Annotated in this window: 51 protein-coding genes, 1 tRNA gene, 1 other RNA gene and 1 riboswitch (2 of these 54 cut by a window edge); of the genes, 26 read left to right on the top strand and 27 right to left on the bottom strand. The window is 67.0% G+C overall.

What is annotated here, in order from left to right; translation table 11 throughout:
- The 5 genes from L1087_RS00865 to ssrA all read right to left on the bottom strand — a co-directional run.
- Nucleotides 1-415: the beginning of a vWA domain-containing protein gene (locus tag L1087_RS00865; RefSeq protein ID WP_234557199.1), read on the bottom strand. 1,700 nt of this gene lie to the left of the window's left edge; the window shows 415 of its 2,115 coding nt (coding positions 1-415); its start codon is at nucleotides 413-415; its stop codon lies beyond the left edge, outside the window.
- 50 nt (nucleotides 416-465) lie between these two features.
- Complete coding sequence (locus tag L1087_RS00870) at nucleotides 466-1,665, bottom strand: bifunctional 3,4-dihydroxy-2-butanone-4-phosphate synthase/GTP cyclohydrolase II (RefSeq protein WP_135342842.1); 1,200 nt, start codon at nucleotides 1,663-1,665, stop codon at nucleotides 466-468.
- Complete coding sequence (locus L1087_RS00875) at nucleotides 1,643-2,248, bottom strand: riboflavin synthase (RefSeq protein ID WP_234557200.1); 606 nt, start codon at nucleotides 2,246-2,248, stop codon at nucleotides 1,643-1,645. The genes L1087_RS00870 and L1087_RS00875 overlap by 23 nt, the downstream gene beginning before the upstream one ends.
- A complete protein-coding gene (gene ribD, locus L1087_RS00880; RefSeq protein ID WP_135259474.1) occupies nucleotides 2,248-3,381 on the bottom strand; it encodes a bifunctional diaminohydroxyphosphoribosylaminopyrimidine deaminase/5-amino-6-(5-phosphoribosylamino)uracil reductase RibD in 1,134 nt (377 codons plus the stop codon). The genes L1087_RS00875 and ribD overlap by 1 nt, the downstream gene beginning before the upstream one ends.
- A gap of 2 nt (nucleotides 3,382-3,383) precedes the next feature.
- Nucleotides 3,384-3,504: riboswitch (FMN riboswitch) on the bottom strand.
- Between the two features lie 217 nt (nucleotides 3,505-3,721).
- Nucleotides 3,722-4,068, bottom strand: a transfer-messenger RNA (tmRNA) gene (gene ssrA / locus L1087_RS00885).
- A 159-nt stretch (nucleotides 4,069-4,227) separates the two neighbouring features.
- On the opposite strand from ssrA, the gene rimP reads away from it, so the two are divergent.
- The 6 genes from rimP to L1087_RS00915 all read left to right on the top strand — a co-directional run bounded on the left by rimP (nucleotide 4,228) and on the right by L1087_RS00915 (nucleotide 11,330).
- Nucleotides 4,228-4,653, top strand: a complete 426-nt coding sequence (rimP, locus tag L1087_RS00890) for a ribosome maturation factor RimP (RefSeq protein WP_135259473.1) — start codon at nucleotides 4,228-4,230, stop codon at nucleotides 4,651-4,653.
- A gap of 23 nt (nucleotides 4,654-4,676) precedes the next feature.
- A complete protein-coding gene (gene nusA / locus L1087_RS00895; protein WP_234557203.1) occupies nucleotides 4,677-5,840 on the top strand; it encodes a transcription termination factor NusA in 1,164 nt (387 codons plus the stop codon).
- Complete coding sequence (locus tag L1087_RS00900; RefSeq protein WP_084584783.1) at nucleotides 5,840-6,118, top strand: YlxR family protein; 279 nt, start codon at nucleotides 5,840-5,842, stop codon at nucleotides 6,116-6,118. The genes nusA and L1087_RS00900 overlap by 1 nt, the downstream gene beginning before the upstream one ends.
- A complete protein-coding gene (gene infB / locus L1087_RS00905; protein WP_135259472.1) occupies nucleotides 6,087-7,802 on the top strand; it encodes a translation initiation factor IF-2 in 1,716 nt (571 codons plus the stop codon). Before L1087_RS00900 ends, infB begins: the two co-directional genes overlap by 32 nt.
- A gap of 493 nt (nucleotides 7,803-8,295) precedes the next feature.
- The gene (gene secD / locus L1087_RS00910; RefSeq protein WP_234557204.1) at nucleotides 8,296-10,503 is read left to right on the top strand and encodes a protein translocase subunit SecD; all 2,208 of its coding nucleotides are present in this window, start codon (nucleotides 8,296-8,298) and stop codon (nucleotides 10,501-10,503) included.
- 71 nt (nucleotides 10,504-10,574) lie between these two features.
- Nucleotides 10,575-11,330, top strand: coding sequence for a 3-hydroxybutyrate dehydrogenase (locus L1087_RS00915; RefSeq protein WP_135259470.1), 756 nt, complete (start codon nucleotides 10,575-10,577; stop codon nucleotides 11,328-11,330).
- On the opposite strand, the gene L1087_RS00920 is transcribed toward L1087_RS00915, so the two are convergent.
- The 5 genes from L1087_RS00920 to L1087_RS00940 are packed head-to-tail and all read right to left on the bottom strand — an operon-like array spanning nucleotide 11,327 to nucleotide 16,219.
- Nucleotides 11,327-12,160, bottom strand: a complete 834-nt coding sequence (locus tag L1087_RS00920) for a CoA transferase (protein ID WP_234557205.1) — start codon at nucleotides 12,158-12,160, stop codon at nucleotides 11,327-11,329. The two genes, L1087_RS00915 and L1087_RS00920, sit on opposite strands and share 4 nt — an antisense overlap.
- The gene (locus L1087_RS00925) at nucleotides 12,132-12,863 is read right to left on the bottom strand and encodes a 3-hydroxyacyl-CoA dehydrogenase (RefSeq protein WP_135259468.1); all 732 of its coding nucleotides are present in this window, start codon (nucleotides 12,861-12,863) and stop codon (nucleotides 12,132-12,134) included. The genes L1087_RS00920 and L1087_RS00925 overlap by 29 nt, the downstream gene beginning before the upstream one ends.
- Before the next feature lie 9 nt (nucleotides 12,864-12,872).
- A complete protein-coding gene (locus L1087_RS00930) occupies nucleotides 12,873-14,027 on the bottom strand; it encodes a thiolase family protein (RefSeq protein WP_135259467.1) in 1,155 nt (384 codons plus the stop codon).
- A complete protein-coding gene (locus L1087_RS00935; protein ID WP_234557206.1) occupies nucleotides 14,012-15,130 on the bottom strand; it encodes an acyl-CoA dehydrogenase family protein in 1,119 nt (372 codons plus the stop codon). Before L1087_RS00935 ends, L1087_RS00930 begins: the two co-directional genes overlap by 16 nt.
- 51 nt (nucleotides 15,131-15,181) lie before the next feature.
- Complete coding sequence (locus L1087_RS00940) at nucleotides 15,182-16,219, bottom strand: GGDEF domain-containing protein (protein WP_234557207.1); 1,038 nt, start codon at nucleotides 16,217-16,219, stop codon at nucleotides 15,182-15,184.
- Between L1087_RS00940 and lepA the strand changes: the two genes are divergently transcribed.
- A complete protein-coding gene (gene lepA, locus L1087_RS00945) occupies nucleotides 16,194-18,020 on the top strand; it encodes a translation elongation factor 4 (protein WP_234557208.1) in 1,827 nt (608 codons plus the stop codon). The genes L1087_RS00940 and lepA overlap by 26 nt on opposite strands.
- Nucleotides 18,010-18,993 (top strand): sensor histidine kinase, encoded by a 984-nt coding sequence (locus L1087_RS00950; RefSeq protein ID WP_234557209.1) that lies wholly within the window; start codon nucleotides 18,010-18,012, stop codon nucleotides 18,991-18,993. Before lepA ends, L1087_RS00950 begins: the two co-directional genes overlap by 11 nt.
- Here the strand turns inward: L1087_RS00950 and sdaAB are convergent.
- A complete protein-coding gene (gene sdaAB, locus L1087_RS00955; protein WP_234557211.1) occupies nucleotides 18,990-19,652 on the bottom strand; it encodes an L-serine ammonia-lyase, iron-sulfur-dependent subunit beta in 663 nt (220 codons plus the stop codon). The genes L1087_RS00950 and sdaAB overlap by 4 nt on opposite strands.
- Before the next feature lie 17 nt (nucleotides 19,653-19,669).
- Between sdaAB and L1087_RS00960 the strand changes: the two genes are divergently transcribed.
- Genes L1087_RS00960 through L1087_RS00970 form a run of 3 tightly spaced genes read left to right on the top strand, consistent with a single transcriptional unit; the run spans nucleotide 19,670 to nucleotide 23,114 of the window.
- A complete protein-coding gene (locus L1087_RS00960) occupies nucleotides 19,670-21,601 on the top strand; it encodes a hypothetical protein (RefSeq protein WP_234557213.1) in 1,932 nt (643 codons plus the stop codon).
- Nucleotides 21,598-22,449: a dihydrodipicolinate synthase family protein gene (locus L1087_RS00965; protein WP_038042805.1), complete on the top strand. Its 852-nt coding sequence runs from the start codon at nucleotides 21,598-21,600 to the stop codon at nucleotides 22,447-22,449. Before L1087_RS00960 ends, L1087_RS00965 begins: the two co-directional genes overlap by 4 nt.
- Nucleotides 22,446-23,114 carry a hypothetical protein gene (locus L1087_RS00970; protein ID WP_234557215.1) on the top strand — a complete coding sequence of 223 codons (669 nt, stop codon included), beginning with the start codon at nucleotides 22,446-22,448 and terminating at the stop codon, nucleotides 23,112-23,114. Before L1087_RS00965 ends, L1087_RS00970 begins: the two co-directional genes overlap by 4 nt.
- Here the strand turns inward: L1087_RS00970 and cdd are convergent.
- Together cdd and L1087_RS00980 are read right to left on the bottom strand one after the other, a co-directional pair.
- On the bottom strand, nucleotides 23,111-23,479 hold the full coding sequence (gene cdd, locus L1087_RS00975) for a cytidine deaminase (protein ID WP_038042807.1): 369 nt from the start codon (nucleotides 23,477-23,479) through the stop codon (nucleotides 23,111-23,113). The two genes, L1087_RS00970 and cdd, sit on opposite strands and share 4 nt — an antisense overlap.
- Entirely contained in the window at nucleotides 23,466-24,791 is a 1,326-nt protein-coding gene (locus L1087_RS00980; RefSeq protein WP_135342760.1) for a hemolysin family protein, read from the bottom strand. The genes cdd and L1087_RS00980 overlap by 14 nt, the downstream gene beginning before the upstream one ends.
- An 82-nt stretch (nucleotides 24,792-24,873) precedes the next feature.
- Between L1087_RS00980 and L1087_RS00985 the strand changes: the two genes are divergently transcribed.
- The 8 genes from L1087_RS00985 (at nucleotide 24,874) to acnA (ending at nucleotide 35,933) form a co-directional block, all read left to right on the top strand.
- A complete protein-coding gene (locus L1087_RS00985; protein WP_135259458.1) occupies nucleotides 24,874-25,308 on the top strand; it encodes a MarR family winged helix-turn-helix transcriptional regulator in 435 nt (144 codons plus the stop codon).
- Nucleotides 25,301-26,572, top strand: coding sequence for a TolC family protein (locus L1087_RS00990; RefSeq protein ID WP_234557217.1), 1,272 nt, complete (start codon nucleotides 25,301-25,303; stop codon nucleotides 26,570-26,572). The genes L1087_RS00985 and L1087_RS00990 overlap by 8 nt, the downstream gene beginning before the upstream one ends.
- A complete protein-coding gene (locus tag L1087_RS00995) occupies nucleotides 26,569-27,534 on the top strand; it encodes a TolC family protein (protein WP_234557218.1) in 966 nt (321 codons plus the stop codon). The genes L1087_RS00990 and L1087_RS00995 overlap by 4 nt, the downstream gene beginning before the upstream one ends.
- Nucleotides 27,535-27,536: 2 nt before the next feature.
- Complete coding sequence (locus L1087_RS01000) at nucleotides 27,537-28,718, top strand: efflux RND transporter periplasmic adaptor subunit (protein ID WP_234557219.1); 1,182 nt, start codon at nucleotides 27,537-27,539, stop codon at nucleotides 28,716-28,718.
- Nucleotides 28,715-32,014, top strand: coding sequence for an efflux RND transporter permease subunit (locus tag L1087_RS01005; RefSeq protein WP_234557221.1), 3,300 nt, complete (start codon nucleotides 28,715-28,717; stop codon nucleotides 32,012-32,014). The genes L1087_RS01000 and L1087_RS01005 overlap by 4 nt, the downstream gene beginning before the upstream one ends.
- A 3-nt stretch (nucleotides 32,015-32,017) precedes the next feature.
- Complete coding sequence (locus tag L1087_RS01010; protein ID WP_234557223.1) at nucleotides 32,018-32,770, top strand: alpha/beta hydrolase; 753 nt, start codon at nucleotides 32,018-32,020, stop codon at nucleotides 32,768-32,770.
- Nucleotides 32,771-32,807: 37 nt separating this feature from the next.
- Nucleotides 32,808-33,128 (top strand): carboxymuconolactone decarboxylase family protein, encoded by a 321-nt coding sequence (locus tag L1087_RS01015; RefSeq protein ID WP_234557225.1) that lies wholly within the window; start codon nucleotides 32,808-32,810, stop codon nucleotides 33,126-33,128.
- Between the two features lie 99 nt (nucleotides 33,129-33,227).
- On the top strand, nucleotides 33,228-35,933 hold the full coding sequence (gene acnA, locus L1087_RS01020) for an aconitate hydratase AcnA (protein ID WP_234557227.1): 2,706 nt from the start codon (nucleotides 33,228-33,230) through the stop codon (nucleotides 35,931-35,933).
- 96 nt (nucleotides 35,934-36,029) lie between these two features.
- On the opposite strand, the gene atpD is transcribed toward acnA, so the two are convergent.
- The 9 genes from atpD to L1087_RS01065 are packed head-to-tail and all read right to left on the bottom strand — an operon-like array spanning nucleotide 36,030 to nucleotide 44,409.
- Entirely contained in the window at nucleotides 36,030-36,701 is a 672-nt protein-coding gene (gene atpD / locus L1087_RS01025) for a V-type ATP synthase subunit D (RefSeq protein WP_135259451.1), read from the bottom strand.
- 9 nt (nucleotides 36,702-36,710) lie between these two features.
- On the bottom strand, nucleotides 36,711-38,147 hold the full coding sequence (locus tag L1087_RS01030) for a V-type ATP synthase subunit B (protein ID WP_038042818.1): 1,437 nt from the start codon (nucleotides 38,145-38,147) through the stop codon (nucleotides 36,711-36,713).
- A gap of 11 nt (nucleotides 38,148-38,158) precedes the next feature.
- Nucleotides 38,159-39,895 carry a V-type ATP synthase subunit A gene (locus L1087_RS01035; protein WP_234557228.1) on the bottom strand — a complete coding sequence of 579 codons (1,737 nt, stop codon included), beginning with the start codon at nucleotides 39,893-39,895 and terminating at the stop codon, nucleotides 38,159-38,161.
- A 12-nt stretch (nucleotides 39,896-39,907) separates the two neighbouring features.
- Complete coding sequence (gene atpF / locus L1087_RS01040) at nucleotides 39,908-40,222, bottom strand: V-type ATP synthase subunit F (RefSeq protein ID WP_185747623.1); 315 nt, start codon at nucleotides 40,220-40,222, stop codon at nucleotides 39,908-39,910.
- A 2-nt stretch (nucleotides 40,223-40,224) separates the two neighbouring features.
- Nucleotides 40,225-41,196 carry a V-type ATPase subunit gene (locus L1087_RS01045; RefSeq protein ID WP_135259449.1) on the bottom strand — a complete coding sequence of 324 codons (972 nt, stop codon included), beginning with the start codon at nucleotides 41,194-41,196 and terminating at the stop codon, nucleotides 40,225-40,227.
- Nucleotides 41,197-41,199: 3 nt separating this feature from the next.
- Entirely contained in the window at nucleotides 41,200-41,766 is a 567-nt protein-coding gene (locus L1087_RS01050; protein ID WP_038042822.1) for a V-type ATP synthase subunit E, read from the bottom strand.
- Between the two features lie 55 nt (nucleotides 41,767-41,821).
- Nucleotides 41,822-42,118 (bottom strand): F0F1 ATP synthase subunit C, encoded by a 297-nt coding sequence (locus L1087_RS01055; RefSeq protein WP_234557229.1) that lies wholly within the window; start codon nucleotides 42,116-42,118, stop codon nucleotides 41,822-41,824.
- 12 nt (nucleotides 42,119-42,130) lie between these two features.
- Complete coding sequence (locus L1087_RS01060) at nucleotides 42,131-44,098, bottom strand: V-type ATP synthase subunit I (protein ID WP_234557230.1); 1,968 nt, start codon at nucleotides 44,096-44,098, stop codon at nucleotides 42,131-42,133.
- The gene (locus L1087_RS01065; protein WP_234557231.1) at nucleotides 44,095-44,409 is read right to left on the bottom strand and encodes a V-type ATPase subunit subunit G family protein; all 315 of its coding nucleotides are present in this window, start codon (nucleotides 44,407-44,409) and stop codon (nucleotides 44,095-44,097) included. The genes L1087_RS01060 and L1087_RS01065 overlap by 4 nt, the downstream gene beginning before the upstream one ends.
- Before the next feature lie 101 nt (nucleotides 44,410-44,510).
- Here L1087_RS01065 and L1087_RS01070 point away from each other — a divergent pair, with 101 nt between their 5' ends.
- Nucleotides 44,511-45,656, top strand: a complete 1,146-nt coding sequence (locus L1087_RS01070) for a class I SAM-dependent rRNA methyltransferase (RefSeq protein ID WP_234557232.1) — start codon at nucleotides 44,511-44,513, stop codon at nucleotides 45,654-45,656.
- Here the strand turns inward: L1087_RS01070 and L1087_RS01075 are convergent.
- Nucleotides 45,604-46,011, bottom strand: a complete 408-nt coding sequence (locus L1087_RS01075; RefSeq protein ID WP_038043635.1) for a hypothetical protein — start codon at nucleotides 46,009-46,011, stop codon at nucleotides 45,604-45,606. The genes L1087_RS01070 and L1087_RS01075 overlap by 53 nt on opposite strands.
- 44 nt (nucleotides 46,012-46,055) lie before the next feature.
- Between L1087_RS01075 and L1087_RS01080 the strand changes: the two genes are divergently transcribed.
- The 6 genes from L1087_RS01080 to L1087_RS01105 are packed head-to-tail and all read left to right on the top strand — an operon-like array spanning nucleotide 46,056 to nucleotide 52,425.
- Nucleotides 46,056-46,265 (top strand): DUF3248 domain-containing protein, encoded by a 210-nt coding sequence (locus L1087_RS01080; protein WP_234557233.1) that lies wholly within the window; start codon nucleotides 46,056-46,058, stop codon nucleotides 46,263-46,265.
- Nucleotides 46,262-46,633, top strand: coding sequence for a DUF3809 family protein (locus L1087_RS01085; protein WP_038042826.1), 372 nt, complete (start codon nucleotides 46,262-46,264; stop codon nucleotides 46,631-46,633). Before L1087_RS01080 ends, L1087_RS01085 begins: the two co-directional genes overlap by 4 nt.
- 21 nt (nucleotides 46,634-46,654) lie before the next feature.
- Complete coding sequence (locus L1087_RS01090) at nucleotides 46,655-47,329, top strand: metal-dependent hydrolase (RefSeq protein WP_234557235.1); 675 nt, start codon at nucleotides 46,655-46,657, stop codon at nucleotides 47,327-47,329.
- Nucleotides 47,322-48,158, top strand: a complete 837-nt coding sequence (locus L1087_RS01095) for a serine/threonine-protein kinase (RefSeq protein ID WP_038042828.1) — start codon at nucleotides 47,322-47,324, stop codon at nucleotides 48,156-48,158. The genes L1087_RS01090 and L1087_RS01095 overlap by 8 nt, the downstream gene beginning before the upstream one ends.
- Nucleotides 48,159-50,054: an AMP-binding protein gene (locus L1087_RS01100; RefSeq protein WP_234557236.1), complete on the top strand. Its 1,896-nt coding sequence runs from the start codon at nucleotides 48,159-48,161 to the stop codon at nucleotides 50,052-50,054.
- Between the two features lie 4 nt (nucleotides 50,055-50,058).
- Nucleotides 50,059-52,425 carry a tetratricopeptide repeat protein gene (locus L1087_RS01105; protein ID WP_234557237.1) on the top strand — a complete coding sequence of 789 codons (2,367 nt, stop codon included), beginning with the start codon at nucleotides 50,059-50,061 and terminating at the stop codon, nucleotides 52,423-52,425.
- Here L1087_RS01105 and murJ read toward each other — a convergent pair.
- The 4 genes from murJ to L1087_RS01125 all read right to left on the bottom strand — a co-directional run.
- On the bottom strand, nucleotides 52,376-53,863 hold the full coding sequence (murJ, locus tag L1087_RS01110) for a murein biosynthesis integral membrane protein MurJ (RefSeq protein WP_234557238.1): 1,488 nt from the start codon (nucleotides 53,861-53,863) through the stop codon (nucleotides 52,376-52,378). The two genes, L1087_RS01105 and murJ, sit on opposite strands and share 50 nt — an antisense overlap.
- Nucleotides 53,853-54,941, bottom strand: a complete 1,089-nt coding sequence (locus L1087_RS01115) for a PDDEXK family nuclease (protein WP_234557239.1) — start codon at nucleotides 54,939-54,941, stop codon at nucleotides 53,853-53,855. Before L1087_RS01115 ends, murJ begins: the two co-directional genes overlap by 11 nt.
- A 41-nt stretch (nucleotides 54,942-54,982) precedes the next feature.
- Nucleotides 54,983-55,070, bottom strand: a tRNA-Leu gene (locus L1087_RS01120).
- A gap of 17 nt (nucleotides 55,071-55,087) precedes the next feature.
- Nucleotides 55,088-55,456, bottom strand: partial view of an LCP family protein gene (locus tag L1087_RS01125; protein ID WP_234557240.1) — the final stretch only. Its footprint extends 783 nt past the window's final position; the window shows 369 of its 1,152 coding nt (coding positions 784-1,152); its start codon lies off the right edge, out of view; it ends in the stop codon at nucleotides 55,088-55,090.

Consider the following 55,456-nt stretch of genomic DNA (forward strand, 5'->3'; position numbering starts at 1 on the left):
TTTCCCCGTACAAGGGGTAAGGCGGGGGGACCAGCTCCACCGCCACATGGGGCTTGGGAGGCACATAGACCGCATCCAGGGGAAAGGGTGCCGGTATGGGCTCAAAAAGCCCATCGGAAACCAGCACCACCCGGGTGGGCTTAAGAGCCTCCGCCTCCTGGAAGGCTGCCTTCAGATCCGTTCCCTCTCCCAGGTCCAGCCTGCGGGCGGTGGGGGAAGGAATCCTCACCGCCCGCTCCGCAAAGGCCACATAGATCCCGTCCCTGGGGAGCCTATCCGCCAAGGCGAAAACGCTTTCCCGGGCAGAGGGCGAGAAGTCCAGAAGGTACACCACCCGCCCCGGCATGGGCCACCTGGGGTCCAGGAAGGCCAAGAAAAGCAGGATAAGGACCCCAACCCTAAGAAGCCGGAGCATAGCCTCATGCTAGAGGCTTTGGGATGCCCTGGATGGTCCAGGGCATCCCGTCAGTCCATCCAGTGCCCCAGCTTCTCCTTCTTGGCCTGGAGGTAACGTTCGTTGTGGGGGTTGTCCCCAGCCCGCAAGGGGATGCGCTCCACGATCTCGATGCCGAAGCCAGACAAAGCCTTCACCTTGCGGGGATTGTTGGTGAGAAGGCGCATCTTCCGCACCCCTAGGTCATAGAGGATCTGGGCCCCAACCCCATAGTCCCTCAGGTCCGGAGGGAACCCCAGGGCCAGGTTGGCCTCCACGGTGTCCAGGCCTTGGTCCTGCAGATGGTAGGCCCGAATCTTGTTCACCAGGCCAATCCCCCGCCCCTCTTGCCTCAGGTAGACCAAAACCCCTTTCCCCTCCTTGGAGATGCGCTCCAGAGCCAGATCCCGCTGGAAGCCGCAGTCGCACCGCAGGGAGTGCAGGGCGTCCCCGGTGAGGCACTCGGAGTGCATGCGCACCAGGATAGGTTCCTCGGGATCCCAGCCGCCCATGACCAAGGCGGCGTGCTCCTCCCCGGTGAGGGTATCCCGGTAGCCCAGGATGCGGAACTCGCCAAACCGGGTGGGCAAAAGGGCCTCCGCCTCCCGTTTCACGTAAAGGTCCCCCTTCTCTAGGCGGTAGCGGATGAGGTCAGCGATGGTGCCCACCTTGAGCCCGTGCTTCTTTGCGAAATCCAAAAGGTCGGGCAGGCGGGCCATGGTGCCATCCTCCTTGAGGATCTCGATGAGGCTTCCCACCGGCCTAAGCCCCGCCAGGCGCAAGAGGTCCACCGTGGCCTCGGTGTGCCCGGCCCGCCTCAGGACCCCACCCGGCCTGGCCACCAGGGGGAAGATGTGCCCGGGGCGCCGGAAGTCCTGGGCGGTGGCCTCAGAATCAGCCAGAAGCCTTATGGTGGCCGCCCGCTCAAAGGCGGAGATCCCCGTGGTGGTCCCCCGGGCATCCACGCTCACAGTGAAGCGGGTCCCCTGGGGATCTTGGTTCCTCTCCACCATGAGGGGCAGGTCCAGGGCCTTGGCCCGCTCCTCCGTCAAGGCCACGCAAAGGAGGCCTCGGCACTCCTTGAGCATGAAGTTCACCCACTCCGGGGTCACGTGCTCCGCCGCCATGATCAGGTCGCCCTCGTTTTCCCGGTCCTCGTCGTCCACCAGGATCACCGGGCGGCCTTGGCGGAGTTCCTCCATGAGTTCCTTAACGCTGGCCAAACCCTCCATCATTCCCCCTTAAAAGCCGCTCCAGATAGCGGGCGATGAGGTCCACTTCCAGGTTCACCCTATCCCCCACCTTTAGGTTTCCCAGGTTAGTGACCTTAAGGGTGTGGGGGATGAGGGTGACGAAGAAGTCCTGCCCCGATAAGCCCGCCACCGTGAGGGAGACGCCGTTTAGGGCCACGCTTCCCTTCTCGGCGATGTAACGGGCAAGGTCTTGGGGGGGGCGGAAGAAGTAGTCCTTGGCCCCCGGGGCATCCCGGATGGCCACCACCTCTGCCACCCCGTCCACATGCCCGGTAACGAAATGCCCCCCAAGCCGGTCCCCCACCTTAAGGGCCCTTTCCAGGTTGGGCCGGTGCCCAGGGCGCCAGGTGGGGGCGGTGCGGCGCAGAGTCTCCTGGGCCAGCTCCACCCAGAAGCCCTCCCCGTCCACCGCCACCGCGGTGAGGCAGACCCCGTCCACCGCCACCGAATCCCCCACCTCAAGGTCCGAAAGCACCTCCTGGGCGGCGATCCTGACCCTAAGGAACGGGCCTTCCCTGATCTCCACGATCTCGCCGGTTTCCTCCACCAGTCCCGTGAACATTAGCCCTCCGGATATGCCTCCAGCCAAAGGTCTTCCCCTATCCACTCCTTGCGGGCCAGCCTAAGCCCCTTGGCCTCGGCCATGTGTTCGGGGACAAACCCCTCCAGGAGGCCCCTTCCCTCTCCCAAAAGCTTGGGGGCCAGGAACAGGGCCAGCTTGTCCACCAGGCCCCTCTGCCAAAAGGCCCCGGCCAGGCGAGGCCCGCCTTCCAGCAACACCCCGTCCAAACCCTCCTCCAGGAGAAAGGCCAAGGCGGCCTCGAGGCTCACCCTCCCTCCGTCCCGGGGAAGCTCCACCACCCGGGCCCCCGCCTCCTCGAGGGCCCTAAGCCGATCCTTGGACGCCCCTTTGCCCACCAGCACGTAAACCTGGGCAGGCTCCCCCCGGGGTCCTTCCCGAAAGATGCGGGCGGTGGGGGGGGTGCGACCTTCCGTGTCCAAAACCACCTTCACCGGGTCCCTGAGGGGCGGGGGCTCCAGCATGAGGGGGAAGGGCCTGAAGTCGGGCTCCCGCACGGTAAGCCAAGGATCGTCCTTGAGGACTGTCCCCACCCCCACCATCACCACGGGAAGCCACTGGCGGTAGGCCTGGGCCACGCGCCGGCTCTCCACCGAGGACACATAGCGGGCATCCCCGCTCACGGCAGCCACCTTGCCGTCCAAGGTCAAGGCAGCCTTGAGGAGCACGAAGGGCCGGCCCTTTCTCTGCACGTGGAAGAAGACCTCGTTCTGCCCCCGGGCCTCGGCCTCCAGGAGCCCGGCCTCCACCTCCACCCCCCCGGCCCTAAGCCGTTCCAGACCACCTTGGGCCAAAGGGTTGGGGTCCCGAACCGCCGCCACCACCCGGGCCACCCCCGCTTGCAAAAGGGCCAGGGAGCAAGGAGGGGTGCGGCCAAAGTGGCTGCAGGGCTCCAGGGAAACGTAGGCCGTGGCCCCCTGGGCCAAGGCCCCCGCCTGCCTTAGGGCAAAGATCTCCGCATGGGGCTCCCCCGCCTTGGGATGGTACCCCTCCCCCACGATGCGGCCCTCCCGCACCAGCACCGCCCCCACCAGGGGGTTGGGGTGAGTATGGCCTCGAGCCCTCTCGGCCAGCTGTAGCGCCCTCCGCAGGAAACGTTCGTCCAGCTCTCGCAAAGGCCCTCCTTCTCCCATCCGGACTTTCACCGTCGGCCCCGGAATTCCACCGGGTCGGGCCCCATAGGGGCTTCGCGGGCTTTCACCGCCGGTGGGGACTTCCACCCCGCCCCGAAGGAGGTGCCAGGTGGCACCCAACCTCACTTTACACCCTAGGAAAGGGCAAAAGCTGGAAATGCGCTACCCTCGGGGCACCCTCCCGGCCCCCCTGCGCCTCCTTAACCCCCATATGGATCCTTTCCTCAGCAGGGAAGAGGCATCCAGGCATCCCAGCAGACGCTTCCACCCTGCCCTATGGGGCCAAAAGCAAATAGGGGCCTTTGCAGGCCCCTATGCCCCTTGGTGGAGGTGGGGGGAGTCGAACCCCCGTCCGAAAGTCCCTACGGCAGGCCTCTACGCGCGTAGTCCGCGTTTTGGATGTCCTCCTGGCTTGGCCCGCGGACGGGCGGCCAGGAGCAAGCCCCGTTAAGGTTCGCTGCGGACTACGGGGCGTTGCCCACAGCTAGCCGGGTTTGTGTCCCCGCGCCGGCGAGCCCCCGGCAGGGCTTCCGGGCGAGGTCGCGGGTCTAAGCCGCGAGAGCGTAAGCAGGCTTGTTGGCCTTTATTCTTTTGCGGGTTTTTACGAGGCCACCCGCACCTCGGCGCGCCACCTGCCCTCGGCGACCCCCGTCGAGACCGTTCACCCCCATGAACCTGACCGGGATCGGACCGGCAACCCTGAGTGTACTAGGCTAAAGGGGTTGTAGTCAAGGGGGTTTTGGGTGTAAACTGAGCCCAGTGCTCCCAAGGGAGGGGGGTGGGTGTAAGCCCACCCTTCCTTTGTGAAGGGAGGTTAGGGAGGTGCCTGTGGACCTTTGGCGGTTGGTGGAGGAAGCGGTGGAGCCCTTGGACCTCGAGGTCCTGGAGGTGAAGGAAGCCCCCGGGGAGGTCCTGGTCCGTCTGGAGCGCAAGGACGAAAGGCCCATAAGCGTGGCCGACCTGGAACGGGCTAGCCGGGCCATAGAGGCCGTCCTTGACCGGGTGGACCCCATTCCGGGAAGCTACCGCCTCCTGGTGGAGTCTCCCGGCCCCAAGCGCCCCCTCTTTACCCGCCGCCACTTCGAGCGCTTCCAGGGTCTAAAGGCCAAGGTGCCGGGGCCCGAGGGCTTCACCGGGCGCATCCTTCGAGTGGAAGAGGACGAGGTGGTCTTCCAGGTGGGCCAGGAGGAAAAGCGCCTGAGGATCGGCACCTTCCGCGCCAACCTTGCCGAATGGCCCGAGGAGCCCAGGTAACAGCTGAGATTCAGGGAGGAGAGATGAACCGGGAATTCATAGACGCCATGCAGCAACTGGCCTTGGAGCGGGGGGTCACCACCGAGGAGATCCTCGAGGCCTTCAAGGAAGCCCTGCGCAAGGCCTACATCAAGCGGCAAAAGGGGTACCGCAAGGAGGAGATCGAGGCGGGTAAGGGCCCAGAGGTGGACGTGTACATCGATCCCCAGACCGGCCGCATCGAGATGGTGGAGGTCCGCCGCGTGGTGGAGAAGGTGGAGGACCCCGACAAGGAAATCGCCCTCTCCGAGGCCCTCCAGTACGACCCCGAGGTCCAGGTGGGGGACGAGATGGAGTTCCCCATCGACCCCGAGGGCCTCTCCCGCATGGCCATCCAGGACCTGCGTCAGATCCTCACCCAGCGCCTCAAGGAGTCCGAGCGCAACCGCATCTACAACGAGTACAAGGACAAGGAGGGCCAGGTCCTCACCGGGGTGGTGACGCGGGTGGACAACCGGGGCAACGTCTTCGTGGAGTTGGGCCGGGGAGAGGCCTACCTCCCCAAGAGCGAACAGATCCCCACCGAGCGCTACTACCCCGGCCAGCGCCTCAAGGTGTACCTGAAGAAGGTGGACCGCTCCGCCAAAGGCCCTTCCCTGATCGTGAGCCGGGCCCACGAGAAGCTGCTGGAGCACCTCTTGAAGCAGGAGGTCCCCGAGATCGCCGAGGGCATCGTGGAGATCAAGGCCATCGCCCGCGAACCCGGCCGCCGCAGCAAGGTGGCGGTGATGACCCACAACCCCAATGTGGACCCCATCGGGGCCTGCATTGGCCACAAGGGCCAGCGCATCCAAGCGGTTTCCGCCGAGCTAGGCCGGGAGAAGGTGGACATCATCCTCTGGGCCAAGGATCCCAAGGAATTCATCCGCAACGCCCTCTCCCCCGCCCAGGTGGGTTCCATCGAGCTGGAACCCGATGGGCAGAAGGCCCGGGTCAAGGTGACCAAGGACCAGCACTCCCTGGCCATCGGCACCGGCGGGCAAAACGTGCGCCTGGCCTCCAAGCTCACGGGTTACGAGATCCACTTTGAGGAGGCGGAGATCTCCGACCTGGACGAGGCCATTCGCAAGGCCGCCCAGGAGGAAGCCGAAACCCCCAGCCGGGCCAAAGAGGAATTCGAGAAACTCTTCCGGGATCTTTCCCAGTAATGGCGAAGCATGTCCCCATCCGCATGTGCGTGGCGTGCCGCAGGAGGCGGCCCAAGGGGGAGCTTTTGCGGATCCTGCTCATGCCGGAGGGGCTTCGCCTGGACCCCACGGGAAAACTGCCGGGCAGGGGGGCTTATGTCTGCCCCGACAACCCCGAGTGCTGGACGGAAAAGAAACTCAGGCGCTTTGCCGGGAGCCGGGCGAAGGCTTTATCGGAAGCGCTCATCGCCCTTTTAGGAGGTACGGATGGCCAAAGTACGCATCTACCAGCTGGCTAAAGAGCTGGGCATGACCAGCGAGGAGCTCCTGGAGCTCCTAGACCAGATGGGAGTTCCCTACAAGTCCCACGCCTCCACCCTTTCCGAGGAGGATGCGGAGGCGGTGCGGGAACTGGTAAAAGAGCAGCGGGGCCTTCAGGAGAAGCTGGCGGAGGAGGAGCGCAGGAAAGCCCTACCCCGAAGGCCTCCCGTGGTGGTGATCATGGGCCACGTGGACCACGGGAAGACCACCCTCCTGGACTACCTGCGGAAAAGCCGCATCGCCGAGAAGGAAGCGGGGGGAATCACCCAGCACGTGGGTGCCTTTGAGGTGAAGACTCCCCAGGGCACGGTGGTTTTCATCGACACCCCGGGGCACGAGGCCTTCACCACCATAAGGCAACGGGGAGCCAAGGTGGCGGACCTCGCCGTCATCGTCATCGCTGCCGACGACGGGATCATGCCCCAAACGGACGAGGCCATCGCCCACGCCAAGGCCGCCGGGGCCAGGATCATCTTCGCCCTGAACAAGATGGACCTTCCCCAGGCCGACCCTGAGCGGGTCAAGCGCCAGCTCATGGAGCGGGGCTTTGTACCCGAAGAGTACGGCGGGGAGGCCATCGTGGTGCCCATCAGCGCCAAAACGGGCCAAGGGGTGCAGGACCTTTTGGAGATGATCCTCCTCATCGCCGAGCTGGAGGACTACCGGGCCGACCCGAACGCCGAGCCCAAAGGGGTTGTCCTCGAGTCCAAGCTGGACAAGCAAGCGGGCATTATCGCCAACATGCTGGTCCAGGAGGGCACCTTCCGGGTGGGGGATTACGTGGTGGCCGGGGAGGTCTTTGGCCGCATCCGGGCCATGATGGACGCCGACGGCAACCAGCGCAAGGAGGCGGGCCCGGGGAGCGCCGTGCAGGTTTTGGGCTTCCAGGAGCTACCCCAAGCGGGGGAGGTGGTGGAGTGGGTGCCGGACCTCGAGGCGGCCAAAGAGATCACCGAGGAGCGCAAGGAGGAGCGAAGGGCCCGGGAGGAAGCAGAGCGGGAGCGCCGCCCCAGGACCATGGCGGACCTCCTCCGCGCCCTCCAGGAGGAGGGGAAGAAGGAGGTGAACCTGATCCTGCGGGCGGACACCCAGGGCTCCCTGGAGGCCATCCAGCACATTCTGGCCAAGGAAAGCACCGAGGAGGTGAAGATCAACGTCCTCTTGGCCCAGGTGGGGGCCCCTACCGAATCCGATGTCCTCCTGGCGCAGACCGCCAACGCCGCCATTCTGGCCTTTGGGGTGAACCCACCAGGCTCGGTGAAGAAGGCGGCGGAAAGCAAGGGGGTTCTCCTCAAAACCTTCCGCATCATCTATGACCTCATCGACGAGGTCCGGTCCATGGTCAAAGGGCAGCGGGAACCCAAGTTCAAGGAGGAGGTCCTGGGCCGGGCCGAGGTGCGGGCCATCTTCCGCCTGCCCGGGGGCAAGCAGGTGGCGGGATGCATGGTCACCCAGGGCAAGGTGGTGCGCGGCGCCGAGGTGAGGGTGTTGCGCAAGGGCGAGGAAATCTGGAAGGGGAAAATGGCCAGCCTCAAGCGCTTCAAGGAGGACGTGCGGGAGGTGGCCCAGGGCTACGAGTGCGGCATCGGCCTCGAGGGGTTCGACGACTTCCAAGAAGGGGATATCATAGAGGTTTTCCAGATGGTGGAGGTGCCGGCGTAGGAGGTTCCTTGCGCTGGATCCAGCGGTCTTACTCCGGGGCCTGCCCTTCCTTAGGGCCATGGAAGATCCCAGGGAAGGCTTGGGGAAGGTTAGGGCTGGCCCTGGCCATCCTGGCCCTGGTCCTTCAAGGCCTACCTCCTTTCCCTGTGGGAAAGGGGAAGGCGGAAGCCGGGCTTCACGCCAAGGGACCTGCTTGGGTCCTTAAGGAGGACCGCCAGGGAAACGGGCTTACCCCCCTGCCCCAGGCTCCCACCCGGCCTCCCCATTTTTCCCTCCAGCCCCAGAAGAGGGAGGCCAAGCCACCCTCACGGGAAACCTCTTCCTCACCCCACCTTTACCTCCTTTATGGCCGCCTCCAGATGGATGGAGGCTAGGGCCTGGAATTTCTTCCCACGCCGGGCCATCCGGCGCACTCACATTTAGGCTCTAGGATACGGCTTCAAGCACTTCTGCTAGCGAATCGGGCACATGGGTGCCCCAAAAGGTGAAGGGTATGAATCGAAAGCTTCTCAACGGACTTCTCCTCCTAGGCCTTTTCCTCCTGGCCCTCCTCATGGTCTGGAAGCCCTGGGCTCCCGGGGAACCCAAGGTCAAGTTGGGGCTTGATCTTAAAGGAGGCCTTCGCATCGTCCTCGAGGCCGCCGTGGAAAACCCCACCCCCGACGACCTGGAAAAGGCCCGCACCGTCTTGGAAAACCGCATCAACGCCCTGGGGGTGGCCGAGCCCCTGATCCAAATCCAGGGGCAGAAGCGCATCGTGGTGGAGCTTCCCGGCCTCTCCCAGGCGGACCAGGACCGGGCCCTTAAGCTCATCGGCCAGCGGGCGGTCTTGGAGTTCCGCATCGTTAAGGAAGGGGCCACGGGCACCACCGTGGCCCAGATCAACCAGGCCCTCAGGGAAAACCCAAGGCTCAAGCGGGAAGACCTGGAAAAGGACCTCATCAAGCCCGAGGACCTGGGCCCAGCCCTTCTTACGGGCGCGGATCTGGCCGATGCCCGGGCGGTCTTCGACCAGTTCGGCCGCCCCCAGGTGGCCCTCACCTTCACCCCGGAAGGGGCCAAGAAGTTTGAGGAGGTCACCCGGGCCAACGTGGGCAAGCGGCTGGCCATCGTCCTGGACGGCAAGGTCTACACCGCCCCCGTGATCCGCCAGGCCATCACCGGGGGGCAGGCGGTGATCGAGGGGCTTTCGGGCCTCGAGGAGGCCAGCGAGATCGCCCTGGTCCTACGCTCCGGGGCCTTGCCCGTCTCCCTGGAAGTGGCGGAAATCCGCTCAATAGGCCCCACCCTGGGCCAGGACGCCATCCAGGCGGGCATCCGCTCGGCCCTCATCGGCACCCTGGCCATCTTCCTCCTCATCTTCGCCTACTACGGCTTTAGCCTTGGCCTGGTGGCCTCCTTGGGCCTCATCTACACCTCGGTCTTGATCCTGGGCCTCCTTTCGGGCCTTGGGGCCACCCTGACCCTCCCCGGCATCGCCGGCCTGGTCCTCACCCTGGGGGCGGCGGTGGACGGGAACGTCCTCTCCTTTGAGCGCATCAAGGAGGAGCTAAGGGCAGGAAAGAAGTTCCGCCAGGCCATCCCCGAGGGCTTCAAGCACTCCACCCTCACCATCCTGGACGTGAACATCGCCCACCTCCTGGCGGCAGCGGCCCTTTACCAGTACGCCACCGGGCCGGTGCGGGGCTTCGCGGTCATCCTGGCCATCGGGGTGGTGGCCAGCGTCTTCTCCAACCTGGTCTTCAGCCGCTACCTCCTGGAGCGCCTGGCGGACCGGGGGGAGATCCGCCCCCCCATGTGGCTGGTGGACCCCAGGTTCAACTTCATGGGCCCAGCCCGCTTCATCACCGCGGCCACGCTCCTCCTGGCGGCGCTGGCGGCGGGGGTGGTCTTCACCAAGGGCTTCAACTACTCCATCGACTTCACCGGGGGCACCGCCTACACCGTGCGCACAGGAACCGAGGTGGGCGTGGACACCCTGAGGCGCTTCCTGGAGGAGAAGGGCTTCCCCGCCAAGGAGGCGGTGATCACCCAGGTGCAGGCCCCCACCGCCGACTACCGGGAGTTTTCCCTGAAGCTCCCCCCCCTGCCCGACGCCAAACGGCTGGAGCTGGAGGAGCTTTTCGCCTCGGAGCTCAAGGCCACGGTCCTCACCTCGGAGACCGTGGGCCCCGCCATCGGCTCCGAGCTAAGGCGGAACGCGGTGATGGCGGTGCTGGTGGGCCTGGGCCTCATCCTCCTCTACGTGGCCTTCCGCTTTGACTGGACCTTCGGGGTGGCCAGCGTGCTGGCGGTGGCCCACGACGTGGCCATCGTGGCGGGGATGTATAGCCTTTTGGGCCTGGAGTTCTCCATCCCCACCATCGCCGCCCTCCTCACCATCGTGGGTTACTCCATCAACGACTCCATCGTGGTCTCCGACCGCATCCGGGAAAACCAGAAGCTCCTGCGGGGGGTGCCCTACCGGGAGATGGTGAACCGCTCCATCAACCAGACCCTCTCCCGCACGGTGATGACCAGCCTCACCACCCTCCTGCCCATCATCGCCCTCCTCTTCCTGGGGGGAAGCGTCTTGAGGGACTTCTCCTTGGCCATCTTCGTGGGCATCTTCGTGGGCACCTACAGCTCCATCTACGTGGTGAGCGCCCTGGTGGTGTTCTGGAAGGAACTGCGGCAAGCGCGGGCCAAGAAGGCCGCGTAGCCCCTAGCCGGGGGGGGCGGGACCTGTGCGGTCCCGCCCCCGTTGTTCTAGACTCGGGGAAAGGGGTAGGCATGGGGGATTTCAGGGGAAAGACAGCGCTCGTCACCGGAGGGGGAAGCGGCATCGGCCTGGCCATCGCCCGGGCCTTCGCCCAGAAGGGGGCCAGGGTACTGGTCCACGACGTGAAGGACGCCTCCGCCCTAGCGGCGGAACTGGGCGGGGTGTTCCTCCAGGCGGACCTAGGGGACCCTAAGGCCGTGGAGGAACTGGGAGAGCAAGCGGCCCGGTACGGCGTGGACATCCTGGTGAACAACGCCGGCTTCCAACACATCGACCCCGTGGAGGACTTTCCCTTGGAAACCTGGCAAAGGATGCTCCAGGTGATGCTCACCGCCCCCTTCCAGCTCACCAAGGCGCTCCTTCCCGGGATGAAGGCCAAGGGCTGGGGGCGTATCCTCAATATCGCCAGCGTCCACGGCCTGGTGGCAAGCCCCTTCAAGAGCGCCTACATCGCCGCCAAGCACGGCCTCATCGGCCTCACCCGAACGGTGGCCCTGGAAGCGGGGCCCTTCGGGGTCACGGTGAACGCCATCGCCCCCGCCTACGTGCGCACCCCCCTGGTGGAGAACCAGATCGCCGACCAGGCCCGCACCCTGGGCATACCGGAAAGCGAGGTGGTGGAGAAGGTCTTCCTGGCCCAGGCCGCGGTGAAGCGGCTCATCGAGCCCGAGGAGGTGGCCGAGCTCGCCCTCTTCCTGGCCTCGGAGAAGGCGGGGGCCATCACCGGCGCCGTCTTCCCCATCGACCTGGGCTGGACCGCCCGCTAGCCCCGCACGGCCCGGAGGGGGACCCCTTTCTCCTTGCCCCAGGCCTCCCACTCTTGGGCGGTCCTCCCTTGAAAGAAGGCCCGTAGCCGCTCATAAGGCGCAAGGCCGGGTTTGGCCGGGCTGAAGGCCGCCGCAAGCAACTCTGGTAGACCTGCCTCCTCACAAAACCGGGCCCAGAAATGGGGCTCCAAGGCGGCCAAGGCCACCTGCCCCTGCCGGGCAGGGTAAACCCCATAGCAAAGGACCGAGCCATCCAGAAAGGGAATCGGGGGATAGGCCACGGCCTTGACCGCTTCGGAGAGGGCCACCTCGTACACCCCGCCCCCCAGGAGAAGCCCCTTGAGGGCGGTGAGGGCCAGGGCGTAGGCCCCGGCCAGGTCGGCGAACTGGAAGGCCTGCCAGGGAAAGCGCCCGAGAAGCCCCGCCTCCGCCAAATAGGTGAGGTCATGGCCAGGGTCGGGAACATCCGGGTAACCCCGAAGCCGGGCGTAGACCAGGCGGGGGTTGACCCCAAGGAGCACCTCAGGCCCGAGGCCCATCCGCTCCATGACCCCGGGGCGGTTGGACTCCAGGAGAACGGCGGCTTCCCTTACCAGGACCAACAACCTCTCCCGATCCTTCCCCCTCTTTAGGTCAAGGGTCAGGACCTCCTTTTCCCCGTTCAAAAAGCGGTAGGCCTCCGGGGCCCAGTCCCTAAGGGGATCCCCTTGCGGAGGCTCCACCTTGACCACGGGAAAACCCAAATCCCCAAGAAGCTTTCCCGCCAAGGGCCCGGGAAGCAGCCGGGTCAGGTCCAGAACCTTACCTGGGGGCCATGCGCAGGGCGCCATCCAGGCGGATCACCTCCCCGTTCAGCATGGGGTTTTCCAGGATGTGGAGGACCAACAGGGCGTACTCTTCTGGCCGGCCCAGGCGCTTAGGGAAGGGCACCTGTTCCGCCAACGAGGCCTTGGCCTTTTCAGGAAGCCCTTGAAGAAGGGGGGTATCGAAGAGGCCTGGGGCCACGGTCACCACCCGGATGCCCCAGTCCGCCAGCTCCCGGGCAGCGGGAAGGGTGAGGCCCACCACGCCCCCCTTACTGGCGGCGTAGGCCGCCTGGCCCACCTGGCCCTCAAAGGCAGCCACGCTGGCGGTGTTCACGATGACTCCCCGCTGCCCCTCGGCGTCGGGAGGGTTCTCCCGCATGGCCCAAGCCGCCAGACGCAACACGTTGAAGGTGCCCAAGAGGTTCACCTCCACCACCTTGCGGAAGCCCTCCAGGTCGTGGGGGCCTTCTCGGCCCAAAATCTTGCGGGCCAGGCCGATCCCCGCCGCGTTCACCACGGCGAAGAGAGGAGCCTGGGAGGCCGCGAGCTCCACCGCCCGCTTGGCATCCTCCTCCCGGGCCACATCCCCCTCCAGGTACTGGAGGCCGGGAGCCTCCCCCCGCCTGAGGTCCAAGACCACCACCCTGTAGCCCCTATCCCTTAGGGCCAGGGCTGCGGCCCGTCCGAGCCCCGAGGCCCCACCCGTCACCAAGGCGCTTCGTTCCATGGTCCACCCCTAGATCCGTTGGATGATGGTGGCCGTGGCTTGGCCGTGGCCGATGCACATCACCTGCAGGCCGAACTCCCCCCCGGTGCGTTCCAGCTCGTGGAGGAGCTTGGTCATAAGGACCGCCCCCGTGGCCCCCAAGGGGTGGCCGTGGGCGATGGCCCCGCCGTTGGGGTTCACCCTCTCCGGGTCGGGGCCAAGCTCCCGCAGGAAGGCCAGGACCACGCTGGCGAAGGCCTCGTTGATCTCGATGACGTCGATGTCCTTGAGGGAAAGCCCGGCCCGCTCCAGGGCCTTCCTCGTGGCGGGGATCACCTCCAGAAGCTGCAGGGTGGGGTCCCCCGCCACCACCACCCGGGCGAGGAAGCGGGCCCGGGGGCGAAGGCCCAAGGCCTGGGCCTTCTCCCGGTCCCCCAGGAGGAGGGCCGCCGCCCCGTCGGAGATCTGGCTGGAGTTACCGGCGGTCACCACCCCGTCCTCCCGGAAGACGGGCTTCAAGGCCAGCATCCGCTCGTAGTCCACGTCGAAACGCACCCCTTCGTCGCGGTCCAGCAGGAAAGGCCTTCCCTCCCCATCCACCCCCTCCAGGGGAAGGATCTGGTCCCGGAAGCGCCCCTCCTGGATGGCCCGGGCCGCCCGCCTGTGGGAGAGGTAGCCCCACTCGTCCAGCTCCTCCCGGCAGAGGCCATACTTCTCTGCGATGCGTTCCGCGCTTTCCCCTTGGTGGACGAGCTCATAACGCCGGAAAAGGGCAGGGTTCAAGGTGTGGAAGCCGCCCCCGATGTCGGAGAACATGGGGCATCGGGTCATGCTCTCCACCCCTCCGGCGATGGCGAAGTCCAGGTCCCCGGCGGCGATGGCCTGGGCGGCGAAGTGAATGGCCTGCTGGCTGGAGCCGCACATGCGGTTTAGGCTTACCGCAGGCACCTCCTTGGGCAGGCGGGAGAGGAGGACGGCCAGCCGGCCCACGTTGGCCCCCTGCTCCCCGGTTTGGGTCACGCACCCCGTGACCACGTCCCCGATGAGGTGGGGGTCGATCCCCGTCCGCTCTAGGAGGGCATCCAAGACCCGGGCGTAAAGGGCGTCGGGCCGCCACGCCCTTAAAGCCCCGTTCCGCTTGCCGATGGGGGTGCGCACCGCTTCCAGGATCACCGGCTCTCCCATACCTTCCTCCGCACCAGTTCCCGCAGGACGATGAGCCTCTGGATCTCCGAGGTGCCCTCGTAGATCTGGAGCGCCTTGGCGTCACGGTAGAGCTTGGCCAGGGGGTACTCCTCGCTGTAGCCGTTGCCCCCGAAGACCTGGAGGGCCTCGGATACCCCCCGCACCGCGGCGTCGGCGGCAAAGGCCTTGGCCGCGGCTGCCTCCAAGGCGTTCTCCTCGCCCCGTTCCGCCAGTTCGGCAGCCTTCAAGGTGAGGAGGCGGGCGGCCTCGAGGTCTATGAAGATCTCCGAAAGCTTAAACCCCACCCCCTCATGCTCCCAAAGGGGCTTGCCGAAGGCTTCCCGCATGGCGGCGTAGGCCAGGGCCTCGTCCAAAGCCCTCTGCAAAAGCCCCACCGCCAAGGCGGCCACCATGGGCCGGGAGCGGTTGAAGACCCGCATGGCGAGCCGGAAACCCTCCCGGGCGATGAGGCCCTCCTCGGGCACAAAAACCCCTTCCAGAGCCACCTCCGCCGCCGGGGAGGCCTTCTGCCCCAGCTTGGGCAAGGGAGGCCCTACCTCCACCCCTTCCCCCCGCTCCACCAGAAAGGCGGCGATCCCCTCCCTCCCCTCCGCCACCTTGGCGAAGACCACGAGGAAGGCCGCCTCGGGGGCGTGGCTGATCCAGGTCTTCCGCCCGTAGAGGCGGTAGCCTCCCGGCACCCTTTCCGCTCGGGTGCGGAGGGCGGCCACGTCCGAACCCGCCTGGGGCTCGGTGAGGGCGTAGGCGGCCACCTCCCCCTTGAGCCGGGGAAGGAAGCCCTGGGCGTAGGGGCTTTGCGAAAGGAGGAGGGCGTCCGCCACCAGGTTGTTGAGGAGCAGGGCCGCCGCCACCCCGGTGCAGGCGTAGCCCAGCTCCTCGGCCACCAGGACCAAGGCCCTCGGCCCAAGCCCAGCTCCGCCCAGCTCCTCCGGGACCAGCAGCACGGGAAAACCCAGCTCCGCCGCCTCGCGAAAAAGCGGCCAGGGAAAACGGGCCTCCTGGTCTAGCCTTCGGGCCTCGGGAAGGATCCGCTCCCGGGCAAAGCGCCATGCCAGCTCCCGGATGGGTTTCTCCAGATCCAAGGGAACCCCCGGGGAAAGTTTACCCGGTGCAAAACCCTGGGGCAAGGGCCCTCATCTCCCCTTCTTGCGGTACATAAGCCTATCGGCCGCCTCGAGGGCCTGCAAAAGCTCCCTTTCCTCCACCGGGCTGAAACCCACAGAAACCGAGGGGAAGTGGGCATGGACCCGCGCCTCCAAGGAGGCCCCGTCCCTTAAGCCCAGGTGCAGGCCCACAAACTCGTCCCCACCCACCCGGTAAAGGGCGTCCCCCTCCCGGGCCTCCTCCCTCAAGACCTGGGCGAAACGCACCAGATGGGCATCTCCTGCCTTATGCCCCTCCCGGTCGTTCACTGCCTTAAGATCATCCAGGTCCCAAAGGGAAAGGACCAGGGAAAGCCCCTCCCGGGCGGCCAAGGCCTGCAGCCGGGGAAAGTCCCGCTCCAGGGAGCGGCGGTTGGCCAGGCCTGTGAGGGGATCGGTGAGGGCCTCGCTCTGGATGAGGCTCTGCAAAGCCTGAAGGCGCTGGATCATGGCCGCCACGCTGAGGCCGGCTATGCCGGCCAAAAGCCCCCCCGCCGCCACCAGGAAGCGGGTTTCCTCCTGGGGCCAAGGGGCGAGGAGGACATAGGCCAAGGCCAGCCAAAGCCCAGGCCAGCCGGCGAAGGCGGCAAAGGCGTAGGCGCCCACGGTGAAAAAGGCCATGACCCCAAGCCGCCAATCCTCCCCGGAAAGCCCTCTGACCACCGCCGCCGGCGGGGCCACCAGGCTCATGAGGGCGGTGAATAGGGCCACCCCCAGGTGCAGGGCTACGGCCAGACGCCCCATGCCGGTGGCCCTGGCCAGGAGGTAGGCCACGGGAAGGCTCAACCAGTAAAGGAGCGTGGCAGCGTACATCACCTGGCCCCCATACAGCACCACCACCGGGATCCACACCAAAGGGATCAGGGCCAGGCGCCAGTACAGGCGGACCAGCCCCGGCCAGATCTCAGGGGACATGCCGCATTCTATCCAGACCACCGGGCGGTTCATTTGGGGTAGGGGCCCCAAAGCGGCCAGCTTGACTTTGCCCCCTCCACCCTGGACGATGAGAAGGATGGACAGCAGGCGCATCCGCAACTTCTCCATCATCGCCCACGTGGACCACGGGAAGTCCACCCTGGCCGACCGCATCCTGCAGATGACCCACGCGGTGAGCGAGCGGGAGATGCGGGAGCAGTTTTTGGACTCCCTGGAGCTGGAGCGCGAGCGGGGCATCACCATCAAGGCCAGCGCCGTGCGGGTGGAGTACCGGGCCAAGGACGGGGAAACCTATATCTTCAACCTGATCGACACCCCGGGCCACGTGGACTTCACCTACGAGGTCTCCCGGGCCCTGGCGGCGGTGGAGGGGGTCCTTTTGGTGGTGGACGCCAGCCAGGGGGTGGAGGCGGAAACCCTGGCCAAGTTCTACATGGCCCTGGAACACGGCCATGCGATGATTCCGGTTATCAACAAGATCGACCTTCCCAACGCCAGGCCCCTGGAGGTGGCCCTCGAGGTGGAGGAGGTGCTGGGCCTCCCCGCCGACGAGGCCATCTTCGCCTCGGGGAAGACGGGGGAAGGCGTGGAGGAGATCCTCGAGGCCATCGTAAAGCGCATCCCACCCCCCAAGGGCGACCCGGAAGCGCCTCTTAAGGCCCTCATCTTTGACTCCCTTTACGACGCCTACCAGGGGGTCATCCCCTACCTCCGCCTCTTTGAGGGCCGGGTGCGCCCGGGAGACCGCATCCGCGTCTGGTCCACGGGGAAGGAGTTCGTGGTGGACAAGGTGGGGATCTTTACCCCGCAGGGGCTTGTCCCGGTGGAGGAACTCACCGCGGGAGAGGTGGGCTGGCTCACCGCCGCCATCCGCGACATCCACGACGTGCAGGTGGGGGATACCCTCACCCACGCCCAAAGGCCCACGGACGCCCCCTACCCCGGCTTCCGCCCGGCCAAGCCCGTGGTCTTCGCCGGCCTCTACCCGGTGGACTCCGGGGACTACGGCAAGCTCCGGGACGCCCTGGAAAAGCTCAAGCTCAACGATGCCGCCCTCACCTTCGAGCCGGAGACCTCCACCGCCTTGGGCTTCGGCTTCCGCTGCGGCTTCCTGGGGCTCCTCCATGCGGAGATCGTGCAGGAGCGCCTGGAGCGGGAGTTCGGCCTGGAGCTCATCGCCACCGCCCCCAGCGTGGTCTACCGGGTGCGCCTGAAAAACGGGGAGGAGGTGGAGGTGCTAAACCCCGCCGACCTCCCCGACCCCACGAAGATCGAGGAGATCCTGGAGCCCTACGTGAAGCTCGCCGTCTTTACCCCCGAGGAATTCGTGGGGGCCATCATGCAACTCGTCCAGGAAAAACGGGGCCGCCTGGTGAACATGACCTACCTTCCCGGGGAGACCAAGCGGGTGGAGCTGGTCTACGAGGTGCCCTTTGCCGAGATCCTCTACGACTTCCACGACCGCCTGAAAAGCCTCTCCCGGGGCTACGCCTCCATGGACTACGAGCAGATCGGCTACCAACCCGGGGATCTGGTCAAGGTGAGCGTCCTGGTGCACGGGGAGCCCGTGGACGCCCTCGCCTTCATCGCCCACCGGGAGAAGGCCTACCCCATGGCCCGGGCCATCGTGGATAAGTTGGCCGAGGTCATCCCCCGTCAGCTTTTTGAAGTGCCCATCCAGGCGGCCATCGGGGGCAAGATCATCGCCCGGGCCACGGTGAAGGCCCTCAGGAAGGACGTCTTGGCCAAGTGCTACGGCGGGGACGTGACCCGGAAGAAGAAGCTTCTGGAAAAGCAAAAGGAGGGAAAGAAGCGGCTCAAGGCCATCGGCAAGGTGGAGGTGCCCCAGGAGGCCTTCCTGGCGGTGCTCTCGGCGGGGCGGGATGAGCCTTAGGGCAAGGCTGGCCCTGGTCATCGCCCTTCTGGCCTTTCTGCCCAACCTGGTCCTGGCCCTCACCCTGGGCCTCGTGGGGGAAGGTCCCTGGCTGCCCTTGGTGCTTTGGCTTCTCCTCATCGCCCTGGTTTCCGGGGCGGTGGGGTACTTCCTGGCCCGAAGCCTCCTCAGGCCCCTTGAGGAGCTCACCCGCGCCCTGGCCTACCTTTCCGTCAGGGAGGGTCCGGTGAACGAGCTCAGGCTACCCGCCCCCAAGGAGCCTCCCCCCATGGAGATCGCCCTGCTCCGCGCCCGCTTCGGGGAGCTTCTTCAACGCCTCCAGCGCCTCATGGAGGCCCGGGAAGCCTTCTACGGGGCCCTGGCCCACGACCTGAAAACCCCCCTGGTTTCCGCGATCCGGGCCCTGGAGTACCTGGAAAGGGCGGACCACTTGGGCCGCGAAAAGCGGGTGGAACTCCTTTTAGCCCTGAGGCGAGAGTTAACCCAGGCCCACCTCCTGGTGGAAAACCTCCTGGCCCTCTCCCGCCTCGAGGCCCGCACCCCCCAGCGGGAAACTCTGAACCTGAGGGCCTTGGCCGAGGATCTCCTTCTGCGTTACCGGGAGGAAGGGAGAAGGCGGGGACTTGCCCTCACGGTGGAGGGGGCGGGTCTCGCCCGGGGGGAGCGGCTCCTTTTGGAAAGGGCCCTGGCCAACCTTCTGGACAACGCCCTACGGCACGCCAAGACCCAGGTGCGCATCCGGGTGGAGGAAGGGGTCCTGCAGGTGGAGGACGACGGGGAGGGGCTTCCCCTGCCCCTCGAGGCCCTGGCCCAGCCCTTCCGCCAAGGGGGCCCGAACCGGGGAAGCGCGGGGCTTGGCCTCTACACCGCCAAGCGGGTGGCTGAGGCCCACGGGGGGAGGCTTTTAACCTGCAAAGGCCCGTTGGGCGGGGCGTGTTTGCGCCTGGAACTCCCCTCGGCTAAGGAGCTTTAGTCCATAACCGGGGGGATCTGCCGCACCCAGAGGATGTAGGAGAGGTGCTCCAGGTACCTCAAGGGGACCTCGGGAAGGGGACGGTCCACCTCGAGGCTCATCATGGCCTCCCCACCCCGCTTCTTGCGGCTTACCGTGAGGTAGGCAATGTTCACCTCGTCATCGGCCAGGATGCGGGCCACCCGGGCCACCACCCCCGGGGTGTCCACGTTGCGGATCACCAGGGTGGGGGCGGCCCCGGTGATGCGCACCTCGAAGCCATCCAGGTCAAAGATGCGCACCAATCCGCCTCCCAGGGAGCTTCCCGTCACGGTGATGCGCTCCTTCTCCCCCTCCAGGACCATGCGCACGGTGTTGGGGTGCACATCCCCTAGCTCCACTACCTTGAAGGCCACCTCGAGGCCTTCTTTCTCCGCTAGGGAAAGGCTTTCCTTAAGCCTTTCGTCGTCAGGGGTAAAGCCCAGGATCCCCGCCACCAGGGCCAGGTGGGTACCGTGGCCCTTTCCCGTCTTGGCGAAGGAGCCGTGGAGGCCAAACTCCACCCGCCTGGGCCTCTCCCCCAAGAGGTGACGGGCCAGAAGGGCCAGGCGGCAGGCGCCAGCGGTGTGGCTGGAGGAAGGCCCCACCATCACCGGGCCGATCATGTCCAGTAGACCCATGCCTGTAGAATAACCCCATGCGCGCGTTCCTGACCCGGGCCATCGGCTTCCTCTTGGCCCTGGGACTCCCGGTTTTGGGCCAAAGCCTGGTGGTCCCGAAGGAGGTCCAGGCGGGAAGGCCCGTGGTCCTGGAGGGGCGGGACCTGCCCGAAGGGCGCTTCCCCCTGGTGCTGGAAGGACCCGAGGGGCAGGAAACCCTGGAGGTGGAGGCCCAGAAGGGAAGGTTCCAGCTGGAGCTACACCCCAAGGCCCCTGGGGAGTACCGCATCCGCCTTTCCCTGCCCTCCGGAGCCCTGGAAGCCCGCCTCACCGCCCTGGCTCCCACCACCCCCGAGCTGACCCAGGAAGGCCTTAAGCTCCCCTGGGGCCTCCTGCCCCTGCCCCCAGGGGACTGGCTGGGACCCTTGGTCCAGGGGGATAAGGTGTACGTGGCCCAGGGGCTTTTGGTGGTGGAGACCAGCCTGAAGGGGGAAGCCGTCTCCTTCCACTTCGCCCCGGCCCGCATCCTGGCCCTCCGTCCAGGCCCTGAGGCCCTCCTCCAAGGGGACTGGGTCCTGCCCATCCCCTTCCCCCCCTTGCCCTTTGAAGGCCATGGGGAGGACCTAAAGGCCCTAGGCACCCTCCTCCAGGCCCTTAACCCTCCTAAGCCCTGGCCTTATTTCGCCTACTGGACCCAAGACCCCGCCAGCCTCACCCCGGAGGACCTGGAGGCCTACGGCCAGGACCTGCTGGCCCGGGGCCATAGGCCGGAACTCTTCTTCGGCCAACCGGAGGTGGCCCGCATGGCGGAGGTCTCCCGCTCCCTGCGGCAAAAGGATCCCGAAAAGGCCCTCCTCCTGGCCCAGGCCCTTCTCCGCTACACCCCCCTTTTCCCGGGTTCCTTGGCCTTTTTTAAGGAAACGGCCCAGTACCTGGAGGCCCAGGGGCACCCGGCCCAGGCCTTGCGCTTCCAGGAAGCGGAGAAACTCCTTAGGACCTGGCTTCCCCCAAGGCTTTCCCTGCTTTCCCCCGCCCTTGGGACCCTGGGCCTGGCGTATTTGGCCCTTATGCTCTACCTCTTCCTCTTTTACCTGCCCGCCCAGCTAAAGGACCTGAAGCCCATCGGTGGCTACTTGGGTGGGTTCTGGCGGCACCCCCTCCTGCGCCTTCGGCACCTCCACCTGGCCTACGCCAGCCTGGGGGAACGGGTGCTGGCCCTGGCCCTCTTCCTGGCCCTCGGCCTGGGCCTCCTCCTTCAGGGACTGGACGCCCAGGTGCGCAAAGGACTTTTCGCCTCCCCCTTGGACCAAGGCACCCTCCGCACCCAAAAAGCCCAGGACTGGCTCCGCACCCTGCCCTCTACCCCCGAGGTCAAGGCGCTTCTGGGCTACGCCCTCCTTTCGGAAGCCCCCAAGGAGGCCCGGGACCTCCTGCGGGAGGCCTCCTTACCCTTTGCCCTGGCCCTTAGGGGAGACGAAACCGCCTTGGCCCAAGCCTACCGTAAGGCTCCCCTCGAGGGCCCCATCCGCACCGCCTTAGGGCTGGGCCAGGACCCCTGGGGGGCCAGGGAGCCAGGCCCCTCCGTGCGCACCCTTTATCAGGCCCTCCTCCAGGTGGAGCTAAAGCGCCTCCTGGAGGATCCCTTCCGGGGGTTCCTGCACCTCAGCACCCCCCTTCCCGAAGGGGTGAAGCCTTGGGCCTTCGTGGGCTTCTGGCTCCTCCTTCTTTACCACCTCCTCACCTTCCTCCTGCCCCGGCGCAGGACCCCGGTCCCCCCCTCCTGGGCCCTGGGGGTGCGCCTCCTGGTACCGGGAAGCCTGGGGTTCTCCGCGGGGCTGGGCCTCGTGCTTCTCCTCCTTTTCGCCTACGGGCTCCTGGCCCTCCTGGAGAGGAAGGGACCGACCCTCCTGATCCTGGCCTATGGGCTCCACCTCCTGGGGTTGGCCCTTAGCCTGAGGAGGTCCGCATGATCCTTCCTCCCATCCCCACTCCCTTTGACCGGGAAGGCCGCCTGGACGCGGAAGCCTTTCGGGAACTGGCGGAAGCCCTAGAACCCCTGGTAGACGGGCTTCTCATCTACGGCTCCAACGGGGAGGGCGTCCACCTGACCCCGGAGGAGCGGGCCCAGGGCCTGCGGGCCCTGAGCCCCAAGAAGCCCTTCCTGGTGGGCCTCATGGAGGAAACCCTGCCCCAGGCGGAGCGGGCCCTCCTGGAGGCTAAGGAAGCGGGGGCCATGGCCCTCCTGGCCACCCCGCCCCGCTACTACCACGGAAGCCTCGGGGAAGGGCTTCTCACCTACTACCAAGCCCTAGCGGACAGGATGCCCGTCTTCCTCTACCACGTGCCCCAGAACACCAAGGTGGACCTCCCCCTCCCTGCGGTGGAGGCCTTGGCGGCCCACCCGCAGGTCCTGGGCATCAAGGACTCCAGCGGGGACCTAACCCGCCTGGCCTTTTACCAGGCCCATCTGAAGGATTTCCGGGTCTTCACCGGCCACGCCCCCACCTTCCTGGGGGCCTTGGCCCTGGGCGCGGAAGGGGGCATCCTGGCCGCGGCCAACCTGGCCCCTAGGGCCTACCGGGCCCTCTTGGAAGCCTTCCGCGGGGGACGCCTGGAGGAGGCCCAAGCCCTCCAGCGGCGGCTTTTCCCCTTGGGGGACCTCCTCGCCAAGGGGGGGGTGCCCCTCCTCAAGCAGGCCCTCCGCCACCTGGGTCTGCCCGCGGGCTACCCCCGGCCGCCCTATCCTGAGGAAAGCCCCTTCTGGCCGGCCTTTTTGCCGGAGCTGGAAAGCCTGAAGGAAGAGGGGTGGATCCTATGAAGGCCTTCTTCAGAACCGGTTTTCTCCTGGTCCTTTTGGCCCTGGGGGCCTGCGCCCCCCAGACCCTCACCCCTGAGGCCCGCTTCCTGGGGGCGGAGCTACGGGGCCTGGAGCTCTCCCCGAGCCCAGCCCTCCTTCTGGGCCTTAGGGTGGCCTTCCACAACCCCAACCCCTTCCCCCTGCCCCTTTCCGCCTTGGGCGCCCGGCTCAAGGTGGGCGAGGTCGCGGTGCCCCTGGACCTCACCCTACCCCCAGGAGCGAAGGAGGAGGTGCTTCTGGTGCGGCTTATCCCGCAAAACGCCCTGAACACCGCCCAAGCCCTTCTCTCCCCGCAGGGGGTGGAGGTGGCCCTGGAAGGCCGCACCCTGGGGCGGGAGCTGACCTTCTTCCGCACCCGGGTGGCCCTACCCTTAGAGCCCCCAAGGGTGCGCCGGGCAGGGGTGAACTTCTTCCTGGAAAACCCCAACCCCCTGCCCCTCCGGGTGGAAGGGCGGCTTGTCCTCCTGGGCCAGAGCTTCCGGGTGGAGGCTGACCTGCCCGCCCGGGGGGAAGGAAGGCTTCAGGTGGTGGGCTTCCGGCCTGGGCTAGAGCGGGGTTCGGGAAGGCTGGAGCTCACCCTCGAGGTCCCAGGCTTCTTCCGCCAGACCCTGGTCCTGGCCCTTTAGAGCTTGAAGCCGAGGGGAAGGAGCTCCCCCAAGGAGCGCACCTCGTACCCCTCGGGCCCGTGCATCACCACCTCCGCCTCGGGCCCGCCGAACTCCAAGAGCACCTGGCGGCACCCCCCGCAGGGGGGAATGGGGCCTCTGGGGCTATAGATGTGCACCCGCTCCAGCCTCCTCTTCCCCGCCAGGACCATGGCCGCCACCGCGTTGCGCTCCGCGCACTGGGAGAGGGGAAAGGAGGCGTTTTCCACGTTCACCCCCAAGAACACCTCCCCCTCCGCCTCCACCAGGGCCACCACGGGAAAGCCGGAATAGGGAGCGTAGGCCCGCCCCACGTGGGCCTTCAGGATTTCCCTAACCTTCTCCATGCTCCACAAGCCTTTCCACCCGCACCCGTTCGATGCGCCTTTGGTCGGCGCTTTCCACCACGAAGCGGAAGCCCTGCCACTCCACGCTCTCCCCCACGCTGGGGATGCGCCCGAACTGCTCGTAGAGGAAGCCCGAGAGGGTGTCGTACTCCCCCTCGGGAAGCTTCACCCCTAAGGCCTCGGAGACCTCGTCCACGGGGGTCTGGGCCTGGATGGAAAAGGAGCCGTCGGGAAGCCTGCGGATAGCCAAATCCTCCGGCTCGTCGGTTTCGTCGTAGATCTCCCCCACGATCTCCTCCATCACGTCCTCGAGGGTCACCAGGCCCGCCGTGCCCCCGAACTCGTCCACCACGATGGCCATGTGCACCTTCCGGCGCCTAAGCTCCCGCAGGAGGGTCCAGGCGTCCATGTTCTCGGGCACGAAGTAGGGGGGGTGGGCGATGGAGGCCACGGTGCGCGCTTTGAGGTCCTCCTCGCAGTAGTAGTCCAGGAGGTCTTTGGCGTAAGCCACCCCCACGATGTGGTCCACGCTCTCCCGGTACACGGGCACCCGGCTGTAGCGGTGCTCGCGGAAGAGGTGGAGGAAGTCCTCCAAAGTGGCGTCGGCCTCGATGGCCACCATGTCCACCCGCGGGGTCATGATCTCCCGCACCGGGGTTTCCTCCAGCTCCAGGATGGAGTGGATCATCTCCTCCTCCTGGGCCTCGATGGTGCCGGACTCCTCCGCCCCCGCCAGGATGAGCTTGAGCTCCTGCTCGGACACCAGGGGCGTGCCCCGGGGCTCGAGGCCCAGCACCTTGAGCAGGGAAACGGAAACCAGGCTAAAGAAGCGCCCCACCGGGTAGAGGAGGACGGAGAGGAGGTAGATGGGCCAGGCGGCCACCCGGGCCAGGGGTACGGCGTGGTGCACGGCGATGGACTTGGGGGTGATCTCCCCGAAGAAAAGGATCAGGAAGGTCATGACCCCGGTGGCCACCCCCACCCCCACCGAGCCGAAGGCCCGGGTGGCCAGGTCCGTGACCAAGGCGGTGGCGGCGATGTTCACCAGGTTGTTGCCCACCAGGATGGTGGTGAGGAAGCGGGTGATGTCCTGGGCCAAGAGGCGGAAGGGCCCCCCTTGGGCTTCCGAAAGCTCCCGCACCTTCCAGGGGTAGAGGGTGGTGAAGGCGGTCTCGCTGGCGGAAAAGAAGGCGGAAAGGACCAGGAAGAGGGCCAAAAGAAAAAGGTCCCCAGGACTAGGGGCTTGGGACTGGGCCAGGGCTACGGTGCCGAAGGGCAAGAAGAAGAGCCACCGACTGGGAGGTCTGTCCATATCACCTTTTCGCATTGTACACCATGGGCAAGTGTGGCCCGGCCCCACCTCCTTACTTCACCTTTCTGTATAGTTGAAGGGTATGAATGGTCCGCCCCTCACCCTGGTGGAAGAGCTTTCCCGGTTGGGCTACACCCTCATGCGCCTCCTCTTTGCCCGGGCCAAGGAGGTCTTCGCTAAGGAAGGGATTTCCCCCCTGCAGGCGGAGGCGCTCCGCCTGGTGGCCGAGGGGGTGCGGCTGCCCTCGAGGCTGGCCGAGCACCTGGAGGTCCTGCCCTCCCAGGTCTCCCACCTCCTGGCCTCCTTGGAAGAAGCCGGGCTCCTGGAGCGCCACCCCGACCCCGAGGACCGGCGGCGGGTCCAGCTCCAGCTCACCCCCAAGGGAAAGGCGGTGCAAGAGCGGCTCCAGGCGGCCTGGCTGGAGGCCTACCGCCAGCACCTTAGCCGCCTGAACACCGCGGAGCTTCTGGCCTTCCGCGACCTGCTGAAAAAGCTCACGGAGGTGGAGCGTGGCTAGGCTTTGGGCCCTTCTCTTCCTCCTGGTCCCGGCCCTGGCCAGCGGCCACGCCCTAGTGCCCTTGCGGGAGCACCCCCTCCTCCGCCAGGCCCAAGCCCTTCTGGAGGCGGCGCGCAAGGGGCTGGAAGCCCAGGCCGCCCCCCTCGCCCTCAACCTCCAGGGCAACTACGCCCGGCTGGGCTACGAGTGCACCCCCGCCTCCCTCTGCCCAAGCCTCCCCGCCACGGGGGGGAGCCTCACCCTGTCCCTGGTCCTCACGCCCTTCCCCTTCGGAGAGACCGCAGACGGGCTAGCAAGGGCCCAGATCGCCTACCGCCGGGCGGAACTGGGCTACCGCAAGGCCCTCACCGCCCTGCAGGCCCAGGCGGTGGCCGCATACGGCCGTCACCGCCAGGCCCTTTTGGGGGTGGAGGCGGCAACCAAGGGCGTGGAGCTGGCGGAGAAAGCCCTGGAGGCCGCCAGAAAGCGCCAGGCCAACGCCAAGGAGCTGCGCGAGGCGGAGCTTGCTCTCCTGGAGGCGCAAAACCGCCTGGAGGAGGCCCGCCGCGGCCTGGAGCTGGCCAAGCAGGCGGCGCTAGGGCTGGTGGACCTGGAAAGGCCCCTTCCCGAGATCCCCCCGCCCAAGGGGAGCACACCCCTTGCCCTGGAGGAGGCCCGCCTAAGCGTGGCGGAGGCCGAGATCGCCTACGGGAGTGCCCTCCGCGCCCTCTTGCCCCAGGTGCAGGCCAGCTACCTCCTCTACCCTAGCGGCAACGACACCCTGGCCCTTTCCCTTTCCAGCCGCTCCCTGCAGCCCACCCTCTCCTACACCCGGCAGGACCCGGCCCGCCAGCCCACCCCGGTGCCGGGCGGGGGCAGCTACCGCACCCAGGAGGAGCTCCGGCTTTCCCTCTCCCTCACCCTCTCCCCTGGGCTCCTGGCGGCCCTGGAGGCGGCCAACCTCCAGAAGCAGGGGGCAGAGGAGGCCCTGCGGGCGGCCGAGATCCAGGCCCATCTCCAGGAGGCCAGCCTGCGCCACGCCCTTCAAGGGGCCGAGGCCGCCTTGGCCCTGGCCCAAAGGCACCTGGCCGCACAAGAGCAGGCCCTGGAGGAAACCCGAAAGCGCCTGGCCCTGGGGCTGGAAAGCCCCTTGGGCCTCCTCCAGGCTGAACTCTCGTGGATGCAGGCCCGCCTGGGCCTGGCGCAAGCGGAAAGCGAGTACCGAAACCGTCTGATGGAGCTCTACCAGTTCTACGGCGAGCTTTTACCGGAGGTAAATCCATGAAACGAGCCCTTTTGACCCTTCTCCTCCTGCTCCCCGCCCTGGCCCAGCCCCTCCCCGAGGCCCTGAAGCGGGCCCCCGAGGTGGCAGGGGTGGTCACGGCCCGTTTGGACTACGAAACCAAACAGAAAGACCTGGCCCGCACCCTCCAGGACCCCTTGCGCACCGCCTTGGCCGAGCTACAGGCGCGCCAAGCCTGGGAACTGGCCGAGGCCAAGCTCAAAAGGGCCCTGGCCCAGGCGGAAAGCGAGATCGTTTCCGCCTACACCCAGGCCTATGAAGCCCTCCTGCAGGTGGATCTGGCGGAAAAAGCCGTGGAGGTGGCCGAGCTGGGGCTCAAGGCCACGGAGATCCGCCTCAAGGGAGGTGGGGCCACCAGCCTGGACCTCCTGGAGGCGCAGAACCGCCTCCTGGAGGCCAGGAAGAACCTGGAGCTAGCCCGAAGGGGGCGGGATAGCGCCTTGGCCGCCTTGGCGAACCTGGTGGGTCCATGGAAGCCGGAAAGCGTTCAGGAACTTCCAGCTCTCCCTGAGGGTAAGGTGGTGGAGACCCTTCTTCAGGAACACGTCGACCTCCTGCAGCTGAAGCAGTCTTTGGTCCTTCTCCGCTTCCAGCGGGGTCTCTTGGACGAAAGCTTCGTTCCGAGGAAGGAAATCGAGGCCTTAGAGGACCAGATCCAAACCCTCGAGGCCAACCTGGCCAACCTGGAGCGTTCCTTAAGGGTAGGACTGGAGGCCAGGTACCGACAGCTGTCCCCCCTCCTGCAAGGGGTGAAAACAACGGAAGAGGCGTACCGGGCAGCCCAGGAGCGGTACCGGGCCGAGGAAAAACGCTTCCAAGCCGGGCTCACAAGCCGCCTCTCCCTCCTGCAGCAGGAGCTTGCCCTGAAGCAGGCGGAGCTTGCTTGGGAGCAGGCCAAGCACGCCTACCTGAAGGCCTACTACGGCCTTTTGGCCTCGAGGTGAACATGCGCCGACTCCTCCTTCTCCTACCCCTCCTCCTCTTCGCCTGCGCCCCCAAGAAGGCGGAGGCCCCTGCCCAGGAAGCCCAAGCCCCCCTGGCCCTCCAGGTGCGGGTGGTGGAGGCCAAGCGGGGCGTCCTGGAACGGGAAGTGCGGGCCTCCGGCAGCCTGCAGGCGGAACGGGACAGCCTGGTGGCCGCCGGGGCCGCAGGCCGGGTGCTCAAGACCCTCCCCGCAGGCACCCCGGTGCGGGCCGGGGAAGGGGTGGTCTACCTGGACCCCGCCCCCTTCCAGGAGGCCCTGGAAGCCGCAAGGCTCAACCTCCGCCAGGCGGAGGCCAACCTGGAGCGGGCGCGGAACCAGCTCCTGGGCAACCGGGCCGCCCTCCAGGCCCAGCTGGAGGCGGCCAAGGTGCAGCTGGAAGCCGCCAAGAGGCGCTACGAGGAAGGCCAGGCCCTCCTCCAGGCGGGCGCCTTGGCCCCCCTGGACCTCAAGGCCCTCGAGGCCCAGCTCCGCCAGGCGCAAAGCGCCTACGAGAACGCCCGGGAAGCCCTCTCCCGCCTGGAGCGGGCCGAGGACCTCAGGCTCTTGGAGCTCCAGGTGGAAGGGGCCAGGCTCCAGGTGCGTCAGGCGGAACGGAACCTCAAGGAGAGCGTGGTGCGGGCCCCCTTCGCTGGGGAGGTGGTGGAGGTCTTCGTAAAGGAAGGGGAGTTCCTGGGCACGGGTAGCCGCGCCTTCCGCCTGGCCACCACCGACCGCCTCCTGGCCAAGGTCTACCTGCCCCCGGAAAAGGCCAGCGCCCTGGGGCCGGAAACCCCCTTCACCCTGCGCCAAAACGGACAGGAGGTGGCGGCCAGGCTTCTGCGCAAGTCCGAGCTCCCGGGCCAGAACCGCCTGGTGGAGGTGGTGCTAGAGCCCCAGGGGCCCCTTCTGCCCGGCCCCGCCGAGGCCCGCTACCGGGAGCGGGTGGCGGAAGGGGTTCGCTTGCCCGCCGGCGCGGTGCGCATTCAGGAGAGCGAAGCGGTGGTCTACCGGGTGGAGGACGGCCGGGCCCGGGAAGTCCGGGTGCGGCTGGTGGCCCAGGAAGGGACCCAGGCGGTGGTGGAGGGCTTGCCCGAAGGGGCCCAGGTCATCTACCCCGTCCCCGAAGGCCTTAAGGACGGCGACCCCGTGGAGGTGCTCCCGTGAGGGAAAACCCCTTGGTGGCCTTCTTTGTGGAGCGCTTTGTCTTCGCCACGGCCATCTTCGTGGGCCTGGTGCTGGTGGGCCTGCTGCTGGGCCTGGGGCTCGGGGTGGAGCTCCTGCCCCGCTTCAGCGTGCCGGTGGTGGCGGTCTCCACCAGCTACCCCGGGGCGGGCCCGGAGGAGGTGGCGGAGCAGGTCTCCAAACCCCTGGAAGATGCCCTTTCCACCCTAAGCGGGGTGGACACCATCGGCAGCAGCTCCACCGAGGGCTTCAGCCTGGTCTTCGTCCAGTTCCAGCAGGGGGTGGACGTGGACCGGGCGGCGGTGGAGGCCAGCCAGAAGGTGGCCGCCGCCCGGGGCCAGCTCCCCAAGGACGCCTCGGCCCCCGTGGTGCAGAAGTTCGACCCCTCGGCAAGCCCCATCCTCTACCTGGCCCTCGAGGCCCCGGGGAAGGACCTCTCCCAGGTGCTCCGCTACGCGGAGCGCACCCTGAAGCCCAAGCTCCAGCTGGTGCAGGGGGTGGCGGACATCCGCCTCACCGGGGCCCCCAAGCGCTCCATCCGGGTCTACCTGGACCCGGACCGCCTGCAAGCCCTGGGGGTGGCCCCAGGGCAGGTGGCGCAAGCCCTCTCCGCCTCGGCCCTCAACCTGCCCCTGGGAAGCCTCACCGAAGGGGAGAAGCGCCTGGTCTACACCCTGCGGAGCACCCCGGCCACGGCAGGGGAGGTGGCAGACCTCCTCCTGGACCCCTCCCGTGGCCTTAGGGTGCGGGACGTGGCCCGGGTGGAGGAACGGGCCGAGGAGCCCACCACCCTAAACCGCCTGAATGGCCGCCCCGCCGTGCTCCTGGCGGTGGTGAAAACCCCCGACTCCAACGCCGTGGCCGTGGCCGACGGGGTAAAGCGGGCCCTTTCCGAGATCCGCTTCCCCCAAGGCTACCGGGCGGAGGTGGCCCTGGACACCACCCGCTTCATCCGCGCCGCGGTGGAGGACACGGTGCGGGAGGCCTTTTTAGCGGCCCTGGCCGTTTCCCTCGTGGTCTTGGTCTTCCTGGGGAAGCTCAACTCCGTGTTCTCCGTGATCCTGGCCATCCCCATCACCCTCTCCGGGGCTATCCTCCTCTTCGGCGTTTTAGGCTTCACCTACAACCTCATCAGCCTTCTCGCCCTCACCGTGGCGGTGGGCATCGTGGTGGATGACTCCATCGTGGTGGCGGAGAACATTGACCGCTACCGCCGGATGGGCTTTGGCCCAAAAGAGGCCGTTCTCAAAGGGGCATCCGAGGTGAGCGTGGCGGTGGCCGCGGCCACCTTGAGCCTCCTTGCGGTTTTCCTCCCCATCAGCTTCCTCCCGGGTCTCATCGGGCAGATCTTCCAGCAGTTTGGCCTGGGCATGGCGGCGGCCATCGCGGTGAGCTGGCTGGAGGCCCTCCTCTTCCTCACCGTGCGCCTCGCCTACTTCCCCGACCCCGAGCCCCCAACGCTCAAGGAAGCCTTCCGTTCCCTAAACCTCCTCCCCCAGGACCTCCGCTTCGCCTACCGCAGGGGCTTCCGCACCCCTTTAGGGCTGTTGCTGGGGGGCATGACGGCCTTCCTGCTTTGGCGGCAGGGGCCGCTGTACCTGCTCCTCCTGCCCCTTTACCCAGCCCTCCTGGGGCTCCTGCGGTACCTGGGGCGTTTCCTCTTGGACCTGGCTGGGGCCGCCACCCGCCTCCTTCACGGCCTGGCGGAGGCGGGCCTGAGCCGCCTCACGGAGGCCTACGCCCGCAGCCTGGCCGGCGCCCTGAGGCGCCCCGGCCTGGTCCTTGGGATTGCGGGCCTCGCTTTCTTCTCCATCTTCCCCATCCTGCCCAAGATCCCCTTCAACTTCACCCCCCGCTCCGACACCGGGGTGCTCACCGCCACCCTGCTCCTGCCCAAGGACACGCCCCTGGCGGTGGCGGACCGGGCGGCGCGGACCCTCGAGGCCTATTTCCTCACCCACCCCGCCGTGCTCCGGGTGGTGACCACCGTGGGGGCCAGCGCGGTGGGCGGGGCCCAGGTGGGAGACCCCAGCCGGGTCCAGCTCCAGATCGTCCTCAAGCCCAAAGGGGAACGGCAGGACATTTTCACCCTCACCGAGGCCTTCAACCGGGAGGGAAAAGCCCTTCTGAAGGACTTTCCCGGGGCCGACCTCCGGGTGCTGGCCCAGACGGGCCCCGAAGCTGGGGACGCCGATCTGCAGTTCTTCGTCACCAGTCCCGACCGGGCGCTTTTGGAGAAGCGGGCGCAGGCCATCACCGCCCTCATTGCCGAGAAGCCCTACGTGATGAACGTGAAGAGCACCCTCGAGGCCACCCAGCGGGAGCGGGTCTTCGTCCCCGACCCGGCCAGGCTCGCCGGGACCGGCCTCACCCCCGCGGACCTGGCCCAGGCCCTGAGGCTCTACCTCTCCGGTACCCAGGCGGCCACCGCCCGGCGCTCGGGAGAGGAGTTCCCCGTGGTGGTCCAGGCCGACCCCCTGCGCCTGGGAAACGAGGCCAACCTCCTTTCCCTCCCCGTCTACGCCCCGGCCCTGCAGGCCTTCCTGCCCCTAGGGAGCCTCGGGCGGTTCGTGGAGCGGCCCGGACCCACCCTGATCTCGAGGCGCAACCAAGCCTACGCCGCCGGGATCAACATCAACCTCAAGCCCGACGCCCCTGGGAGCTTCCAGATCCAACGGGAGCTGGAAACGGAGCTTAGGGAAAAAGGCCTCTTGGGCGACGGGGTGGAGCTCATCGCCACCGGCCTGGGCTCCTTCACCGGGGAGCTGGCCCGGCTGGCCCCCCTGGCCTTCCTCCTGGCCCTGGTCCTCAACTATCTGGTCATCGCCAGCCAGTTCAACGCCTGGCGCTACCCCCTCTACCTCCTCCTCCCCGTGCCCCTGGCCCTGGTGGGGGCCTTCTGGCTCACCTACCTACTGGGTACCGGCCTGGACGTGATCAGCGTCCTGGGCGTGGTGATGCTCATCGGGCTGGTGACCAAAAACGCCATCCTCCTTTTGGACTTCGCCGTGAAGCGCATGCGGGAAATGCCCCTGAAGAATGCCCTGGTGGAGGCGGCTAGGCTCCGCCTAAGGCCCATCCTCATGACCACCCTCACCGTGCTCATCATCAGCCTGCCCCTCCTTCTGGGCACGGGAGAAGGAGCGGAGTACCGCAAGCCCCTCGGCGTCATCATCCTGGGGGGGCTTCTCTCCTCCACCCTGCTTACCCTCTTCGTGGTGCCCGCGGCCTTTTATGCCTTTGAACGGCGGCGGGCCCAAGAACCCGTCCTGAGGTGAAGCGTGAGCGCCAAGAAGCTCCTCTTCCTCTTCCTGGCCGCGGCCCTGCTCCTGGGTGGGGCGGTGGTAGGGGTGGCCTTTTACTTCCTCCGACCCCTGAAGGCCGAGAGGGTAGCCCTGGAAGCCCTCGCCCGCCCTAGCCTCACCCTGCGGGAAGCCCCCTACGGCCTGGAGCTCGTCCCCAAGGCCTCCAAGGCCCTTTTGGCCTTCTACCCCGGTGCCCGGGTGGAGCCTTTGGCCTACGCCCCGGTCCTGGCCCCCGTGGCGGAGGCTGGGTACCTGGTGGTCCTCCTGAAGGTGCCCTCCGGCATCGCCCTCCTGGGAAAGGAGCGGGCTCTGGAGGCGCAGGCCGCCCACCCTAACCTCCCCCTGGTGGTGGGGGGGCACAGCCTGGGCGGCGTGGCGGCGGCGGAGGTGGCCGCCCGGGAAGGGCTTCCCCTGGTCCTCTTCGCCAGCTACCCCGAGGCCGACCTCTCCGGGCAGAGCCTCCCCACCCTGGCCCTCTACGGCACGGAGGACGGCCTCCTCCCCCCGGAGGAAGCCCGGGAAAAGGCCAAGCGCCTCCCCCGGGGAGCCCGGGTGGTCTTCCTGGAGGGACTGAACCACGCGGGCTTTGGGGCCTACGGCCCGCAGAAGGGGGACCGGCCTGCCACCCGACCCAGGGAGGCCCTCTGGCAGGAAATCAGCCAGGAGGTCCTTCTCTTCCTGGAGGGCCTGGGGTGGGACACCCCGCCCCCGCCCCAGGCCCTACGCTAAGGATAGGGAGCACACCCACGAGCGGGTTCTGCAAGCCATGCGGGAAAACCTGGGGGAGGGCCTTCCCAAGGCCATTCCCCTCCTGGCCGAGAAAGCCCCGGGCCTCCTTTTGGAGCACGGGCGGAGCTGGACCTTCGCCATGCCGGAGAAGGGAGCCTTGGACGAAAGGACCCGCACCCTCATCCTCCTGGGCATCGCCCTGGCCACGGGTTCGGAAAGCTGCGTCAAGGCCATGAGCCACCGGGCCAAGCGCCTGGGCATTTCCAAGGAGGCCCTTCTGGAAACCCTGAAGATCGCCCGGCAGGCCCAGGCCAACGCCGTCTTGGGCCACGCCACCCCCCTTTTGGAAGTGCTATAGTGGGAAAAGCCGGGGCGGGCGCCCCCCCTCGGGAAACTTCCCCCAACAACCGAGCCCAGCTTAGCCCTTTGCCCTTCGGGGGAAGGGAAAGGAGTGGACATGAAGGACAGCTTTAAAGCCCTGAAGACCCTCGAGACCGCCAGCGGCACCTACGGCTACTTTGACCTTAGCGAGCTGGAGCGGCAGGGTGTGGCGGAGGTCAGCCGCCTACCCTTCTCCATCCGGGTCATGCTGGAAAGCCTCCTCAGAAACGAGGACGGCTACCAGGTGACCCGGGAGGACATCGAGGCCCTGGCCCGCTGGCAACCGGAGCCCGGGGAGATCAACGTGCCCCTGAAGCTGGCCCGGGTCATCCTCCAGGACTTCACCGGGGTGCCGGCGGTGGTGGACCTGGCCGCCATGCGGGATGCCGTGGCCGAGCGGGGTGGGGACCCCAAGCGCATCAACCCCGTGGTCCCCGCCGACCTGGTCATCGACCACTCGGTGCAGGTGGATGCCTTCGGCACCGCTTACGCCTTCTTCTACAACGTGGAGAAGGAGTACGAGCGGAACAAAGAGCGCTACCTGCTCCTCAAGTGGGCCCAAGGGGCCCTGGAAAACTTCCGCGTGGTACCCCCGGGCACCGGCATCGTCCACCAGGTGAACCTGGAGTACCTGGCCAAGGTGGTGATGACCAAGGAGGAAGGAGGCCTCACCCTAGCCTTCCCCGATAGCCTGGTGGGCACCGACAGCCACACCACCATGGTCAATGGCCTTGGGGTTCTGGGCTGGGGCGTGGGGGGCATCGAGGCCGAGGCGGTCATGCTGGGCCAGCCCTACTACATGCTGGCCCCCAAGGTGGTGGGCTTCAAGCTCTACGGGGAGCTTCCCGAAGGGGCCACCGCCACCGATCTGGTCCTCACCATCACCGAGATTCTCCGTAAGCACGGGGTGGTGGGCAAGTTCGTGGAGTTCTACGGCCCCGGGGTGGCCAAGCTCTCCCTGGCCGACCGGGCCACCATCGCCAACATGGCCCCCGAGTACGGGGCCACCATGGGCTTCTTCCCCGTGGACGAGGAAACCCTCAACTACCTGAGGCTGACGGGCCGCCCGGAGGAGCTCATCGCGCTGGTGGAGGCCTACACCAAGGCCAACGGGCTTTTCCGCACGCCTGAGGCAGAGGAACGGGTGCGCTACTCCGAGTACCTGGAGCTGGACCTCGCCACGGTGGAACCCTCCCTAGCCGGCCCCAAGCGGCCCCAGGACCGGGTGCCCCTCAAGGAGGTGAAGGGGAGCTTCCTGGCCCACCTCACCAAGCCGGTGAAGGAGCGGGGCTTCGGCCTCACCCAGGACCAGCTTTCCAAAAAGGTGCTGGTCAAGCGCCAGGACGAGGAGTTTGAGCTCACCCACGGCTCGGTGGTCATCGCCGCCATCACCAGCTGCACCAACACCTCCAACCCCACGGTGATGCTGGGCGCGGGGCTTTTGGCCAAGAAGGCGGTGGAGGCGGGGCTGGACACCAAGCCCTGGGTGAAGAGCTCCCTGGCCCCGGGCTCCAAGGTGGTGACCGACTACCTCGAGGCCAGCGGCCTCCTCCCCTTCCTCGAGGCCCTCCGCTTCCACGTGGTGGGCTACGGCTGCACCACCTGCATCGGCAACTCCGGCCCCCTCCCGGAGGACATCGCCCGCGCGGTGGAGGAAGGCGACCTGGTGGTGGCCGCGGTCCTCTCCGGCAACCGCAACTTTGAGGGGCGCATCAACCCCCACGTGAAGGCCAACTACCTGGCGAGCCCCATGCTGGTGGTGGCCTACGCCCTGGCGGGGCGCATGGATATCGACTTCACCAGCGAGCCCCTGGGCTTTGACCCCAACGGCAAGCCCGTCTTCCTCAGGGACATCTGGCCCTCCATGGAGGAGATCCGGGAGGCCATCGGGAAAACCTTGGATCCGGAGCTCTTCAAGAAGGAGTACAGCAAGGTCTTCGAGGGGGACGAGCGCTGGCAGGCCCTCCCCGCCCCCAAAGGGGAGCGCTACCGCTGGGATCCTGAAAGCACCTACATCCAGAACCCGCCCTTCTTCGAGGAGCTGGGCCGGCGCCAGGTGGGGGACATCCGGGGGGCCAGGGTGCTTCTGGTCCTGGGGGACTCGGTGACCACCGACCACATCTCCCCCGCCGGGGCCATCCCCGTGAAGAGCCCCGCGGGCCAGTACCTCCTGGCCAAAGGGGTTAAGCCCGAGGACTTCAACTCCTACGGCTCCCGCCGGGGGAACCACGAGGTGATGATGCGGGGCACCTTTGCCAACATCCGCATTAAGAACCTCATGCTGGATGGGGTGGAAGGCGGCTACGCCAAGAAGCTCCCGGAGGGAGAGGTGGACTTCGTCTACAACGTGGCCATGCGTTACAAGGCCGAAGGGACGCCCCTTCTGGTCATCGCCGGCAAGGAGTACGGCACCGGCTCTAGCCGCGACTGGGCCGCCAAGGGCACCTACCTCCTGGGGGTGAAGGCGGTGCTGGCCGAGAGCTTCGAGCGCATCCACCGCTCCAACCTGGTGGGGATGGGCGTCCTGCCCCTGGAGTTCCTCCCTGGGGAGAACCGGGAAACCCTGGGCCTCACCGGGTACGAGGTCTACGACATCCTGGGCCTTGAGGACCTCTTCCCCCGGAAGCGGGTGGAGGTGGTGGCCAGGAGGGAGGACGGCTCCGAAATCCGCTTCCAGGCCATCGCCCGTCTGGACACGAAGGTGGAGGTGGACTACTACCAGAACGGGGGCATCCTGCAGACGGTGCTCCTCAACCTCCTGAAGGAGGCCAAGGCCCAGTAGGCCAAGCGGCAGGAGGCCCCGGGGAAACCCCGGGGCCCTTGCCCACGCCGCCCCTCTATGGGGCCCCCACCCTAGCCACGCCAGGGTGGGGTGGTATTAAAGGCCCGCCCCGATTTCCAGGTGCGGGTTGGGACGCCCGCCCTCGGCCTCAGCCTCCCGGGCCTCGATCTTGCCCTTGATGCGCTTGAGGCGGAAAGTGTCCTCCCGTTCCCGTTGCTCCAGGACCTGCTGGATGAAGCGGATCTGCGAGCGGATGCCGGGGATGACCACTTGCTCCAGGGCGTTCACCCGGCGGGTGGTCTTCTTGATCTCCTCGCCGATCTTCTTGAGGCGGGTTTCCGTGTTGGCCACCTGGATCAAGGCCTCGGCGTAGCGGCGAAAGGCCCGGGCGGCTTCCAAGGTATAGGCCGGGGTGCCCACCGGGGAGAGCAAGGCCCCATCGGGGAAGGTGGCCTTGAGCCTCGGCACCTTGCTCCCCCAGACGTTTTCCACCTGAGCCTCCACCCCCTCGAGGGGCCTCACCCCCAAGGCCGCAACGGAAACGCTCTCCGGCCCGTCAAATGCCTGGGCGAGAAGCAAGGCCCCATAGGCTTCCTGGGCCGCCTGGTTCAGGGCCTTGCGGGCCTCGAGGGCCTCCTTGACCAGCCCGAAGAACTCGGCCACCAGGGCGTCCCGCTTCTTCTTGAGGAGGTCCACCCCCTTCTGCGCCAGGCGCATCTGGCTGCGCCGTTGCAGAAGGTTCATGCGGGTGGGGCTTACCTGGCTCATCTAACCTCCTTAGTCCAGGGCTTGCGGAGCACCCCAGATCTCCTCCAGCTTCTGCCCGTAGTACTTGCCGATGTGGTCGCGGGAGATCCGCTTAAGCTCTCCCTGGGGCAGCATGGAAAGCAGGGCCCAGGCGATCTGCAGGCTCTCCTCGATGGAGCGGTTCTGCTGGCCCTGGTTGATGAAGTGCCGCTCAAAGGCGTCGGCGAACTGCAAGTAACGGCGGTCGTTCTCCGTGAGGGCGTCCTCGCCGATGATGGCCACCAGCTTGCGGATGTCCACCCCGTTGGCGTAGGCGGAGTAGAGCTGGTCGGACACCTGCTTGTGGTCCTCCCGGGTCTTGCCCTTGCCCACCCCGTTGTTCATGAGCCGGGAAAGGGAGGGCAGGGGGTCGATGGGCGGGTAGATGCCCTTGCGGTGGAGCTCCCGGGAGAGCTGGATCTGCCCCTCGGTGATGTAGCCGGTGAGGTCGGGGATGGGGTGGGTGCGGTCGTCGTCGGGCATGGAGAGGATGGGGATCTGGGTTACCGAGCCCTTCTTGCCCACCACCACCCCAGCGCGCTCGTAGATGGTGGCCAGGTCGGTGTACATGTAACCGGGGTAGCCACGCCGCCCGGGGATCTCCTCGCGGCTCGCCCCGATCTCCCGCAGGGCCTCGCAGTAGTTGGTCATGTCCGTGAGGATGACCAGCACGTGGTAGTCGTGCTCGAAGGCCAGGTACTCGGCCACGGTGAGGGCCATGCGGGGGGTGAGAAGGCGCTCGATGGTGGGGTCGTCCGCCTTGTTGAGGAAGAGGACGGAGCGGCTAAGGGCCCCCGTGCGCTCGAACTCCTGGATGAAGTAGGAGAGCTCCCGCTGGGTGATGCCCATGGCGGCGAAGACCACGGCGAAGGGCTCCTCCTTCTCCCCTTCCCCGGAGAGATCGGGGCGCACCGTGGCCTGGCGGGCGATCTGGGCAGCGATCTCGTTGGCGGGAAGGCCCGAGCCGGAGAAGATGGGAAGCTTCTGCCCCCGCACCAGGGTGTTCATCACGTCGATGGTGGAAATGCCGGTCTGGATGAACTCCTCGGGCTTCCTCCGGGCCACGGGGTTCAGGGGCAGGCCCACGATGGGAAGCCGCTTCTCTGGGGTAATGGGGGGCAGGCCGTCGATGGGCTTGCCGATCCCGTTGAAGCGCCGCCCCAGCATCTCCTTGGAAACCCCAAGCCGGGCCACGTCCTCCACCAGGCTTACGCTGGTGGTGGCCAGGTCCAGCCCCGTGGTCTCCTCAAACACCTGGATGACCGCGTATTCCTCGGAAACCTCGATCACCTGGCCGCCCCGCACCCGGCCCGTGCCGTCCCTGATTTCCACGATGGCGCCGTAGGCCAGGTCCTTGGCGTTCTCCACGAAGAGGAGAGGCCCCGAGATGTAGGTGATGCCCGTGTATTCCTTCTTAAGAAGATCCATCCTTCCCTCCCCTAGGCCAAGGCCTTGAAGGCTCCCTCGATCTCCTTCATGGTTTCCTCAAAGTAGCGGGGGAAGTCCTGCTCGCTCACGTAGCGGGCCCGGCCGATGCGCTCGATCACCGGAAGCTGCAGGATCTCGTCCACGGTAACCCCTCGCCGGATGGCCGCCTCCGCCTCCTTGTACAGACCCAGGATCATCTTCATGATGCCGTAGGCCTTCCCCATGGAGCAGTAGGCGTCGATCTCGTGGTAGGCGTTCTGCTGCAAGAAGTCCTCGCGGATGATGCGCCCCACCTCGATGACCAGGCGCTCGGCGTCCTGCAGCGCATCGGGACCCACCAGCTGCACGATCTCCTGCAGGCCCGCCTCCCTCTGCAGGAGCTCGGAGATGGCGTCGCGAAGCTCCGGATAGTCAGGGGCCACGTGCTCCCGGTACCAGGGGTCCAGGGCCGAGGTGAAGAGGGAGTAGGACCCGTTCCAGTTGATGGCCGGGAAGTGGCGGCGGAAGGCCAGGGAGGCATCCAGCCGCCAGAAGGCCCCCACGATGCGCAGGGTGGACTGGGTGACGGGCTCGGACATGTCGCCGCCGGGAGGGGAAACGGCCCCCACGATGGTGATGGCTCCCTCCTCGCCCCCCAGGGTGATCACCTTCCCCGAGCGCTCGTAGAAGGCGGCCAGCCGGGCGGCCAGGTAGGGGGGGTAACCCTCCTCCGCGGGCATCTCCTCCAGGCGGCTAGAGATCTCCCGCAGGGCCTCGGCCCAGCGGCTGGTGGAGTCGGCCATGAGGGCCACGGAGAAGCCCTGGTCGCGGAAGTACTCGGCGATGGTCACCCCCACGTAAATGCTGGCCTCGCGGGCGGCCACGGGCATGTTGGAGGTGTTGGCGATGAGCACCGTGCGGTGCATCAGAGGCCCCCCGGTCTTGGGGTCGGTGAGCTCGGGGAACTCCACCAACACATCCGTCATCTCGTTGCCCCGCTCCCCGCAGCCCACGTAGACCACCACGTCGGCGTTGGACCACTTGGCCAGGGACTGCTGGGTCACCGTCTTCCCGCTGCCAAAGGGCCCGGGGATGGCCGCGGTGCCCCCCATGGCCACGGGGAAGAGGACGTCCAGGATGCGCATGCCCGTGAGGAAGGGGGTGTTGGGGTCGAGCTTCCTCTGCACGGGCCGGGCGCGGCGCACGGGCCAGGTGTGGTACATCCGGAGCTCGGTGCCGTCCTCTAGGACCACCACCGGCTCCTCCACCGTGTACTCCCCAGCGGGCTTCACCTCCTTGACCCGGCCCTTCACGTCCGGGGGCACCAGGATCTTGTGGGTGAAGTTGAACTCCGGGACCGTGCCCAGGACCATGCCCCCCCGCACCTCATCCCCCGGCTTGACCTTTGGGGTCCAGGCCCACTTTTTCTCCCGGTCCAGGGCATGGACCACCACGCCCCGGGTGATGTAGATGCCGGTCCTCTCCCGGATACGCTCTAATGGGCGCTGGATGCCGTCGTAGATCCCATTCAGCATCCCCGGGCCCAGCTCCACCGCCAGGGGAAGCCCCGTGGACACCACGGGCTCGCCTACCTTAAGGCCAGAGGTGTCCTCGTAGACCTGGACGAAGGCGGTGTCCCCGTCCAGGCGGATGATCTCCCCCACCAGGCCCTCGTGGCCCACCTTGCAGATATCGTACATGCGGGCCCCGGTCATGCCCTTGGCGATCACTGCCGGGCCCGCAATCTTCTGGATCACGCCCTGGATCATCGTCCCTCCATTCTACAGCTTGATGTCAAAGCCTATGGTCCTCTTGACCAGCTCCCGCATGTACCCCTCCACATCGGGGTTCTGGAAGGCTTCCTTCAACCCAGCTATGGGCAGGAGCACGGGAAGGTCCTTGCCCCGCATGAGCCGCTCCACCGCCTTTTCCGGCTCCGGCAAAAGCCCCTGGTCCACGGCCACCAGGGCGTACCCCCCGGCCTGAACCAGGTTTTCCAGCCGGGCCCGGGCCTCCTCCGCCGAGGCAGCGGCGTAGGCCTCGAGGCCCGCCAACCTAAACCCCTGCGCCGCCTCAGGGTCAGCGATCACCGCGATCTTCATGGGCAGACCACCTCCTCCTCCACCTGGGCCCGGGGAAGGCCGAAGTAGGCCCGCCTGGCCAGAAGCCTAAGCCGCACGGCCTCCCACTCCCGCTCCTTCACATAGGCCAGCACCAATCCCACGCCCAGCGGGTCGGAGGCTCCCTTTCTGGCCTCCTTCAGGAGGAGGCACCTGAGCCGCCTTTCCAGGGCCCTGAGGTCCCGCACGCCTGCCAAAGGGGCGAAGGGGGTGCCCGAAAGCTCGTCCAATACGGCGTAATCCCCCTCGAGAAGCCGGGCGAAGCGGACCCTGTCCACGAACCGCCCACCCCGTACGAAGACGGTTTCCACCTGCACATCCTGCCCCTGGAGCTTGAAGGCGGTGCGCAGGTTCTCCGCATCCACCTCGAGGGCCAGGTAATCCCTCAAGGCCGTCTCCTCCAGGGCCTTGGAGGCCTTGGCCACCCCTTCAAAGAAGCGCTTGGCCAAAAGGGCCTCCATGCGCGCCAGGTCCTGGGTTTCCCGGAGAACCGCCCTCAAGGACCGGGCCAGGGGATGGCCGGGCACGGAAAGCACCTGGGCCATCCCCGCCGCATCCTGGGCCTCGTAGGCCTGCCGCCAAAGGGCCTCCTTTAAGGTACCCGGGAGAAGCACCACCTCTTCAAAGGGCTTCCCCGTGGCCTTGGCCCGGAGGACAGCCTGGAGGTTGGTGAGATCGTTCCTGAGGAGGAGAAGCCGCACCGCCTCCCGAGCCTCCCCCGTGACCAACCCCGCCAGGTCCCCCACCAACCGGGCCTGGGTGAGGGCTACGGCCCGGTCCACCTCGGGAAGGCCTTGGCCGGCCAGGTCCTGGCCGTAGACGCTTTCGGAAAGTAGACGCAGGAAATCGGGATAGGAAAGGTCCAAGGCCTCCTGGAAGAAGCTCTCCTTGAGGAGGGTGCTCCTCCTGGCCCGCACCCGGGCGTTTAGGTAGCCGAAGTCGTCCGCCATGTCCTAGCCCCACACCACCTGGGCCACCTTGGAGGAAAGGGCATCCCAGGCCCGTTCCAGACGGCTTAACAGGGCGTTCTCCACCTGGGTCCTGCCCCCCTTGCCGATGGCCCTCACCCCAAGGCGCAAGACAGGGTCGGCCCTAAGCTCCAGGCCCCGCTCCCGCGCCAGACCCTCGAGGTGAGGAAGGTTGTCCGGATGGGAGGCCAGGGCCTCGGGCTCGCCCAAGGCCGCAAGGGCCTCCTCGGCCAGTTTCCGCAACACCTGAGGCCAGTCGGGGCTATCCGGCAAAGCCCTGAGGGCCTCCTCCACCTTGGCCTTCACCTGGGAGAGCACCTCCCCCTTGGCCTCGGTACGGGCTGTGGCCAGGAGGAGTTCCCCGGCGCTTTCTGTCCGGCGGAGGGCGGCCTGCAGGCTGGCCTCGAGGGCCCTCTTCCGGGCGCTGAGGAGCGCTTCCGCCTTGGAACGGGCCTCAGCCACCACCGCCTCCGCCTTGGCCCGGGCCTCCCCCAGGAGGGCCTGGATCTCCGCCTCCACCTCCTGGCTCAAAATCGCTTCCAGTTTGGACATCTTCCCTCCTTGGGAAAAGGCCCCACCCCAAGTGGGGCAGGGCCAAAGCGCTCGCTTAGAGCTTGCCGTTCAGGATGAAGGCGATGAGGAGGCCGAAGATCACCAGGGTTTCGGGCAGGAGGAGGAAGATCAGGGCGGTACCAAAGTTGCTCCGGTCCTCGGCGATGGCCCCCACGCCCGCCGCACCGATGCGGGCCTGGGCCACGCCGGTGCCCAAAGCCGCCAAGCCCACCGCCAGGCCCATCCCCACGGCGATAAGGCCTCGGTCCAGGCCCCCGGAGGCCGCCTCTTCCGCCGCAAAAGCCAGAGCGCCGAAAACCGCCACCAGAACCGTAACCAGAAGCTTCTTCATCTCTTTCCCTCCCTAAAGCGTCTCGCGGACGCTCTTGAACGGCCGGTAAGGCCTGCCGTTCTCCTCGTAGAAACCGAACTTGGTGAAGAACTCCACCCAGATAAGACGGATGGGCTGGAGCATGTGGCCCAGGGTGGTGAGAAGCAGGATCAGGAGATGCAAAACCCCTGCCACCCCAATGCCCAGAAGCACGCCCAGAAGCCCGATCCGCTCCGCCAGGGCAAAGCCCACATCGGTGAGAAGACCCGCCAGGATACCCCCAGCAGCCCCCACCGCGTAGATACGGATGTGGGAGAGGATGTGCCCCGCCTGGGTGAAGATCTCCGGGATCATGAGCCACATTCGGCTCATAAGAACCGCAAGCAAGAACACGCCAAAGCCCAGGTACATGAGCACGGAAAGCCAGCCGGCCTGGAGGTTCCCCAGGTAGGAGGCCGCCAGGGCCAGGATGCCCACCAAGCCCCCCAGGTACCCCACGCCCTCCCAGAAGTGGCCCATGTGGTGGTGCTTCAGACCCAGGTAGGCCCTCAAGGCCAGGCCCCAGAAGACCATGACCACCCCGAAGGCCACGGAAAGGAGGATGAGCAGGTTGGCGGTCTTGGCCGTGTCGATGCGGGGAATGAGGATGGGGATGAGACCCGGGTGCTCGGGGGTGCCGAACACCCCTAGGTGCTCCAGGAAGGTGCCGAAGAACTCCCCGTAGACGAAGCCCCAAACCACCGTCCAGAAGACCATCCAGTTAAGGATGTAGACCAGCTTCCCAATGACGGCGGGCTTGAGCCTCAGGGCAAAAAGATCGATGACCAGAGGCTCATTCCGTTTCACGAACCCGGAGAGCCAGCGCCCGAGAAGCAGGAAGAGAAGGGCATACCCTATGTCCCCCACGATCATGCCGAACCAGAAGGGGAAGAAGATGGGCACCACCGGAGTGGGGTCTAGGGAGCCGTACTTGGGGGTGTTGAGGAAGCTCACCAAAAGCTCGAAGGGCTTGACCCAAGGAGGGTTGTCCAGGGCCACGGGAACGTGGTCCGCCTCGTGGTGCTCGTCCACCGGCTCAAAGGCGTAGATCACCCGATCCTTGTGGCGGGCCAAGGCCTCCTCCACCCGGCCCTTGGCCTTCACCGGCACGTAGCCCAAAAGGGCAAAGCCGAACCGGCCTGAGGCCAGCTCCTCCAAGGCCTTAAGCCGAGCCGCCTCGTCCTTGGCCCGGGTCCAGAGGCTTTGCAGGGTGGAGGAGGCCTCCTGGGCCAGCCGATAAAGGGCCTGGCGCACCTCGGAAAGCTCCTTGGGGGCAGCCTCGGCCCGCTCCTTCAACCGGCGGGTGGCCTCGCTTAGGGGAAGATCCCCGTAGTTGCCAGGGAGGCGGAGTTCCGCCACCCCGGCCCGGGAAAGGGCCGCCTTGGCCGCCTCGAGGTCCTTCCGGTGCACCACGAGAAGCCCGGCAACCCCTTTGGAATAGGGCTCGCTGGCCAGGATGAACCGCTCCCCGTCTACCCCCAAGGCCTTTTTCAAGGCCTCCTCCACCAGGGGAAGCTCTTTTTCCGCGATCAAAAAGGGTACCACCCGGAAGAAGGCGCTTCGGTCCAGTCCCTGGGCCATGGCGGCAAGCTTTTCCAAGGGTTCCAGGTAGGCCTGGACCAGGGCAAGCTCCTCCTCCAGCTCCTGCCGTTGCCGGGCGAGGCCCTCCGCGTGAGCCTGGATGGGGGAAAGGGCCTTTTCCGCCGCCTCTAGCCCATCGGGGAAGGGCCTTGTGGGCTCCACCTCCCGGCCCAGGAGGGTGAGGGTGTGCTCGGCCCCCGCCGCCACCCCTTCCCAGCGCCTGAGTTCCTCTCGCTCCTCCTGGGAAAGCCTGTACTCAGCAAGCTCCTCCACCCGGAGGGTTTCCAGGTGGACCACCCCTGCCTGCTGGAGGCTGTGGAGAAGCTCCTGGGCCTTGGCCTTGGGCCCGGCCAGGACCAGCTTCTCCATGGGGGCGATCACGGTAAAACCTCCTTCAGAACCAGGGCCACGGCCTCCTCCAACCGGGCCCCTGCTTTCTCCTTCACCGCCTTGGCCTCGGCCTCCGCCTGTGCCCGGTAGCGGGCCAGGATGGCCTCGGTTTCCTTGGCCTCCCGTTCGCGGTACTCGGCTTCTAGGGCCTTAGCCTTGGCCTCGGCCTCCTCCAAAAGGACCCTGGCCTCCGCCTCGGCCTGCCCCACCAGGGCCTCGGCCTCCTTCTTGGCGGCCTCGAGGCGGGCCAGGAGCTCCCTTTCCTTTTCCGCCAGGCTCTTGATAAGTCCCAGGCCTCCCATCGCCCCTCCCTTCGTGAAAAGATGCGCAAACTGCACCCGCCGGATAGGATACCGGCCTTTGGGGCAAACGTCAACCAACCCCGCTTAAGTATACTTAAGCGATGCGGATTCTCGTCAACGAAAAAGGAGCCCAGCGCCTCCTGGCCCGGCACCTTTGGGTCTTTCGCCGCGATGTGCTTTCGGGCCCCGAGGAGCCGGGCCTTTACCCCGTTTACTGGGGCAAGCGCTTTCTGGCCCTAGCCCTTTTCAACCCCACCAGCGACCTCAGCGTGCGGGCCTACCGCTTCCGTCCCGCAAGGGACCCAGCGGAGGCGCTTTTGGACAACCTGGAGAAGGCCTTGGTCCGGCGTCTCCCCGCATTGGAAAAGGAGCCCGAAGGGGGTTTCCGCCTGGCCCACGCCGAAGGGGACTTCTTGCCGGGTCTGGTGGTGGACTACTACGCCGGCCACCTGGTCCTGCAGACCACCGCCTACGCCTGGGAAGCCCTCTTGCCCCAGGTGGCCGAGAGGCTCAAACCCCTGGCCAAAAGCCTCCTGGCCAAAAACGACGCCAGGGTCCGGGAACTCGAGGGCCTCCCCCTTTACGTCCGGCCCCTCCTGGGCCGGGCCCCCGAACGGGTAGCGGTGAAGGAGGGCCGGATCCGCTACCTCGTGGACCTCACAGGAGGCCAGAAGACCGGGGCCTACCTGGACCAGCGGGACAACCGGATCCTTATGGAAAACTTCCGGGGAGAAAGGGCCCTGGACGTGTTCAGCTACACGGGTAGCTTCGGCCTCCACCTGGCCTTGGGCTTCCAGGAGGTGATCAGCGTGGACAGCTCCGCCGAGGCCCTGAGGCAAGCGGAGGAGAACGCCAGGCTCAACGGGCTTACCCTCAAGACGGTGGAAGCCAACGCCTTTGACCACCTAAGGGCCCTGGAGAAGGCAAGGGAGCGGTTTGACCTCATCGTGCTGGACCCACCCGCCTTCGCCAAGGCGAAAAAGGATCTGGAAAGGGCCTACAGGGCCTACAAGGAGGTGAACCTAAGGGCCATCAAGCTCCTCAAGGAAGGGGGCCTGCTGGCCACCAGCAGCTGCAGCCACCACCTGACCGAGCCCCTCTTCTACCAGATGCTCGCCGAGGCCGCAGAAGACGCCCACCGCAGCCTGAGGGTGGTGGAAAAACGGGGGCAGGGATGGGACCATCCCATCCTGCTCAACCACCCCGAAACCCACTACCTGAAGTTCGCCCTTTTAGAAGTTCTCTGATCCGGGCCGCCAGGGCCTCGGGATCGGGTACGGGAAGGGGTACGCCCTCCCCGTTCTCCAGGTGGAGAACCAAAGCCCGCCTCCCCCTGGAAAAGGGCCCTGCCGGCCAGTAGGCCACCTCCACCTCCCGCACGCCCTCCAGGGGAATCCGGCGGCTGAGGCCCAAGGGGGGGTGAAGGCTCAGGTGATCGGGGAAAAGCCTTAGCCGCCAGCCCTGCCTGAGCCGCCACCAGGGGTAAAGGAGAGCCAGGGCAAGCCAGGAAGCCTCCCCGAGGACAAAGCCCGAAGCCACAAGCCCCACCCCTGCCCAGAAAACCCAGGGGGAAAGGCCAGCGAAGGCCACCTCCAGGAGCATCCCATCCATTATCTCCCAAGGCCAGCCCGGGATAGACTAAGGGAGTGGAGAAGGACCTGTTGGAAGCCCTGGGCCAGCACCTGGTCTGGCGCATCGGCCGGGCCGAGGAGGAGGAGGTCCTGGTGGTGCGGGTGGGCCTGGCCTCGGCCACACCCCGCTTCCGGGAGCTGCCTAGGCTCATGAACATCCCCGACGCCGAGGTGGCCCGCCTGGCCAAGGAAGGCCGGGTGCGGGTGGAGTGGGTGGAAGGATGAAGGCCAGGCTGCACCTCGTCCTGAACGGCCACCCCTCCCAGGGGTTACCCCTGGAACTCCAGCTGGAAGGAAACGAGGTCCGTGGGGTCTTCCGGCAGGAAAACCCCGTGCTGGGGGAAGTGGTCCTTCCCTTCGCCTCGAGGCTTGAGGGAGAGCGCCTCGAGGCCAAGCTCCTCCCTCCACCTTCCCTCAAAGTGGAGGGCCGGGTGTTTTCGGGCAGGAAGGGGCTGGAGCTAGAACTGGAGCTCAGTTTGGTCCTCCCCGAGGGAGAAACCTGGGGGGAGCGGGCCTTCGCCCGCATCCTGGAACTCCTCTTCTATAAAAGCCTAGAGCGGTCCCTTTCCCAAATGCCCTCCCCTCCGATATAGTGCCTTTTAAAGGAGGTGCCTATGCTGGAGATCCGGTACCTGGGCCACTCGGCGGTCTGGCTTTCCGACGGCAAGACCAAGGTGGTGATCGACCCCTTCCTCACCGGGAACCCCATGGCCCCGGTGGGGGTGGGGGAGGTGCAGGCGGACCTCATCCTGGTTACCCACGCCCACGGGGACCACTTCGGCGACGCCGTGGCCCTCTCCAAGAAGGGGGGCACCGTGGTTTCCACCTTTGAGATCGCCACCTATGCGGAGAAGCACGGGGCCAAGGCGGTGCCCATGAACATCGGAGGCACCTACCGCTTCCCCGGAGGGTGGCTCAAATGGTTCCCCGCCTGGCACTCCTCTAGCTTCCCCGACGGCACCTATGGGGGCATGCCCATGGGGGTGGTGGTGGAGCTTGGCGGCAAGCGCGTGTACCATGCCGGGGACACCGCCCTCTTTTCCGACATGCGCCTCATCGGGGAGCTGGGCCTGGACCTGGCCTTTTTGCCCATCGGCGACCACTTCACCATGGGACCCGAGGACGCCCTCAAGGCCCTGGAGCTTCTGCGCCCCAAGAAGGTGGTGCCCATCCACTACAACACCTTCCCCCCCATCCAGCAAGACGGGGAGGCCTTCGCCGAGAGGGCCAAGGAAAAGGGCGTGGAGGGCCATGCCCTGAAACCGGGAGGTGTGTTGGTCCTTGACTAGCCTGAAGCGCAAGGATTTCCGCTTGCACATGCTCCTGGGTTTGGGGCAGACTGCCCAGGTTTACCTGGCGGAGGCCCCTGATGGGCGAAAGGTAGCCCTCAAGCTTCCCCGCAAGGAGGTAAGGCAGGACCCCAGGCTTGCCGAGCGGTTTGCCCGGGAGGTTTCCCTTAGCCTTTCCTTGAAGCACCCCCACCTGGTGCAGGGGCTTTATGGGATACCCTTCGGCGAGGAAGCCTTTTTGGCCCTGGAGTACCTCGAGGAAGGCACCCTAGAAGAACGCCTCCTCAGGGGTCCTCTGAGCCAGGAGGAGGCCATGCGGGCGCTTTTGCAGGTGGGGCAGGCCTTGCTCTTCCTGCACGAAAAGGGTTTCCTCCACCAGGATGTGAAGCCCTCCAACGTGTTCGTGGGGAAAGGGGGCTACAAGCTCGGGGATCTGGGCACCGTGCGCCCCCTGGCGGAGGCTTCCTCGGAGTATGCGGGAAGCCCCCACTATCTGGCCCCCGAGCTCTTCCTGGGAGCCAAGCCCAGCCCCAAAAGCGAGGCCTACAGCTTTGGGGTGATGGCCTACGAGCTCCTCACGGGCAGGCGACCCTTCCAGGGGGAAACCCTGGAAGCCCTCCGCAACGCCCACCTCCTCCTGCCTCCCCCTCCCACTTCCCTTCCCCCCAGGCTGGACAAGGCCTTGAAGCGCCTTTTGGCCAAAACCCCTGAGGAGCGCCTGGACATCAAGGGTTTCGTGGAGGTACTCAAAGACCCCAAGGGCCAAACGAATGTGGAAGCCCCAAGCAAACGCAAAGGCATCCTCTTCCGACTGTTTTGGAGGAAATAAATGGAGCCCATCTGGTATCCCAACCCGGAGGAGATCCAGGCCACCAGGCTCTTCCGATTCATGGAGGCCCTGGGTTTCCGGGACTACGAGGCTTTCTACCGCTATAGCGTGGAGGAGCTCGAGGATTTTTACCACCAGTTTTTCACCCACCTGGGCCTACCCTGGCGCAAACCCTACGAGCGGGTCATAGAAGGTGGGTTTCCCCTTCCCCGCTTCTTCGTGGGGGGGAGGCTGAACCTGGTAGAAGCCGCCCTCCGCCACGACCCCTCCCGCCTGGCCCTCCTCCACGAGACGGAAGACGGCCAGGCGCGGGCCCTGAGCTACGGGGAGCTCCAGGCCGAGGTGGCCCGGGTGGCCGCGGGGCTTAAGGCCTTGGGGGTGGAGCGGGGCGACCGGGTGGGCCTGTGGCTCCCCATGGGCCTCGAGGCCGCCGTCCTCCTCCTGGCCACGAGCTCGCTCGGGGCCATCGCCATCCCCATTTTCTCCGGCTACGCCGCCGAGGCCGCCGCCGTACGCCTCAAGGACGCGGGCGCCAAGCTCCTGGTGGTGCAGGACGGCTTCCTGCGGCGGGGCCGGCGGGTGGAGCTCCTCCTCGAGGCCCGCAAGGCCCTGGCCCTGGCGGAAACCCCCGATCTTTTGGTGGTGCGAAGGCTGGGTCTGCCCCTGGAAGCCGGGGAGGTGGACTACGCATCCTTAAGGGGCGAACCCTTCCCGCCGGAGGAGATGGAAAGCATGGACCCCTTCATGCTCATCTACACCTCCGGCACCACGGGCCGCCCCAAGGGCACGGTCCACTACCACGCCGGCTTCCCCTTGAAGGCCGCCTTGGACCTGGCCCTCCTCTTTGACCTAAGGGAAGAGGACCGCCTCTTCTGGTTCACCGACCTGGGCTGGATGATGGGGCCCTGGGCCATCCTGGGAGGGCTCATCCTCGGGACCACCGTCTTCCTCTACGACGGCGCCCCCGACCACCCGGGGCCGGAAAGGCTTTGGCGCATGGTGGAGGCCCACCGCCTCACCCACCTGGGCCTCTCCCCCACCCTGGTGCGGGCCCTTATCCCCTTCGGGGAAGCCCCCGTGCGCGCCTCCGACCTCTCCTCCCTAAGGGTCTTGGGCTCCACGGGGGAGCCCTGGAACCTGGAGCCCTACCTCTGGTTCTTCCGGGTGGTGGGGGAGGAAAAGCGGCCCATCGTGAACTACTCGGGCGGCACGGAAATCTCGGGAGGCATCCTGGGCAACGTGCTCCTTCGCCCCATCAAACCCATGGGCTTCAACACCGCCGTCCCCGGCATGGCCGCGGCGGTGCTGGACGAGGAAGGGAAGCCCACCCAGGGCCGGGTGGGGGAGCTTGCCGTCCTCAAACCCTGGCCGGGCATGACCAAGGGCTTCTGGCAGGACGAGGCCCGCTACCTGGACACCTACTTCGGCCGCTTCCCCGGGGTCTGGGTCCACGGGGACTTCGCCCTTCTGGACGAGGAGGGCCACTTCTTCATCCTGGGCCGCTCCGACGACACCCTGAAGGTGGCGGGCAAGCGGGTGGGCCCGGCAGAGGTGGAGACCGCGGCCACCCGCCACCCCGCCCTCAAGGAGTGCGCCGCCATCGGGGTGCCCCACCCGGTGAAGGGGGAAGCCATCGTCCTCTTCGCGGTGCTCAAGCCGGGCCTCACCCCCTCCCCCGCCTTGGCAGAGGAGGTGGCGGAAAAGGTGGCGGAAGCCCTGGGCAAGCCCCTGAGGCCGGAGAAGGTCCTCTTCGTGCCGGACCTCCCCAAGACCCGGAACGCCAAGGTCATGCGCCGGGTGGTGCGGGCGGCCTTCCTGGGCCAGGACCCCGGGGACCTCTCCGCCCTGGAGAACCCGGAGGCGGTGGAGGCCATCCGCCAGGCGGCGGGAAACTGAAGCCGTGCGCCTTTTGGGGATGCTCCTGGCCCTGGGGCTGGCCCTGGCCGCCCCCCTGGAGGAGGCCCGCGCCCACTACCAGGCCGGGCGGATGGAAGCTGTCCTGAATGCGCTTAACCCCCTCCTCCAGGGCTACGACCCCCCCGAGGAGGCCCTCCTCCTAGCGGGCTTCGCCCAGTACCGCCTGGGGAGGTTCTCCGAAGCCCTTTTCCTCTTCAGCCGCCTGGTGGGGACCCTGAAGGGGGGCCCCGAGGCCCTTTACGGCTTCGGCCTCACCCTAAGGGCCCTGGGGGACCTGGAGGGGGCCAGGAGCGCCCTGGACTGGGCCCTGCGGCAGGGGTACCGGGACGCGGAGGCCATCCTCCAAACCCTTCCCCCTCCCCCACCCCCCACCCCCAAGGCCCGCAAGGACCCGCCCCCCGTCGCCGCCCGGGAAGGGCGCTTCTGGGTGGGGGGAAAGCCCTTTCCGGTGCGCGGGGTCAACCTGGGGGTGGCCCTGCCGGGGCGCTTCCCCGCCGAGTTCCCCGAGGAGGAAGCCCTTTACCGGGCTTGGTTGGAGCTCCTTTCCGCCATGGGGGCCAACGCCGTGCGCACCTACACCCTTTTGCCCCCCGCCTTCTACCGGGCCCTCCTCCACCACAACCTTCTGCACAAGGACCGCCCCCTCTACCTCTTCCAAGGGGTTTGGACGGAGCTTCCCGAGGACGAGGGGTATGCGGACTGGGAAGGCCCCTTTCTGGAAAAGTTCCTCCTGGAAGGGCGGGAGGTTCTGGACGCCCTCCACGGCAACCTGCGCCGTCCCCCCCGCCCGGGGCATGCCCACGGGGACTACACCGCGGACGTCTCCCCCTGGGTCCTGGGCCTCCTGGTGGGGCGGGAGTTTGAGCCCTACTCGGTGGAGGCCTACGACGGGCGCCACCCCGGGCGCACCTACCGGGGGAGGTTCCTCGAGGCCGCCCCTGGGGCCAGTCCCTTCGCCGCCTACCTGGCGGAGGTCCTGGACCGCCTGGCCGCCTACGAATGGGAAGCCTACGGCACCTTGAGGCCCATGGGCTTCGTCAACTGGCCCACCCTGGACCCCCTCTTCTGGAAAAGCGAGGCCAGCTTTCAGGAGGAGTATCTTCTGCGCCGCGCCCGCGGGGAGAGGGTAGAGCCGCCCCGGACTGGGCCCCTCCACGAGGAGGACACCGTTACCCTAGACCCCACCCATCTAAGGCCTGTGCCGGGTAGTCCTCTAGGCCTTTTTGCCGCCTACCACGTCTACCCCTACTACCCTGACTTCCTGGTGAACGAGCCGGACCTGGCTCCCCGCCGCTACCGCAACTATCTGGCCCGGCTCAAGGCCCACCACGGGGAGATGCCCCTCCTCATCGCCGAGTTCGGCCTACCCACCAGCCGGGGCATCGCCCACTTCCACCCCGAGGGCCTCCACCATGGCGGGCACCCCGAGGAGGCCCAGGCGGAGGGTGTCCTCGCCCTCTGGCGGGACATCGCCAGCCTGGACCTGGCGGGAGGCATCGTCTTTGCCCTGATGGACGAGTGGTTCAAGAAGAACTGGCTTTTCGCCCCCTTCGAAGTGCCCGCGGAGCGCGACCCCTTCTGGCACAACCTCCTGGATCCCGAGGAGAACTACGGCCTCCTGGCGGCCACCGCCCAAGGGGGCTTCCGCTTGGACGGGAAGGCCGAGGAGTGGGAAAGGGTGCCCTTCCTCCTGCGGGAGGAGGGCCGCTTCCTCAAGGCCCACGCCGACCCCGAGTACCTCTGGCTCCTCTACCGGGGGCCCCTGCCCTTAAGGCTCTACCTGGACACCGTCCCCGGGGGGGTGCCGGTGGCCGAGGGCTTTGGGGCGGAGTTCTACCTGGAGATCGGCCCGGAAGGGGGCAGGCTCCTCATCGAGGCCGGCTACTACCCCTTCCAAGAGCTGGACCACGGCCTGCCGGGGACGGAGTACCTTTCCTTGCGCGGGCCCACCAGGCCGAAAGAGGGCCCCTTCGTTCCCTTCCTCCTGGAGCCCAACCGCCGCCGCACGGGGCGGGACGGCACCGACTACCCGCGGGTGGTCTATGAACTGGGGGCGCTTCGGCGAGGGGTAGACCCCGAAGGGGCCCGGGACCCCACCGCGGACTACGCCCTGGGGGAAGGCGGGCTTTTGGAGCTCCGGATCCCCTGGGGGATGCTCCTCATCGCCGACCCCAGCCGGCGCCTGGCCTGGTACGCCCCCGAACCCACGCCTATAGAGGGCATTGGCCTCCTCCTGGAAGGGGCCCCGCCCGTCCGCTTCTCCTGGCCCACCTGGGATGAGCCTCCGTTCGCCCTCAGGCTCAAGCCCCTTTACTTCCGCCTGCGGAACCTCTGGCGAGGAGCACCCTAAGGGGGAGGCCCAAGGCCCAGCCTGAGGCGGCGAAGAGCAAGAGGCCCAAGACCCCTCCCACGCCCAAGGGCCATAGGGCGGACCAGGGGTCAGAGGCTACCCAGAACTGCGCTAGCACCAGACCGGGCACGGCGGCCAGCAACCCGGCCAAAAAAGCCCGCGCCAGGAAGCCGGGGAGAAACCCCAGCCGCACCCCCTCCCTGGCGAGAAGCCGGAGGTAAAGGAAAAGCCCCAAATACCCCGCCAAGGCCGTGGCCAGGTTCAGGAGGAAAAGGCCCGCCTCCCGCAGGAGCCAGTACCCCAGGGTGTTGGTGAGGAAGACCAAGGCGCTGGCGGCCACCGCCTCCCGTATCCGCCCCAGGGCGTAGAGGCCCCGGAGGAGGAGGGTGTTCACTCCCCAGGGGAACACGGCCAGGCCCATGGCGGCAAGCACCTGGGCGCTGAAGCGGCGGTTTTCCGGGCTTAAGGGTCCAAAGAGGCCGAAGAGAAGGACCACCACATAAGGGGCCAGGCCCGTGAGGAGCCCTCCCAGAAGGGCCAGAAGCAGGGAAAGCCGCCGCAGGGGCCCCTCGAGGAACCGGGCCAGCTCCCCGCCCCTTAGGGCGCTCATCCGGGGGAAGAGGGCAATAGCAGGGGAGGTGGCGAAGAGGCCCAGGACCATCTGGAAGACCACCTCGGCGTTGTAGAAGCCCGTGACCGCGGCCGGGGGGTAGCGGGTGAGGATGTTGGTCAGGACCAGGTTCAGAAACTGGCGCAAGGAGGTGGTGAAGGCAAAGGGGCCCATGCGGCCCAAGGCCGTGAGGAAGGCCGAATGCCAGCGCCACTCCAGGCGAAAGCCCTGGAGGAAGGGCAGCTGCACCAGGGCCTGGAAAAGCCCCCCCAGGGCCACGGAAAGCCCCAAGGCGGTGGGATCCCCAGGGTAGAGGGCCATGAGGCCGATGGCCACCAGATTGAAGACGATGGGGCCAAGGGCGTAGGGCAGAAAGCGCTCCTCCGCCTGCAAAAGGGCGGAGAAGAGGGCGGCCATGGAGATCCCTAGGAGAAAGGGCAGAAGAAGCCGGGTAAGGTAGACCACCTGGGCGAAGGCGGCCTCCTCCCGGAGGTGGCTTCCCGGGGCCACCAAAAGGGCCGCCACGAAGGGGGCGAGGAGGTAGGCCAGGCCCAGGACGAGGAGGTTCACCCCCAGGAGGAAGGCGGCGAAGCGGCGGGCGAAAACCCGGGCCTCTTCCTCGGAAAGACCCTTCAAAAGCGGGATGAGGGCGTTCTGGACCGCACCTTCCGCCAAGAGCTCCCGCAGGAGGTTAGGCACCCGGTAGGCCACGTTGAAGGCGTCCTTGAGGGCGTCGGGGAAGAGGGCGTTGAAGACCGCTTGGCGCACGAGGCCCAGAACCCTCGAGGCCAGGGTACCCCCCATGACCAGGAGAACCTTACGGAGCATTCCCCTCCAGAACCTCCTGGAAGACCTCGAGGAAGTTGGCCTGGTTTACCACCGTGAGCCCGTGGAGGGCGGAGAGCTCCTTGGCCCGGGTCTTGTCCATGCCCAGAAGGACCAGGAAGCTTTCCCGAGCGGAAAGCCCAAGCACCTTCTTGAGCCCTGCGTACTTGGCGATGTGGGCCTGGAAGTCCCCCGTCTTGGTCTCAAACCAGTAGACCCTTTCTCCCACCCGCACCAGCACGTCCAGCTCCATGGCGTCCCCATTGGGGAGCGCTACCTGGTAGCCCACCGCCACCTCGTGGGGCAGGTTCTTGGAGCGCAGGAACTTGCGCACCCTCTCGGCCACGTACCGCTCCAACCAGCCCCCGGTGAGGAAGTTCTGCACCCAGCCCTCGGTGCTGGCCTTGGCGCGGATGCGACGCTCCTCGCTCTTGTAGTGGTAGGAGGTAAGGAGGGCGTACTGCTTGAGCATGGTGCAGAACTGGGTGGAGTTGGCGATCTCCTCCTGGGAGGCCTCGGAAAGCGAAAGCTCAAACTGGCGCTTGGTGGAAAGGCTCTGCTTCAGGCGCTCGTAGAGCTTCTCCAGGCTGGGGTAGCGGTCCCCCAGGAAGAGGGCCAAGCGGGTGAGGACTTTTTCCTTCTCCTCCTCCTCCTGGGGCTTCTTCACCACCTGGATGCCCAGACCCTTGAGCCACTCTTCCACGGAGGCCACCTTTTTGGCCTTAGGGGCCTCATGGGCCTTGGCGGGCTCAGGCTGGGGCGGCTGGGCCTTCGGCGCCTCCGCAGGGGTTTCCCGCACAAGCCGCCACATCTCCCCGGCCAGGGCGAAGAAGCGGGACCGCACCGGGTCCTCCCCCCCCTCCAGCCCCGGGGGGGTAAGGCCCGAGCGCAAGGCGTCCAGGAGCCAGGCCTCGAGGGCCTCCCTCAGGGCCTGCCTTGCCGCCTCCAGGTGCTCGGCCTCCACCCTTAGGCCCAGCTCGGGAAGCTCCCCCACGAAACGCCCCGGGCCCGCCAAATCATAGCGGGCCTGGGCCATGGTCCTTTCCAGGTAGCGGGTGAGTACGCCCACGGGTTCCAGCATATCAGGGCCAAGAAAAAGGCCCCGGTGGTTCCGGGGCCGCTTGGTGCCGGGGACGGGACTCGAACCCGTACGGGGGTAACCCCCCAGCGGATTTTAAGTCCGCAGCGTCTACCGTTCCGCCACCCCGGCGGGCGCCTTTCATGCTACTAAAGCGGGAAGTCCTCGCCAAGCCTTAGGGTGAGATCCGCCCCCAAAACCGCCTCCCCGGAGATGCGGTAGGGCACCCCCAGCCTCTCCCCCAACGTTCGGGCCAGTACCCCCGGCCCGTTCTCCAGCACCTCGGTACGGGTGGGGGAAAGTTCCACCGGGTGCAGGACCACCCGCAGGCCCAGGGCCTGAAGCCTCTCCCTGACCCGCTCGGCCTGGCCCTCCTGCCCGGGGCCGAAGACCAGGGCTACCCGTTTCCCAGAAAGCGACACTTCCTCCGCGGTGCCCTCCCCGTTGAAGTAGAGGCCCACCAGTTCCCGCAGAGCCCCCTCGTCCACGCGCCAACCCCCGCCGCCAAAGCGTCCTGG

This window comes from Thermus tengchongensis, from assembly GCF_021462405.1.
GTDB classification, from domain to species: domain Bacteria; phylum Deinococcota; class Deinococci; order Deinococcales; family Thermaceae; genus Thermus; species Thermus tengchongensis.

Excerpts from the sequence above, each read along its gene's own strand:
- L1087_RS00870 (WP_135342842.1), bottom strand. The coding sequence starts at position 1,665 with ATGGAGGGTTTGGCCAGCGTTAAGGAACTCATGGAGGAACTCCGCCAA.
- L1087_RS00875 (WP_234557200.1), bottom strand. The coding sequence starts at position 2,248 with ATGTTCACGGGACTGGTGGAGGAAACCGGCGAGATCGTGGAGATCAGG.
- nusA (WP_234557203.1), top strand. The coding sequence starts at position 4,677 with ATGAACCGGGAATTCATAGACGCCATGCAGCAACTGGCCTTGGAGCGG.
- L1087_RS00900 (WP_084584783.1), top strand. The coding sequence starts at position 5,840 with ATGGCGAAGCATGTCCCCATCCGCATGTGCGTGGCGTGCCGCAGGAGG.
- infB (WP_135259472.1), top strand. The coding sequence starts at position 6,087 with ATGGCCAAAGTACGCATCTACCAGCTGGCTAAAGAGCTGGGCATGACC.
- secD (WP_234557204.1), top strand. The coding sequence starts at position 8,296 with ATGAATCGAAAGCTTCTCAACGGACTTCTCCTCCTAGGCCTTTTCCTC.
- L1087_RS00915 (WP_135259470.1), top strand. The coding sequence starts at position 10,575 with ATGGGGGATTTCAGGGGAAAGACAGCGCTCGTCACCGGAGGGGGAAGC.
- L1087_RS00920 (WP_234557205.1), bottom strand. The coding sequence starts at position 12,160 with ATGGCGCCCTGCGCATGGCCCCCAGGTAAGGTTCTGGACCTGACCCGG.
- L1087_RS00925 (WP_135259468.1), bottom strand. The coding sequence starts at position 12,863 with ATGGAACGAAGCGCCTTGGTGACGGGTGGGGCCTCGGGGCTCGGACGG.
- L1087_RS00930 (WP_135259467.1), bottom strand. The coding sequence starts at position 14,027 with ATGGGAGAGCCGGTGATCCTGGAAGCGGTGCGCACCCCCATCGGCAAG.
- lepA (WP_234557208.1), top strand. The coding sequence starts at position 16,194 with ATGAGAAGGATGGACAGCAGGCGCATCCGCAACTTCTCCATCATCGCC.
- L1087_RS00940 (WP_234557207.1), bottom strand. The coding sequence starts at position 16,219 with ATGCGCCTGCTGTCCATCCTTCTCATCGTCCAGGGTGGAGGGGGCAAA.
- L1087_RS00950 (WP_234557209.1), top strand. The coding sequence starts at position 18,010 with ATGAGCCTTAGGGCAAGGCTGGCCCTGGTCATCGCCCTTCTGGCCTTT.
- sdaAB (WP_234557211.1), bottom strand. The coding sequence starts at position 19,652 with ATGGGTCTACTGGACATGATCGGCCCGGTGATGGTGGGGCCTTCCTCC.
- L1087_RS00960 (WP_234557213.1), top strand. The coding sequence starts at position 19,670 with ATGCGCGCGTTCCTGACCCGGGCCATCGGCTTCCTCTTGGCCCTGGGA.
- L1087_RS00965 (WP_038042805.1), top strand. The coding sequence starts at position 21,598 with ATGATCCTTCCTCCCATCCCCACTCCCTTTGACCGGGAAGGCCGCCTG.
- L1087_RS00970 (WP_234557215.1), top strand. The coding sequence starts at position 22,446 with ATGAAGGCCTTCTTCAGAACCGGTTTTCTCCTGGTCCTTTTGGCCCTG.
- cdd (WP_038042807.1), bottom strand. The coding sequence starts at position 23,479 with ATGGAGAAGGTTAGGGAAATCCTGAAGGCCCACGTGGGGCGGGCCTAC.
- L1087_RS00980 (WP_135342760.1), bottom strand. The coding sequence starts at position 24,791 with ATGGACAGACCTCCCAGTCGGTGGCTCTTCTTCTTGCCCTTCGGCACC.
- L1087_RS00985 (WP_135259458.1), top strand. The coding sequence starts at position 24,874 with ATGAATGGTCCGCCCCTCACCCTGGTGGAAGAGCTTTCCCGGTTGGGC.
- L1087_RS00995 (WP_234557218.1), top strand. The coding sequence starts at position 26,569 with ATGAAACGAGCCCTTTTGACCCTTCTCCTCCTGCTCCCCGCCCTGGCC.
- L1087_RS01000 (WP_234557219.1), top strand. The coding sequence starts at position 27,537 with ATGCGCCGACTCCTCCTTCTCCTACCCCTCCTCCTCTTCGCCTGCGCC.
- L1087_RS01015 (WP_234557225.1), top strand. The coding sequence starts at position 32,808 with ATGCGGGAAAACCTGGGGGAGGGCCTTCCCAAGGCCATTCCCCTCCTG.
- acnA (WP_234557227.1), top strand. The coding sequence starts at position 33,228 with ATGAAGGACAGCTTTAAAGCCCTGAAGACCCTCGAGACCGCCAGCGGC.
- atpD (WP_135259451.1), bottom strand. The coding sequence starts at position 36,701 with ATGAGCCAGGTAAGCCCCACCCGCATGAACCTTCTGCAACGGCGCAGC.
- L1087_RS01030 (WP_038042818.1), bottom strand. The coding sequence starts at position 38,147 with ATGGATCTTCTTAAGAAGGAATACACGGGCATCACCTACATCTCGGGG.
- L1087_RS01035 (WP_234557228.1), bottom strand. The coding sequence starts at position 39,895 with ATGATCCAGGGCGTGATCCAGAAGATTGCGGGCCCGGCAGTGATCGCC.
- L1087_RS01045 (WP_135259449.1), bottom strand. The coding sequence starts at position 41,196 with ATGGCGGACGACTTCGGCTACCTAAACGCCCGGGTGCGGGCCAGGAGG.
- L1087_RS01050 (WP_038042822.1), bottom strand. The coding sequence starts at position 41,766 with ATGTCCAAACTGGAAGCGATTTTGAGCCAGGAGGTGGAGGCGGAGATC.
- L1087_RS01055 (WP_234557229.1), bottom strand. The coding sequence starts at position 42,118 with ATGAAGAAGCTTCTGGTTACGGTTCTGGTGGCGGTTTTCGGCGCTCTG.
- L1087_RS01065 (WP_234557231.1), bottom strand. The coding sequence starts at position 44,409 with ATGGGAGGCCTGGGACTTATCAAGAGCCTGGCGGAAAAGGAAAGGGAG.
- L1087_RS01070 (WP_234557232.1), top strand. The coding sequence starts at position 44,511 with ATGCGGATTCTCGTCAACGAAAAAGGAGCCCAGCGCCTCCTGGCCCGG.
- L1087_RS01075 (WP_038043635.1), bottom strand. The coding sequence starts at position 46,011 with ATGCTCCTGGAGGTGGCCTTCGCTGGCCTTTCCCCCTGGGTTTTCTGG.
- L1087_RS01085 (WP_038042826.1), top strand. The coding sequence starts at position 46,262 with ATGAAGGCCAGGCTGCACCTCGTCCTGAACGGCCACCCCTCCCAGGGG.
- L1087_RS01090 (WP_234557235.1), top strand. The coding sequence starts at position 46,655 with ATGCTGGAGATCCGGTACCTGGGCCACTCGGCGGTCTGGCTTTCCGAC.
- L1087_RS01100 (WP_234557236.1), top strand. The coding sequence starts at position 48,159 with ATGGAGCCCATCTGGTATCCCAACCCGGAGGAGATCCAGGCCACCAGG.
- murJ (WP_234557238.1), bottom strand. The coding sequence starts at position 53,863 with ATGCTCCGTAAGGTTCTCCTGGTCATGGGGGGTACCCTGGCCTCGAGG.
- L1087_RS01115 (WP_234557239.1), bottom strand. The coding sequence starts at position 54,941 with ATGCTGGAACCCGTGGGCGTACTCACCCGCTACCTGGAAAGGACCATG.